Annotated in this window: 49 protein-coding genes (2 of these 49 only partly in view); 17 read left to right on the forward strand and 32 right to left on the reverse strand. The window is 67.4% G+C overall.

The window, feature by feature from the left end:
- Together OG394_RS30065 and OG394_RS30070 are read right to left on the reverse strand one after the other, a co-directional pair.
- Positions 1-2,293 carry the 5' portion of a helix-turn-helix transcriptional regulator gene (locus OG394_RS30065; RefSeq protein WP_328990518.1) on the reverse strand. It extends 617 nt beyond the left edge of the window, so 2,293 of the gene's 2,910 nt are visible here — the first part of the coding sequence; its start codon is at positions 2,291-2,293; its stop codon lies off the left edge, out of view.
- Positions 2,294-2,359: 66 nt separating this feature from the next.
- Complete coding sequence (locus OG394_RS30070) at positions 2,360-2,926, reverse strand: dihydrofolate reductase family protein (RefSeq protein ID WP_328990519.1); 567 nt, start codon at positions 2,924-2,926, stop codon at positions 2,360-2,362.
- Positions 2,927-3,010: 84 nt separating this feature from the next.
- Between OG394_RS30070 and OG394_RS30075 the strand changes: the two genes are divergently transcribed.
- Positions 3,011-4,108 carry a helix-turn-helix transcriptional regulator gene (locus OG394_RS30075; protein WP_328990520.1) on the forward strand — a complete coding sequence of 366 codons (1,098 nt, stop codon included), beginning with the start codon at positions 3,011-3,013 and terminating at the stop codon, positions 4,106-4,108.
- 59 nt (positions 4,109-4,167) lie between these two features.
- Here OG394_RS30075 and OG394_RS30080 read toward each other — a convergent pair whose 3' ends face one another.
- Together OG394_RS30080 and OG394_RS30085 are read right to left on the reverse strand one after the other, a co-directional pair.
- The gene (locus OG394_RS30080; protein WP_328990521.1) at positions 4,168-4,419 is read right to left on the reverse strand and encodes a hypothetical protein; all 252 of its coding nucleotides are present in this window, start codon (positions 4,417-4,419) and stop codon (positions 4,168-4,170) included.
- Entirely contained in the window at positions 4,416-7,304 is a 2,889-nt protein-coding gene (locus OG394_RS30085; protein WP_328990522.1) for a type 2 lanthipeptide synthetase LanM family protein, read from the reverse strand. The genes OG394_RS30080 and OG394_RS30085 overlap by 4 nt, the downstream gene beginning before the upstream one ends.
- 429 nt (positions 7,305-7,733) lie before the next feature.
- Here OG394_RS30085 and lanKC (OG394_RS30090) point away from each other — a divergent pair, with 429 nt between their 5' ends.
- From lanKC (OG394_RS30090) to OG394_RS30120, 7 genes are all read left to right on the forward strand, one after another.
- Positions 7,734-10,280, forward strand: a complete 2,547-nt coding sequence (gene lanKC / locus OG394_RS30090) for a class III lanthionine synthetase LanKC (protein ID WP_328990523.1) — start codon at positions 7,734-7,736, stop codon at positions 10,278-10,280.
- Positions 10,270-10,821, forward strand: coding sequence for a flavoprotein (locus OG394_RS30095; RefSeq protein WP_328990525.1), 552 nt, complete (start codon positions 10,270-10,272; stop codon positions 10,819-10,821). Before lanKC (OG394_RS30090) ends, OG394_RS30095 begins: the two co-directional genes overlap by 11 nt.
- Positions 10,818-12,083 carry an MFS transporter gene (locus tag OG394_RS30100; protein WP_328990526.1) on the forward strand — a complete coding sequence of 422 codons (1,266 nt, stop codon included), beginning with the start codon at positions 10,818-10,820 and terminating at the stop codon, positions 12,081-12,083. Before OG394_RS30095 ends, OG394_RS30100 begins: the two co-directional genes overlap by 4 nt.
- Positions 12,076-13,272 carry a JmjC domain-containing protein gene (locus OG394_RS30105; RefSeq protein ID WP_328990527.1) on the forward strand — a complete coding sequence of 399 codons (1,197 nt, stop codon included), beginning with the start codon at positions 12,076-12,078 and terminating at the stop codon, positions 13,270-13,272. Before OG394_RS30100 ends, OG394_RS30105 begins: the two co-directional genes overlap by 8 nt.
- 374 nt (positions 13,273-13,646) lie before the next feature.
- Positions 13,647-13,826: a YegP family protein gene (locus OG394_RS30110; RefSeq protein WP_328990528.1), complete on the forward strand. Its 180-nt coding sequence runs from the start codon at positions 13,647-13,649 to the stop codon at positions 13,824-13,826.
- 99 nt (positions 13,827-13,925) lie between these two features.
- Entirely contained in the window at positions 13,926-15,383 is a 1,458-nt protein-coding gene (locus tag OG394_RS30115) for an NAD-dependent succinate-semialdehyde dehydrogenase (protein ID WP_328990529.1), read from the forward strand.
- A gap of 106 nt (positions 15,384-15,489) precedes the next feature.
- Positions 15,490-15,897: a hypothetical protein gene (locus tag OG394_RS30120; RefSeq protein ID WP_328990530.1), complete on the forward strand. Its 408-nt coding sequence runs from the start codon at positions 15,490-15,492 to the stop codon at positions 15,895-15,897.
- A gap of 6 nt (positions 15,898-15,903) precedes the next feature.
- Here the strand turns inward: OG394_RS30120 and OG394_RS30125 are convergent, their stop codons facing one another.
- The 9 genes from OG394_RS30125 to OG394_RS30165 form a co-directional block, all read right to left on the reverse strand.
- Positions 15,904-16,368 (reverse strand): MarR family winged helix-turn-helix transcriptional regulator, encoded by a 465-nt coding sequence (locus OG394_RS30125; RefSeq protein ID WP_328990531.1) that lies wholly within the window; start codon positions 16,366-16,368, stop codon positions 15,904-15,906.
- A 33-nt stretch (positions 16,369-16,401) separates the two neighbouring features.
- Positions 16,402-17,610, reverse strand: coding sequence for a glutathionylspermidine synthase family protein (locus OG394_RS30130; RefSeq protein WP_328990532.1), 1,209 nt, complete (start codon positions 17,608-17,610; stop codon positions 16,402-16,404).
- Positions 17,610-18,029 (reverse strand): hypothetical protein, encoded by a 420-nt coding sequence (locus OG394_RS30135; RefSeq protein ID WP_328990533.1) that lies wholly within the window; start codon positions 18,027-18,029, stop codon positions 17,610-17,612. Before OG394_RS30135 ends, OG394_RS30130 begins: the two co-directional genes overlap by 1 nt.
- Positions 18,026-19,381: an APC family permease gene (locus tag OG394_RS30140; RefSeq protein WP_328990534.1), complete on the reverse strand. Its 1,356-nt coding sequence runs from the start codon at positions 19,379-19,381 to the stop codon at positions 18,026-18,028. The genes OG394_RS30135 and OG394_RS30140 overlap by 4 nt, the downstream gene beginning before the upstream one ends.
- A gap of 33 nt (positions 19,382-19,414) precedes the next feature.
- A complete protein-coding gene (locus OG394_RS30145; RefSeq protein WP_328990535.1) occupies positions 19,415-20,275 on the reverse strand; it encodes a polysaccharide deacetylase family protein in 861 nt (286 codons plus the stop codon).
- A 175-nt stretch (positions 20,276-20,450) separates the two neighbouring features.
- Positions 20,451-21,005, reverse strand: a complete 555-nt coding sequence (locus OG394_RS30150) for a GNAT family N-acetyltransferase (protein WP_328990536.1) — start codon at positions 21,003-21,005, stop codon at positions 20,451-20,453.
- Between the two features lie 78 nt (positions 21,006-21,083).
- Positions 21,084-21,839 (reverse strand): 3D domain-containing protein, encoded by a 756-nt coding sequence (locus OG394_RS30155; RefSeq protein WP_328990537.1) that lies wholly within the window; start codon positions 21,837-21,839, stop codon positions 21,084-21,086.
- Between the two features lie 84 nt (positions 21,840-21,923).
- Complete coding sequence (locus OG394_RS30160; RefSeq protein WP_328990538.1) at positions 21,924-24,386, reverse strand: glycoside hydrolase family 2 protein; 2,463 nt, start codon at positions 24,384-24,386, stop codon at positions 21,924-21,926.
- 105 nt (positions 24,387-24,491) lie between these two features.
- Positions 24,492-25,112 carry an SGNH/GDSL hydrolase family protein gene (locus OG394_RS30165; RefSeq protein WP_328990539.1) on the reverse strand — a complete coding sequence of 207 codons (621 nt, stop codon included), beginning with the start codon at positions 25,110-25,112 and terminating at the stop codon, positions 24,492-24,494.
- A gap of 157 nt (positions 25,113-25,269) precedes the next feature.
- Between OG394_RS30165 and OG394_RS30170 the strand changes: the two genes are divergently transcribed.
- A complete protein-coding gene (locus OG394_RS30170; protein WP_328990540.1) occupies positions 25,270-26,283 on the forward strand; it encodes a LacI family DNA-binding transcriptional regulator in 1,014 nt (337 codons plus the stop codon).
- On the opposite strand, the gene OG394_RS30175 is transcribed toward OG394_RS30170, so the two are convergent.
- A complete protein-coding gene (locus OG394_RS30175) occupies positions 26,280-28,394 on the reverse strand; it encodes a molybdopterin-dependent oxidoreductase (RefSeq protein ID WP_328990541.1) in 2,115 nt (704 codons plus the stop codon). The genes OG394_RS30170 and OG394_RS30175 overlap by 4 nt on opposite strands.
- 59 nt (positions 28,395-28,453) lie before the next feature.
- Positions 28,454-29,062, reverse strand: a complete 609-nt coding sequence (locus tag OG394_RS30180; RefSeq protein ID WP_328990542.1) for a TetR/AcrR family transcriptional regulator — start codon at positions 29,060-29,062, stop codon at positions 28,454-28,456.
- 76 nt (positions 29,063-29,138) lie between these two features.
- Here OG394_RS30180 and OG394_RS30185 point away from each other — a divergent pair, with 76 nt between their 5' ends.
- The 3 genes from OG394_RS30185 to OG394_RS30195 are packed head-to-tail and all read left to right on the forward strand — an operon-like array spanning position 29,139 to position 31,051.
- Entirely contained in the window at positions 29,139-29,738 is a 600-nt protein-coding gene (locus OG394_RS30185) for a hypothetical protein (RefSeq protein WP_328990543.1), read from the forward strand.
- 9 nt (positions 29,739-29,747) lie between these two features.
- Entirely contained in the window at positions 29,748-30,404 is a 657-nt protein-coding gene (locus tag OG394_RS30190) for a Pr6Pr family membrane protein (RefSeq protein ID WP_328990544.1), read from the forward strand.
- A complete protein-coding gene (locus OG394_RS30195; RefSeq protein WP_328990545.1) occupies positions 30,404-31,051 on the forward strand; it encodes a hypothetical protein in 648 nt (215 codons plus the stop codon). Before OG394_RS30190 ends, OG394_RS30195 begins: the two co-directional genes overlap by 1 nt.
- 97 nt (positions 31,052-31,148) lie before the next feature.
- On the opposite strand, the gene OG394_RS30200 is transcribed toward OG394_RS30195, so the two are convergent.
- Positions 31,149-31,790: a transglycosylase family protein gene (locus tag OG394_RS30200; RefSeq protein WP_328990546.1), complete on the reverse strand. Its 642-nt coding sequence runs from the start codon at positions 31,788-31,790 to the stop codon at positions 31,149-31,151.
- A gap of 710 nt (positions 31,791-32,500) precedes the next feature.
- On the opposite strand from OG394_RS30200, the gene OG394_RS30205 reads away from it, so the two are divergent.
- Positions 32,501-33,040: a response regulator transcription factor gene (locus OG394_RS30205; RefSeq protein ID WP_328990547.1), complete on the forward strand. Its 540-nt coding sequence runs from the start codon at positions 32,501-32,503 to the stop codon at positions 33,038-33,040.
- On the opposite strand, the gene OG394_RS30210 is transcribed toward OG394_RS30205, so the two are convergent.
- The 7 genes from OG394_RS30210 to OG394_RS30240 all read right to left on the reverse strand — a co-directional run bounded on the left by OG394_RS30210 (position 33,019) and on the right by OG394_RS30240 (position 44,165).
- Entirely contained in the window at positions 33,019-34,692 is a 1,674-nt protein-coding gene (locus OG394_RS30210; RefSeq protein ID WP_328990548.1) for an ABC transporter ATP-binding protein, read from the reverse strand. The two genes, OG394_RS30205 and OG394_RS30210, sit on opposite strands and share 22 nt — an antisense overlap.
- Positions 34,689-36,293, reverse strand: a complete 1,605-nt coding sequence (locus OG394_RS30215; RefSeq protein WP_328990549.1) for an ABC transporter ATP-binding protein — start codon at positions 36,291-36,293, stop codon at positions 34,689-34,691. The genes OG394_RS30210 and OG394_RS30215 overlap by 4 nt, the downstream gene beginning before the upstream one ends.
- Positions 36,293-38,239, reverse strand: coding sequence for a prolyl oligopeptidase family serine peptidase (locus OG394_RS30220; RefSeq protein WP_328990550.1), 1,947 nt, complete (start codon positions 38,237-38,239; stop codon positions 36,293-36,295). Before OG394_RS30220 ends, OG394_RS30215 begins: the two co-directional genes overlap by 1 nt.
- Before the next feature lie 109 nt (positions 38,240-38,348).
- Entirely contained in the window at positions 38,349-38,486 is a 138-nt protein-coding gene (locus OG394_RS30225; protein ID WP_328990551.1) for a SapB/AmfS family lanthipeptide, read from the reverse strand.
- A 22-nt stretch (positions 38,487-38,508) separates the two neighbouring features.
- A complete protein-coding gene (lanKC, locus tag OG394_RS30230; RefSeq protein ID WP_328990552.1) occupies positions 38,509-41,022 on the reverse strand; it encodes a class III lanthionine synthetase LanKC in 2,514 nt (837 codons plus the stop codon).
- Between the two features lie 196 nt (positions 41,023-41,218).
- On the reverse strand, positions 41,219-42,118 hold the full coding sequence (locus OG394_RS30235; RefSeq protein ID WP_328990553.1) for a hypothetical protein: 900 nt from the start codon (positions 42,116-42,118) through the stop codon (positions 41,219-41,221).
- A gap of 892 nt (positions 42,119-43,010) precedes the next feature.
- Complete coding sequence (locus OG394_RS30240) at positions 43,011-44,165, reverse strand: IS30 family transposase (protein ID WP_442914290.1); 1,155 nt, start codon at positions 44,163-44,165, stop codon at positions 43,011-43,013.
- A gap of 445 nt (positions 44,166-44,610) precedes the next feature.
- Here OG394_RS30240 and OG394_RS30245 point away from each other — a divergent pair, with 445 nt between their 5' ends.
- Positions 44,611-44,865, forward strand: a complete 255-nt coding sequence (locus OG394_RS30245) for a hypothetical protein (RefSeq protein WP_328990554.1) — start codon at positions 44,611-44,613, stop codon at positions 44,863-44,865.
- Positions 44,866-45,048: 183 nt separating this feature from the next.
- Here the strand turns inward: OG394_RS30245 and OG394_RS30250 are convergent, their stop codons facing one another.
- Positions 45,049-45,795, reverse strand: coding sequence for a class I SAM-dependent methyltransferase (locus OG394_RS30250; protein ID WP_328990555.1), 747 nt, complete (start codon positions 45,793-45,795; stop codon positions 45,049-45,051).
- Positions 45,796-45,866: 71 nt separating this feature from the next.
- Here OG394_RS30250 and OG394_RS30255 point away from each other — a divergent pair, with 71 nt between their 5' ends.
- Complete coding sequence (locus OG394_RS30255) at positions 45,867-46,760, forward strand: LysR family transcriptional regulator (protein WP_328990556.1); 894 nt, start codon at positions 45,867-45,869, stop codon at positions 46,758-46,760.
- Here OG394_RS30255 and OG394_RS30260 read toward each other — a convergent pair.
- The 4 genes from OG394_RS30260 to OG394_RS30275 are packed head-to-tail and all read right to left on the reverse strand — an operon-like array spanning position 46,726 to position 49,720.
- Positions 46,726-47,775 (reverse strand): sulfate/molybdate ABC transporter ATP-binding protein, encoded by a 1,050-nt coding sequence (locus tag OG394_RS30260; RefSeq protein WP_328990557.1) that lies wholly within the window; start codon positions 47,773-47,775, stop codon positions 46,726-46,728. The genes OG394_RS30255 and OG394_RS30260 overlap by 35 nt on opposite strands.
- Positions 47,772-48,572, reverse strand: coding sequence for a molybdate ABC transporter permease subunit (modB, locus tag OG394_RS30265; RefSeq protein WP_328990558.1), 801 nt, complete (start codon positions 48,570-48,572; stop codon positions 47,772-47,774). The genes OG394_RS30260 and modB overlap by 4 nt, the downstream gene beginning before the upstream one ends.
- Positions 48,569-49,324, reverse strand: a complete 756-nt coding sequence (gene modA, locus OG394_RS30270; RefSeq protein ID WP_328990559.1) for a molybdate ABC transporter substrate-binding protein — start codon at positions 49,322-49,324, stop codon at positions 48,569-48,571. Before modA ends, modB begins: the two co-directional genes overlap by 4 nt.
- Positions 49,325-49,720, reverse strand: a complete 396-nt coding sequence (locus OG394_RS30275) for a TOBE domain-containing protein (protein ID WP_328990560.1) — start codon at positions 49,718-49,720, stop codon at positions 49,325-49,327.
- 67 nt (positions 49,721-49,787) lie between these two features.
- Between OG394_RS30275 and OG394_RS30280 the strand changes: the two genes are divergently transcribed.
- Positions 49,788-51,746: an acyl-CoA dehydrogenase family protein gene (locus OG394_RS30280; RefSeq protein ID WP_328990562.1), complete on the forward strand. Its 1,959-nt coding sequence runs from the start codon at positions 49,788-49,790 to the stop codon at positions 51,744-51,746.
- Between the two features lie 37 nt (positions 51,747-51,783).
- Entirely contained in the window at positions 51,784-52,404 is a 621-nt protein-coding gene (locus tag OG394_RS30285; protein WP_328990563.1) for a hypothetical protein, read from the forward strand.
- Between the two features lie 333 nt (positions 52,405-52,737).
- Here OG394_RS30285 and OG394_RS30290 read toward each other — a convergent pair whose 3' ends face one another.
- From OG394_RS30290 to OG394_RS30305, 4 genes are all read right to left on the reverse strand, one after another.
- A complete protein-coding gene (locus OG394_RS30290; RefSeq protein WP_328996882.1) occupies positions 52,738-55,239 on the reverse strand; it encodes a bifunctional FO biosynthesis protein CofGH in 2,502 nt (833 codons plus the stop codon).
- Positions 55,240-55,404: 165 nt separating this feature from the next.
- Positions 55,405-55,908, reverse strand: coding sequence for a DUF2867 domain-containing protein (locus OG394_RS30295; protein WP_328990564.1), 504 nt, complete (start codon positions 55,906-55,908; stop codon positions 55,405-55,407).
- 51 nt (positions 55,909-55,959) lie between these two features.
- Positions 55,960-56,613 (reverse strand): TetR/AcrR family transcriptional regulator, encoded by a 654-nt coding sequence (locus tag OG394_RS30300; RefSeq protein ID WP_328990565.1) that lies wholly within the window; start codon positions 56,611-56,613, stop codon positions 55,960-55,962.
- 462 nt (positions 56,614-57,075) lie between these two features.
- A protein-coding gene (locus OG394_RS30305; protein ID WP_328990566.1) for a GMC oxidoreductase crosses the window boundary here: on the reverse strand, positions 57,076-57,671 show its 3' end. 1,045 nt of this gene lie beyond the right edge of the window; the window shows 596 of its 1,641 coding nt (coding positions 1,046-1,641); its start codon lies beyond the right edge, outside the window — the gene reads right to left on this strand; its stop codon occupies positions 57,076-57,078.

Consider the following 57,671-nt stretch of genomic DNA (forward strand, 5'->3'; position numbering starts at 1 on the left):
CGTGGAAGGTTGTCGGGTTCTCTGCGTCGTAGGTGAGCGCCTGAGCGAGTTCACGGCCCGCGAGCTCCCGGTCTTCCTCCAGCAGCGCACAGAACGTCCGAGCCAGTCCGTAGGCCAGTGACAACTCATACGCGGCACCAGTGCCAGTGCGGTCCAGCTCTTCCAGTGCCTCTTCCATGGCCCGGCGACGACCTTGGTGGGCGGCGAGCGTCCCCTTCGTCACGAGGATGTACGAACGCGTCTGGCCGACCTGCATCCGCTCCGCCAGGTCGAGGCTGCTCGCGACCATGTCAGCGGCGACCGCGTAGTTCCCGGTCAAGACGGTCTGCATGGCCATGATCCCGTCGGCGATGTACGCCAAGGGCATCGCGCCGATCCGCAGTGCCGCCGTACGGGCCCGGTCCATCTCCTCGACCGTCCCGTCGGCCAGGTACGTCGTACCGGCCTTGAGCACGAGCGAATAGGCGCGCGCGATCGGCAGGCCGTGCTCGTCCGCAAACTTCTCGGCCCTCTCGAAGTGCGCGTTCGCCTCTTCGAGGTCATGCTCCCGCGCAAGTACGCCGAGGAGCTGCCACGCCTCGCAAGCCACCACTGGAAGGGGAACGCGCTCAGCGGCCGCGGCGGCCTTACGGGCAAGAGTGGCCGCCGTCTTCAGCCGGTCTGGCCCAGGGATGCTCAGGGCCAGGTGAGCGGCAATAGCGTCCACTGGCGCCGCATCCCGGTCTGACGGGTTGGAACCGAGTAGAGCCTTGGCGATCGCGACGTGTTTGTTGGCCTCTTCCCAACGGGCTGCGAGATCTCCGATGGCTCCAAGCCGCGCGTGTAAGGCAGAGAGCCTCACACGGGATAGGCCCGCAGAGTCGAGACGGTCGAGCCGATCGGCCAGGGAGAACGCGCGATCGAAGTGACCGGTTTCGCCGAGTGCAAGCAGCAGTGACTCCAGTACGTCGGCACGCTCGTCCGGGTCGGCGTCGTCGGCCAGTAGCTGGTCTGACCGGTCCAGCAGGGTCACGGCCGAGAGGACGGCGCCACTCTTTAGAGCGCGTCTACCGGCCATGGCGTACAACTGCCCGGCCCTAGTCGAATCGCCCGCGCTGAGACGGAGCTCCGCTACCAGGGGACACCACTCGTCCGGTAGCTCCGGGTAGAGCTTCTCGATCGCAGCAGCGGCCTGTTCCGACAGGTCGGCCCTCTCCGTCGGAGTCAGGTCTGCCAGCAACGCCTCGGCCGTGAGCGGATGGCGGAACGCGTACCAATCAGGAGCGGGCTCATCCGGCCCGACGATCTGTGCGGCCATTCCCGCGTGCAACGTGGCAAGCAGCGTCCGCTCGTCTGTGCCGGTTGCCTCTCGCACTACCGGTAGAGAGAACCTGTGCCCGACCACGGCCGCCAGAGTGAGTAGACGCGTCGCCTCCGGCCCAAGCTGGCCAGTCCGGCTAGAGATGCTCCGAACGACTGCACTCGGCACGCCAGTCGCAAGATCGTCCACGACCTGCCAGCCATCTCCGGTCGGGATGAGATGGCCGGAGTCGGTGACGTCCTGCAGGAGTTCTTCGACCACGAACGGCACACCCGCGCTGTCGGTCCAGATCCGCTCGGTCAAGGCCTCCGGTACGTCGTCCGGGCTGATCGCGAGACACGACGAGATCATCGTGGCGGTGTCGACGCGATTCAGCCGACGTAGTTCCAGGACGGCGCCAGTGCCGTCGCGGGCGGCCTGGTGCGCCATGTCGAGCGCACTGCAGGGTTGAGCCCGCACTGTGCCGACAAGTAGCACCGGCAGCGTCGCGAGGTTGTCGACCAAGTACTCCAGGATGGCGAGCGTCTCCGCGTCAGCCGCGTGCAAGTCCTCAAGGACGAGTAGGCAACCGCGCCCATGACCGATCAACCCGAGTAGCCGCAGCAACGCCTCGGCCAGCACCACGATCGAGGGAGATTCGGCCTCGGTCGTCTCGGTCCGCCACTCGGGGATCAGCCGGCCGAGCACATTCCGGTATGGCCCGAGCTCGTCGACGTTCACCAGTTCACCCCGGCGCAACAGCGACAGCAGCGCCTCGGTCAACGGCCGGAACGGGACCATCGGGCCGACCGTTCCGACCCGTCCGCGCAGGGTGACGATGCCGTCCTCGAGGCCGAGCGAGGTGACCGTATTGGTCAGCCGGGTCTTGCCGATCCCGGGTTCGCCGACTAGGAAGATCGCGCTGCCCAGACCCGTTCGGGCAGAACTCAGAGCCAGCCGGAGCTGGTCCAGTTCTCGGTCCCTGCCGACTACAGCCGGTGCTCGGGTGCGCATGGCCCCAGACTGTAACCCGGCAGCAGCCGCCAGTAACGGGCTAACAGAAAATCACTGGGCAAAACCTCAGGGCCGAAGGACGCGGTAACGGAGGTGGTGCACACCCGGCCCGTCCAGCGCACGGACCAGCTCGAGCTCGGTGTGTTCTGTCGATAGGTTGTCGAACAGCCGTCGCCCCTGCCCGAGCAGGACCGGTACGACGTGCAGTTCCAGCTCGTCGAGCTCCCCGGCCACCAGCAGCGCCTGCGCGGCCCCGGCCCCATGCACCATCACCTCGCCGTCCCCGGCGGCCTCGCGGGCCTGTGCGGCAGCCTCGCGCACTTCGGTGACGAAGCGGACGCTGCCCGGCGGCGGGTCAGCCGGTACGTCGTGGGTGAGGACGAAGATCGGTACGCCGTCGTGGTGGTCGCCCTGCCAATGGTCGGCCAGCTCATAGGTACGGCGACCGGAGATGAAGGCGCGAGTCGCCATCGCCTCGCTGTACACCTGCCCGCTCGGCCCCGGGTCAAAGCGCTGGTCGAGCCAATTGAAAAGCCGGAACCCGCCGACGCCCATCGGCGCGTCCGCGCTGTCCTCCGGCCCGGCGACGAAGCCGTCGAGGGACATGGTCATATAAAGCCGAATGGTTGCCATGCGCCCAACCCTGCGGCATGGGGGCGACGGATTGAATCCCAGTTTTCTGGGACGGCGGCCCCGTGGCCGACGTACATTCGCCGCATGGTCAACGCGGTGGCGGCGCAGGCGCGCGTCCGCGACGACATCGTGAGGCTGGTGCACCGCGGGTTGCCGGTGCCGGAGTTCTCGCGGGCCGTCGGCGAGGCGTTGGCCCGGGCTGTGCCCGCCGAGGGCAGCTGTCTGATGACGGTCGATCCGGCGACCTTGCTGCCGACCGCCGAGTTCGTCGAGAACGGACTGCCTGCGGCCGAGTTGCTCCGGCTCGTCGAGATCGAAGTGCGTGAGCCGGACTTCAACAAGTGGGTTCAGCTGGCCCACGCGGACGGCCCGGCGGCCAGCCTGAGCGACGTCACCGCGGGCGATCTCGACCGCAGCCTGCGCCAGCGGGAGATCCGTCGTCCGGGTGGTTTCTCGGACGAGCTGCGGGTGGTGCTCGGCGGCGGCATGGGGACCTGGGGAGAGCTGACCGTGTTCCGCGAGGCGAAACGTCCCTACTTCACGCCCGCCGAGGTGAAGTTCGTATCGTCGATGGCCGGAGTGATCGCCGATGGCCTCCGGCGGGGGCTGTTGCTCGGCGACGCACAGGCTGGGCATGGCGACGTCGGCCTGCTGGTCCTCGACGCCGATGACGGCGTGAGCATGTCGAACCAGGCAGCGGACCGCTGGCTGGACGGGTTGGGCACCGGCGACAGAGCAGGCGCTCAACTGCCACTGGTGGTTCCGGCCGTTGCCCGCCAGGCTCGTGCCCTCTGCGGCACCACAACGCCGACCGATCTCCGGCCGGCGAAGGCGCGAGTGCGCACCCGGTCCGGTCAATGGCTGATCGTCCGGGGATCGCTCATGGGTGACGGTCCGGACTCGCCGGTCGCGGTGATGCTCGAAGCGGCTCGTCCGGCCGAGATGGCGCCGCTGATGGTCGCTGCCTACGGCTTCACCGATAGCGAGCGCCGGGTCACCGAGTTGGTCGCGCAAGGCCTGTCCACCAAGCAGATCGCGGGCCGGCTGCAGGTGACGTCGTACACCGTGCAGGACCACCTGAAGTCGATCTTCACCAAATCCGGCAGCGCGTCACGGGGCGACCTGGTCGCCCGGCTGTTCCTCGATCACTATGCCGCGTCCCTGACTTCGGGCGACAAATAAACCGGGCCGGGAAGCTCATACGGCTTCCCGGCCCGGCCCCTCCCCCCGGAGTCAGATGGTCAGTGTTCCGGGCAGCCGGCCACGATGTCGTTGCCGTCCGGCGCGATCGGATCGCAGGTCGTCTGCTTGGCGTGGCCGGGCAGGACGCCGGCGGCGATGCCGATGGCCAGCGTTCCGGCGGCGAAGCCGGCCAGGGCGCGGGCACGACGGCCCCGGCGCTCCGCGCGACCCACGGTGATCGCACCGATCGGGCTCACCTCAGCGTCGGTGGCCGCACACTCGGACTCAGCGGCCTGGTACTTCTCGGTCATGGTGTCTCCCCTTTGACATTCTTTGTTCGCACGGGCCTCTGGGCGGTGACCGTGACGTTTGGTGGGTGCATCAGCAGCGCCGACGGGACCTCGGGGAACCCAAGCCTGAGCAGGCCGTACCCGATCCCGGCCAGGCCGGTGAGCAGACCGGGTGAGGGCACGCCATCCGGCGTACCGCACCGCGGTCCGTGCAGGTCGATGGCGCCGAGCACCTGACCGGCGGCCCGGGCCCGCAGCGCCTCCGCGCTCGGATCGCCCTGGGCGGCCAGCTCGATCAGTGGTTCGAGGGCGCCGAGTTCGCCGTGGCACAGGCTCATCTCCCGCAGCGCGGGCCGAGCCGCCGTGTCCAGCAAGTACGACGTGATGGGTCCGCGCCATCCCGCGGCCATCGCGGCCACGGTGATACCGGCACGACCCGAGCACCAGCCGAGATCTGCGTCGGGCAGACCCTCGGACGGCAACGGCTCGAGATGTACGCCGGCCTTCCGCAGCACGGCCAGACCGGCCTCGCGATGCTTTTCCGCGGGCGAGCGCAGCAGCGCCCAGCCGATCCCCGTCGAACCGCGGGCGAACCCGGTGCCGGGCAGTTCCGCAGTCAGCAGCTTGTCGGCATACCTGCGAGCGAGCTCGGCCGCCAGTGGGTGATCGATCGCCAGCATCGCCGCGAGACCACCCGCTTCACCCTCGAAGTACGACGGCTCGGCATCCGGGTCGTCGTCGGGCATTGCCGCGGCGATCGCGAGGGCCTGGTCGAGCCAGCCAGCGAGTTCGGTGTTGTCCGGGTCGAGCGCGATACCGCGGGCGAGCATGTACGCGATCCCGCCCAGCCCAACGTATCCAGGCCCGATCGCCGCCGCGAGATCGGCGTCCGCGGCCATCGCGTCGAGCAGTCGCGGCAGCGGCCGGAGAGCGTCCCGCGCGAGTTCGACGTACCGCTCGGCGCCGGTCATCGAGGCGAGTCGGGTGAGGAACAACGCCGTGCCGGTGTAGCCGCTCGGCAGGCCCGCGCCCATCGGCAGCAGGGCCCAGTCCAGGTCGTCGACGAGTTCCAGGCCGAGCCAGTTCGCGCGGCCGTGCCGGCTGATCGAACGCGCCAGGATCTCGTCGGCGATACCGGTCGCGGCCATCAGCAGGCGTTCCGGATCCGGCGGTACGGCGACCGCAGGCATCCGGCGCCCGGCCAGTCCCCGGTGCTCGACCGGTGCCGAACGCGTCGCCAGCGTGGCGCCGATGATCCACTCCTGCGCGTGCCGGTCGACCTCGCCGAGGCGGGCGATCTTGGCTCGCGCCGAGGCGAGTCCGGTCGTACCGAGTAGTCCCGGCAGGCAGCCGCCGGCCGCGGTCCAGATCGCGCGCGACCCGGGCTTGGTGGTGAACAGCGGGATGTCGCCGGCCCACAGGTCGGCCAGCTCTGCCGGGACCAGTTGCCGCCGGACGTCATCCTCAGCCTGGTCGTACAGCAGGCTGAAGAGGTTGTCCCGGGCGTCCGCGTCGCGTAGAGCGTCTGGGTGAGTCGACTCGTCCAGCAACGTCGCGTACATCGAAGTGGCCTGGGCGACCAGCCGTACCTCGTCGTCGGCGCAAGCCTCGAGAAGAGGGCCGGCAAGTTCGTCGCGGTGTCGTGCGATCGCGTTGTAGGCAGTGGCGAACCCAGCGAGCAAGGCGCTCTGGTGCTGCCTCGGCTCGCTCGCGTGGCCGGAGAGCATCGGACGGTTGCTTGCGGCTTTGGTGATGCCAGGGCGACGTACGAGGCGCATTGTGTCTAGGCCGGCGTCTAGCCAGGTCACGACTGTTGTAGGCAGTACTGCATCGTCATCGCCGCCTAGGCCGGACATGTCGGCAGAACCCTGGTCGCCGAGCATCAGTAGCGGCAGTAGCGCGGTCTGGTAGACGGAGCTGGTCAGAGCCTCCGTAGCCGGGTCCGGCCCGATCAGAGATGGCACGTTCAGCACTGGGTGGAAGAGCGTCTCCACGTCCACAATCACCGGATGCTCGCCTGCTGCGATCAGGTTCTCGTAGTGCATGTCCGTGCCGTCTAGTACGTACAGGAGCGCGAGTAGAGCGCCTTGGCGGTAGTAGAAGCGGCGGACCGAAGAGACGTCCGTACAGGCTGTGTGTTCGACGAACTCGAGCCAGCCGTAGCCCTGGCGCGGCAAGAGCCGCACAATACGCAGATCCAGGTGCGCGCGGTCGTTGAGCCAGTCGACGATCGCGTTGAAGTGCCCGTGCAGGTCAAGCGGCCTGGGCCGGTAGACGAGCTTGGCGCCGGTCTCGAACGTCAGGATCGCAACAGCCCGGCCGCCGCGGTGGGTATCGCCAGTGACGGCTGCAGAGACTAGAAGGCCCGGGTCGTTCGCTAGGAAGTCGACCAGGTCGGCACGGTCGGCTGCGAGCCGGTCCAGCAGTTCGAGGTGCGCACTGACCGCCGTACGGCACGTCTGGCCCAGCACCCGGGCGAGAACGGGGTAGCGGCGTAGGAGCGGTACAAGACCGCCTTCGCTCAGCTGCCGCGTGAAGTACTCGAAACGGTCCGCGGAGGTTGTGCCCACCAGCTGCTGGTTCTTCCGGGCACGGTTCAGTTCCAGCACCAGTGTCCGCGCTGCCAGCCGCACGAGTCGTCGTCCGAGGTGTGCCACGAATTCGGCGGTGACGGCCGCGTTGTCGACGCCGTCGTACTGCCGGCGCAGGTCCGCGCGTACGCCGTCCAGTAGGGGTTGAAGCGCGTCCGCGAGGCCTTCGCCGGTAGAGGTGCTGTAGGCGGGCAGGCGGTCTACGTACAGCGCCCAGCCCGGGGCCAGCGCGTCGTACTCACGCGGCGCCAGCCCGGCCTGCCACCACGGTGGCGGCGTCCGGGCGATCAATGGCGGCGCTGAGAACTGGAACACCTGCACACGATGACATCGGCTGACCGGTCGGTACATGGGTGTAGTGCACCCATATTCCCGAGGCGGGGTGCGGTGGGTGCAGGGGGTGGGTGCGGCCGGCTGAATGTGGGTGCTGGCAACCCATGTGGCGCCGGCCCGATCGGAGTTGACTTCAGGTCATCGGGAGACGCCGCACCGGCCCTTCCGCCCCAAGGACCGGACACCTCGTCCGGCTCCCAACACCTGAGGAGAAATCATGGCTGAGCTTCTTGACCTGCAGATCCTGACCGACGAGGTCGCCGTGGACGTCGAGGTCATCCACACCGACGGCAGCGGCGTCAGCTACAACTGCTGATTTTCGCCCTTACCAGGGCCCGGGGCCCCCAACCCGGGCCCTGGCGCTGTTCTGCCCCTCGCTGTCTTGAGGGCCGGCGCCAGGAAGAGGAAGAGATGATCGACTCGTTCAGGGCCTACACGGTCAGCGACCCGCAGTACTACGACCGCGTCGAGCGGTCCTCCGAACCCGGCGAGTTCCTCGAGCTGTTGCGCGACCGGTTGACCGGCCGGGCCGACACGATCGACGGCGGTGGCGTCTGGGCGCGATGCCTGGACCGGCCGCTGGCCGACCTGCCCGAGTACGGGTGGAAGCTGCACATCTCCGCACGTCCGGACGACCTACGGGAGATCGTCGCGGCCGTGATCGACGAGTACGAGGTCGAGGCCTTCAGCTTCAAGTGCGTCCGCTCGCCCGAGCTCGGCCTGGCCCAGCTCAGCCGGTGGTGGGCGCGCGGCGGTGCGGGTAAGGCCGTCACCGTCTACCCCCTGTCAGAGGCCCACGCGCGGGAACTGGCCGACCGGCTGTCCGCGCGGTTGCAGGGCTTCCAGGGCTCACATGTTCTGACCGACCGCCGTTACCCGGGCAGCGACGTGGTGCAGTACCGCTACGGCACCTTCCGCAAACCGCCGGGTATCGACGACGAGGGCCGGCCCAGCAGCGTGGTCAACGGCCCGGACGGCAAACCGTGGAACGACTCGCGCACACCGAGTTTCACCTTGCCCCATTGGGTTTCCGTTGATCCCTTCGATGACGGCTCGGGCGCTGGGGAAGACCCGACTGGCCTGCTCAAGCGGTACCGAGTGACGTCCGTGCTGAGGCACTCGACCGCGGGCGGCGTCTACCTCGCGAAGGGTGAGGACGGCGCCGAGTACATCCTCAAGGAGGCGCGGCCGCATACGGCCTTCGCCCCGGACGGCTCGGACGCGCCGACCCGGTTGCAGCGCGAGTACGACTACCTCAAGCAGCTCGAAGGCACCGGCGTAGCCCCGCGCGCGATCGAGATCGCCAAGGTCTGGGAACACACCTTCCTGGTACAGAGCAAGGTCCCGGGAATCACCTTCCAGGTCTGGCTTTCCCGCAATCACCCGTTCGCCACCGGCGTCCCGGACGAGACCTATCCGGCCCGCGCGCAGGCGATCCTCGCGCAGGTCCGCCAGGCGCTGACGACTTGCCTCGACCAGGGCGTGGTCTACAGCGACACCTCGTTGACGAACATCCTGATCGACGACACCGACACCGTGCACCTGGTCGACTTCGAGGCCTGCCGCCCGGCCGGATCGGACCCCGCGTCGTACCCCCGGACCAGCGGGTTCGCTCCCGAGCCCGGCACCGAGGCGTGGACTACGGATGCGGCGTACGTCGCCTATGCGGCCGACGCGGTCGAGGCCGCCACCGTGATGCCGCGCAACGCCTTGCTGGCCTTCCGTCCCGAGGTGTTCGGCCGCGCCCTGGACACTACCGCCCGCCAACTCGGTACGCCGCTCGGCGATCTGCCCCGACGTCTCGGCCTGCCAAGAGGCGTGACGAGTGATGCCGAGCTGCTGGCTGATATCGCCCGCGGACTGCGCAACGCCGCGACGCCCGATCGCGACGACCGGCTCTTCCCAGGGCATCCCGAGCAGTTCCGGTCGAACGCGCTCTCCATCGCGTACGGCGCGGCCGGCGTACTGCGGGTGCTCAAGACCCTCGACGGCTGGGTGGATCCCGAGCTCACGCGCTGGCTGATCGCCCGCCTCGACGAGGATCGTCCGCTGCCGATGGGCCTGTACGTCGGACGCGCGGGTATTGCCACCACCCTGCTCGAACTCGGTCTCGAGGACCGCGGCCTGCTCGCCTCGGCAACCGCGGACGCACTCGGCTCGGCGGCCAAGCCCGCGGGCGTCGCGACCGGCCTGGCCGGCGTCGGTTTGTCCCTGCTCAGCGCACACCGTATGACGGGGGAGCAGGGCCACCTCGACCACGCCCGCGCCATCGCCGATGGCTTGATCGACCGGGCCTCCGACGATGGCACGGGCCTCTGGTGGCCGGTTGACCGCCATCCGCTCGGGTTCCTCTACGGCTCGTCCGGCGTGGCCGTCTTCCTCACCGAACTCGGGACGCTCCTCGGCGACAACGTGCTGGTGAAGCTCGGCCGTCGCGCGCTGGCGTTCGACCTGTCCCGTGGACGGGTTCGCGCGAACGGCGGCACTGGCTTCGGTGCTTACGCGGAGGGCGTCGCCTTCGAGCCGTACCTGATCCGCGGTGGTTCCGGCGTCGGTATGGCCGTCGCGCATCACCTACGGCTGACGGGTGACGAGAGCTTGGTCAAGCCGTTGCAGTCGATCGTGCGGGGTGTCGCGATGCCGTTCACGGTCAATCCCGGTTTGTTCTCGGGGATGAGCGGGTTGATCGAGTTCCTGCTCGACAGCCAGGCCGTGCTGCCGGACTCGGACGGGTTCCTCGATCTGGCCGTGAACCGCTTGTTCGAACAGGTCCTCGCGCTGCGCTGTGTGGACGAGTCCGGGACCGGATTCCCCGGCGACGGGCTGATGCGGAAGAGCTGCGACGTCGCCTCCGGCAGTGCCGGTGTCGCGATGATGCTGCACCGCCTGCAGCATGGCGGCGAGACGCTCGACGTCCGCTACGGGCGGCCGATGGGGGTGTTGAGTCATGCCGGCTGATCGCCTCGCGGTGGTCTGCACCGGCGCGAGTGCCGCGCTGGACCTGCCGTCCCACCTCGCGCACTGGCGCAAGGAGGTGAGCGGGCCGATGTCGGTGATGCTGACGCACTCGGCCCTCACTTTCGTCCAGCCGTCCGCGGTCGGCCTGATCGCCGACGAGGTCTTCGAGCCGGGTGGACCGGTCGTCAACCCGGTCGCTTTCGCCAACCAGGCAAGGCTTTTCGTGGTCGCACCCTGTACGGCGAACTTCCTCGTCTCGGCCGCCCTCGGTCTCGCCTCGTCACCCGCCTTGACCGCGATGCTGGCCACGCCCGCGCCGCGGATCGTCTTCCCGCACATGAACCCGCGGATGTGGCAGGCGCCGACCACGCAGCAGGCCGTCCGGTCGTTGCGTGAGCAGGACGTCATCGTGGTTTCGCCCGAGGACACCACCGTACTGACCTTGTGGAGTGGCGAGTTCGAGCCCAGCAAGGCGATGCCCGCTCCCGCGCGAACGGCGACGGTCATCTCGGCGCATTGGCGAAACCTGGTCGCGGCATGACCGGACGCGCGGCGTTGTTGAGGGATAACCGGGACTTCAGCCGGTTTTGGTGGGGTCAGGCGCTCACGGCGCTCGGTGCCCGGGTGAGCGATATCTGCCTGCCCTTGCTGGTGCTGGACATCACCGGTTCTCCTTTGTGGGCAGGGGCGCTCGCCACCGCGCGCCTCGTCGCCCTGAACGTCGCGCGCCTACCTGCCGGAGCGCTGGCCGATCGCTGGGACCGCCGGACCGTGATGATTCGGGTCGACCTGACCAAGGCTGTGCTCTGGGGGATGCTAGCGCTTTTGGTTGCCTTCGGCACCGGGTCGGTTTGGCCGTTGGTCGTCATCGGTGTGCTCGACGGGTTGGTGAGTTCGGTCTACAACCCATCCCTGGCGGCGGCACTTAGGCACTTGATCCGGCCGGACGAAATCACGAAAGCCGTTTCCTTGAACGAATCCCGGTCTTACGCTGCCAGTTTGATCGGACCGGCCGCTGGTGGAGGGCTTTACGCGTTGGCGCATTGGATTCCGTTTGCGGTCAATGCCGTCACGTTTCTTCTTTGTGCCGTGCTGGTTGCACGGATCACGGCTGGGCTGGGCGGCAGTAACGCTTCTGTAGAACGTCTTTCCGCCGATGTTGCTCATGGTATTCGCTATGTCTTCAACCAGCCTTTCCTTCGTACGTTGACGATTTGGTCAGCCGTGCTGAACTTTGCGACGGCTGCTGCGTTCTTCGGGATGGTGCCGATGTTGTCCGGGCTGGATACGCCAGCACCGGTGATCGGCGCCATGTCCGGTGTCGTCGCGGCCGGCGCCTTGCTGGGTTCACTGGTTGCGCCTCGCATAGTTGCCGCAGGCCCCTACCGTGCAGTCGTTGCCGGTGGACTGGTCGTGGCCGGTGTGACCCTGGCGGTAGCGGCAGTGCCTGTGTTGCCGGTGGTCGTCGCCGCGCTTGCGTTGCTCGGTGCGACCGCGCCGGTGCTGATCATCGCGATGACCGCCGAGGTGTACAAGGTGGTCGACGACTCGATGATGGCGCGGGCGCAGAGCACGATGACGCTCGTCGGCTCGCTGTTCTACCCCGTGAGCTTCCTGGCGATGGGCTGGCTGTTGCAGCGGTTCGGCCCGGGTCCGTCGTACGGCGTATTGGCCGGCGCGCTCGCCGCCTGCGTCCTGTTCACCCTGGCCCGGCCGGTCCGGGCTCAGCTCTCACCCGAGCCCGCCAGCTCGGGCATCAGGTCAAACTCGGAACTCGGGTCAAAGGAGTTGCATCATGCGTAGTGAGGCCTTGTCCAGCTTGATTCCCGACCCGTCGGCCTTTCTCGCTCAGCCGCCGGCCGAGGCCACGGTATGGCGTCAGGCCGCGTCGTTGGCGTTCGGTCTGGCCGAGGCGGGGGAGTTGCTCGACCACGGTTCCCTGCAGCGGCAGATGGTCAGCCTGGTGAAGGACGCCAAACGCGTCGCCCCGACGTCGTACACCTGGGCAGGTCAGCCGATCCAGCCCGGCTTCTCCGACGTCGCCCGGTCCACCAAGATCTCGGCGTACATCGCTGAAGGTGCCACCACCGTCCTGGAGTCTCTGCACCGGACGTGGAAGCCCATTGGCGACCTGTGCCGCCGACTGAGCTTCGAGACGGGCCTGCCGATCAGTGCCAACGCATACCTCACGCCGTCCGGAAGTCAGGGTTTTGCCCACCACTACGACACGCACTCCGTGCTGATCGTCCAGACGGCCGGTAGTAAGACCTGGCAACTGCACACGCCGGTGTACGACGATCCGCTGGAGCACCAGCCGTGGAACGCCGCGAAGGTCTCGCAGGACGAGTGGGAGCGCCTTCGCAACGCAACGCCGTTCCTGGAGGTGACGTTGAAGCCTGGCGACAGCCTTTGGATTCCGCGGGGCTGGATCCACAACGGCTTCGCCACCGACGACCACTCGCTGCACGTGAGCTTCTCCTTTCCGACGCTCACGCCGTACTGGATCGCCAACGAGCTCGTACGGCGTCTGGGCTCGGAGCGCGCGTTCCGTACCGAACTGCCCTGGGGATTCGGCCAGTCGGCGGAAGTCCGTGCCGAGGCGCTCGAGACGACGGCGAAGCTCCTGGCCGAGCACTTCGTCGCCTTCGACCCGGTCGTGGGGGAGGAGTTGGCGGACGACTATCGCCGGTTCTCGCTGGAGTCGGCTCGTCGTCCGATGGACAACTTCCTGCCTGCTCCGACCGCGAGTACGCCGGTCCGCACGGTCGCCGAGTCGGCCGTTGGGACCAGCTGGACCGACGAGGGCTCGCTGCGGGTTCATCTCGGCGACAGCGTGGTGCTCTTCGAGGCCGACGTGGCCCCGGCGGTTGCCGCGCTGATCGAAGCCGACTCGCCGTCGCCGTGGACCGCGGCCGATCTGGGCCTGCCGTCCGGCGCCGCCCTCGAGCTGGTGACCACGTTGCTGCGCACTGGAATGGCGGTGCGCGTCTGACCTCCCACGCCCCGGCTCACCCCGTTCGATTGGCCGGGGCGTGGGTCCTTACTTCCGCGGGATCGGTCCTGCCCGCCGGTCCCGCGGAACTGCTCTGACGAACCGTGGCACGGCGCGCGCCGGGCGCGGCGGACCGACCGACATCTGGGGTCGCCGGTCCGCCCCGTCCGGCGCCCGCCGTTCCCGCTGCTTCTTTTGCGTTCATTCGTCGGAATCCGCCCTCTTGCCGCCGCTCACCTGTACTGCTCCGCTGAGGTGAGAGGGCGGATTCCGACGAATGAACGCAAAAGAAGTGCCGAGGTGTCGCCGGGCGTGTCCAGTGGTGGAGTCCTAAGGTGCCAAGGGAGTTGTTCCTTACAGAACGGGAGTGCGTCATGGCGGGTAAGTTCGAGATCTACGAGGACAAGGCGGGCAAGTTCCGCTTCCGGCTCAAGGCCGGCAACGGCGAGATCGTCGCCAGCGGCGAGGCTTACGAGACGAAGGCGGGCGCGCACGCGGGCGCCGAGTCGGTCCAGCGTGCCGCCGCCGACGCGACGATCGTCGACGCCGACTGACGCGTCAGCAAACCCCCGGAAACGCCCTGCGAGCTTAGAGCCGCGGGGCGTTTCCAATCAGTGCCTAAGGTGGGATCAGTCGTCGAGCTGGAGGTTGTGATGTCCCGCGAGCAGGATGTCGTCGAGGCGTGTCCGCACCAGTTGTTCATCGGGGGCGAATGGCGTTCCGGCGAAGGCGGTAGGACGCTGGCCGTCGAGGACCCGTCGACCGGCGCGACGTTGTGCGATGTGGCCGATGCCAGTCCGGCCGACGGCTTGGCGGCGCTCGACGCGGCCGTCGCGGCGCAGGCGGAGTGGGCGGCTCATCCGCCGCGGGAGCGCGGGGAGATCCTGCGCCGGACGTACGAGCTGATGACCGAGCGGACCGACGAGCTCGCCCTGCTGATGACGCTGGAGATGGGCAAACCCGTCGCCGAGTCGAAGGCGGAGATCGCGTACGCGGCCGAGTTCTTCCGCTGGTTCGCCGAGGAGGCCGTCCGGATCGAGGGCGGTTACCAGGTCGCGCCGAACGGCAAGGGCCGCTTCATGGTGATGCGGCAGCCGGTCGGGCCGTGCCTGCTGATCACGCCCTGGAACTTCCCGGCCGCGATGGGCGCGCGCAAGATCGGTCCGGCCGTCGCCGCGGGCTGCACGATGGTGATCAAGCCGGCCTCGCAGACGCCGCTCTCGATGCTGAAACTGGCCGAGCTGATGACCGAGGCGGGCCTGCCGCCCGGCGTACTGAACGTCATCACCACCAGCGACTCCGGCGGTGTGATGGAGCCGCTGATCCGGGACGGCCGGGCCCGCAAGTTGTCGTTCACCGGCTCCACCGAGGTCGGCCGCAAGCTGATCGAGCAAGCCGCGGACCAGGTGCTGCGGACCAGCATGGAGCTCGGCGGCAACGCACCACTGATCGTGTTCGGTGACGCCGACCTGGACCAGGCCGTCGACGGCGCGATGCTGGCGAAGATGCGCAACGGCGGTGAGGCCTGTACGGCGGCCAACCGGATGTACGTGCACTCGTCGGTGATGGGGGCGTTCGCCGATCGGCTGACCGAGAAGATGTCGGCGCTGAAGGTCGGCCGTGGTGCCGAGGAAGGCGTGGACGTCGGCCCGCTGATCGACGCCAAGCAACGGGACAAGGTGGCGGAGCTGGTCGACGACGCCGTGTCGCTCGGCGCCGAGGTTCGTACCGGTGGCAAGGCGCTCGACGGCGATGGCTATTTCTACCCGCCGACCGTTCTCGCCGGCGTACCGCATGAGGCTCGCCTGCAGAAGGAGGAGATCTTCGGCCCGGTCGCGCCGCTCACGCCGTTCGAAACCGAGGACGAGGTGATCGCGATGGCCAACGACACCGTCTTCGGCCTCGTCTCGTACCTCTTCACCAACGACCTCAGCCGCGCTCTCCGGGTGGCGGAAAAGCTCGAGACCGGCATGATCGGCCTCAACCAGGGCATCGTCTCCAACCCCGCGGCCCCGTTCGGCGGCGTCAAGCAATCCGGCCTCGGCCGCGAAGGCGGCACCGTCGGCATCGACGAATACCTCGAGGTCAAGTACGTCGCGATAAACGTCTAGCGGCACTGCAGGTTGGTGCAGTTTCCTTGCTCCCCGATGCCTTTCCTCATTAGCTTCGGCGTGTCGCATCGGATGACTTTCCGGGCGGGATGACGAGGAGCCGAAAATGCTGAAGAAATCCGTTCGAGCCGCATTGTTGGTGGCTGCCGCAGTGGCCGTGACAGCTCAGCCGATCGCCGCAGGCGCAACTGAAGCCGACGTTACCGCCGATTCCGCGATCACCGCAGATTCCGCAATGGCTACAGCAGTTGCGGATCAGTACGGCTGCGTGAAGACGGTGATTGCCGGCGCGCCGTATCCCGGTGGCCAGGTCACCTGTCCGATCGGACGGCCGGCCTACGTGATTGTCCTGCTTTGCAAGAAGGGCCCCTTCGATTCTCGCTGGACGTCGTACAGCGGAAGTCGCTATGTCAACGCGCCGGGTAAATCCATTGCGTATTGCACCGCGAGCTATCCGGCCGTTTACCAAATTCAGTACAACTTCGCCGGCCCGCCGGTGGCCCCGGCCAACTGACCTGGGTCAGCGGGAGCGGCGGCGGCTCTTCCGCGCGGTTCGAGTCGGTGTGTGGTTCGACGTCCAAGTCGCGTTGAGGAGGTTGATCGAGTGCAGGGCGGTTTCGACCTGGGCGTCGGTCCACTTGGCGAAGGCGTCGGTGAAGACGGCTGCGCCTGCGGCGACGGATTCCTTCAGCGCGCGCCGGCCTTCGGCGGTCGGCGCGACCAGGAAGGTGCGTCCGTCGGCCGGGTCGACGGTGAGTGTGACCTGGCCGTCGTCCTCCAAAGCGGCGAGGTGTCGGCTTACCGTGGGCGCGGTCAGGTTGAGCTCGAACGCGATCTCGCCCGGCCGGACCGGACCTCGCACGGCAACCGTCGCCAGCACCTTCAGCCGGACCAGATCGAGCGTCTTGCTGATTCGCCGATGCCCGGTATCGACCAGATCCAGCATTGCCATCGCCAGTGCGACCCGGTCATTTCGTTCCGACATGAAACAAAACTACCCTGCTCACCGGGGTAATCCTTACTCGGCGAGCCAGGCCTGAATGGTTTCTTCGGACGGCCGGGCTTCCATTGCGATCGCGTGCGGGACGAAGCGGGCGTAGTAATCGGTGATCGGGCCGTCGGACTCGCGCACCATCATTCCCGCGGCGACGCCGTCGACCACCCAGCTGCCGATGACCGCGCGATTGCCCTCGAACGACGGCAGCGGATACCACTGCTGGTAGACGCAGTTCTCCGTGTCGTACGGCCCGTCCTGCACGTGCTCGCCCTCATCCGTATGGATGCGGATATTGCTGCCCTCGCGCCCGTGCAGGGGCTTCGCCACCCACTCGGTCAGCTCGCCCGGATGACCGAAGTACGCCGGGAGCAGGTTCGGGTGGTCGGGATAGAGCTCCCACAACACCGGCAGGATCGCCTTGGTCGAGAGCATCGTCTTCCACACCGGCTCGATCCACGTCACCGGCGCTTTCTCGATGCCGCCGAGGATGAAGCTGCCGAACTCCTCGTCGAGCATGTCCTCCCACGGATACAGCTTGAACGCCGTCCGCACCACCCGGCCGCCCATGTCGACGAACTCCCGCGTCGCCGAGTTCCAGCCGAGCTCCTCGATCACATGCCCGTACGTCTGCAGCCCGGCCATCGCCGCGGTGTCCCGCATATAGGCGACGGTCATCTCCTCCTCGCCCGTCGTCTCGGACGCGGAGTTGAAGAAGTGCGCCTCGTTGCCGGGGAAGCGTTGCTCGGACCACCACTTGACCAGGCGATCGTGCACCGAGTTCCACTGGTCCGAATCGGGGAAGACGTCCTCGAGCCAGTTCCACTGGATCACGGCCGACTCGACCAGACCGGTCGGCGTATCGCCGTTGATCTCCAGCATCTTCGGCTCGGGCCCGTTCCACGCGAGGTCGAACCGCGCGTACACCGACGGGTCCTCCCGGCGCAGCGACTCCCGCACCAACGGCAACGTGCCCGAGGCCAGACCGAGCTGCGTATCGCTGAAGCGGTCGCCGGTCGCCATCACCTCGGCCGCGTGCCGGCACATGCCGTACAGCTCTTCGGTGACGCGCTCGAGGTGCAGCACCTCGTCCATCGAAACCTCGTACCAGGCGCTCTCATTCCAGTACGGCGTCTCGCTGCCGTCGGGCAGATCGGTCATCGGGAAAACCAGGCCTTGCTCGATCACCCGGTCCTTCCAGCCGTCCCGGGCTTTGATCAGGTGGCGCCACATCAGCCTCCACTGCCTCCCTTGCTGCTCTTGCCGAATCCGCCCCGGCTGATCGTGCCGATGTCGCCGCCTTTGGTATCGAGGCCGCCGCGCTGCACGCTGACCGGCCGGCCCTGGCTGTTGCGCAGGGTCGAGACCGTGTACGTGCCGTCGCGGGCGGCATACCGCCCACCGACCGGAGGCACCAGCGCGGAACCACGCGTCGCCATGTAGAACCAGAAGAACCCGCTGCCGGAGCCGTGGTACTCCCGATCGTCAACACACTCGTCGTCGCGGACCCGCTCCTCGGTCTCAGGGTTCACGCAGATCGCGGCGTAGTCCTTCGGCTCCTCGCTGGAGCAGCCGGTCAACGAGGCCGCCATCAACGCGGTCAGGCCAAGGGTTACCGCGGCGCTGCGCATTCGCCGGCGTGGTTCGCTCATTCCGGATCTCCTTCCGGAGTATGCGGTTTCATCGAGAACATGACCGCCGCGCCAACCGCCAGACTGACGCCCACCACGACCAGAGGGCCCACGCCCACATCGAACACGGCGAGCACCAGCACCATCGCGAAACACACCGCCGCCAGCACCGGCACGACCAGCCGCTGCACTAAGCGTCCATCCAGAGAACCCTTGAAATAAAGCGGTACGGCGATCGCCGTCGCCAGATAGTAGAGCGAGACGAGCACCGAGATCGCCGCCACCGAATCCGCCAGCACCGCCTCGGACGTGAGCACCAGCAGGACGTAGATCAACGCGCTCGCGACCGCGAAGGCCCAAGTCGAAACGGTCGGCGTCTGGTACTTCGCCGAGATCCGCGCGAACTGCCCCGGGAACGCGTCCCGCCGGGCCATCGAGAGCATCGTCCGGGCCGTCGGCAGGATGGTCGTCTGGGGCGACGCGAGTGCCGAGATCAGCACCGCCCCGATCAGCACCCGGCCTCCCGTCGTACCAAGGAGGTCGTCGCTCAACGTCGCGAAGAAGTCGTCCTCGCCCACCCCCGAGAGCCGATCCAGGCCCGCATACGCGACGGCGGCCCACGCCACCACGACGTACACCAGAACCAGTGCGGCATTCGTCAGCAGGGCGCCGATCGCCGGGGTCCGGTTGGGCTCGACGCTCTCCTCGTTGATGCTGAACGACGAATCCCAACCCCAGTAGAGGAAGATCGCGACCAGAACCGCCGCAGCCCACGAGCCCGAACCGGTTGTCGTCGGCAACGAAATTGAATCAGCGCCCGCGAAGGCCTTGATGGCGAAGTAGAGCAAGGCGGCGAGCTCGAGGCAGACCAGCGCGATCTGCATCCGCGCGGCGATTCGCACACCCCGGTAGGCGAGGTAGGCCATCACCCCGATCATCGCCGTACCAAGCACTGCCTGGCCGACCCGCGACTCCGCGAGGCCGTCCAACCCGAGCAACGTGTACGTGTAGATCGCAGCCACCTGAGCCAGGTTGCTCATCACCAGCACGCAGGCCATCACCGTGGTCCAGCCGACCATCCGCCCGGTCGCCAGCCCGAAGGCCTTCTCGGTCCAGGCGAAGTTGGTACCGCAGTCGGGCTCGGTCCGGTTCAGCTCGCGGAAGCACAACGCCACCAGCACCACCGGGATGGCGCTCAGCGCGAGCACGAGTGGCGCGGCCCCACCGGCGTACGCCGCGAGCAGGCCGACGGACACCGCCAGCGAGTACGCCGGGGCGGTCGAGGCGATCCCGATCGCGGTCGACGACCCGATGCCGATCGACTTCTCCCGAAGCCGGCGGCCCCGGGAGCGTGATGCGGTTGGTGTCGACACGTCAGTTGCGTCCTTCGGTCAGCATCAAGGGTGTCAGCTCATCAGGTCCGTGACCGTGACGAGCTGATAACCCTGCGCGCGCAGTTTGCGCACGATCGGTTCAACGGCCTTACCCGTGAGTGGGGCCGTATCGCCGCCGTGCATGTGCAGTACGACGATGGAACCACCTTTGGCGTTCCGTACCACCTGGTCAACGATCGAACGCGCCGATTTCGCGAATCCGTCCGCTCCCGCGACATCGAGTTGTACGGCGGTCAACCGGGCCGGCGCCAGCTCGTGCAGCGCCGTACCGTCGTAGCAACCGCCGGGAAACCGGAACCACCTCGTCGCGTCGGGATCGAGCCGATCGAGGATCGTCACAGCATGCCGTACGTCGCTGAGCATCGCGCGCTTCGGCACGGACGCGAGCGTGTAGCAGTCCTTGGTGAACGCCTTGTGGGCGTAACTGTGAGTGGCGAGCTCGAACAGGGGATCGGCGGCGAGTTCGCGCGTCCGCCCGGGATATTGCTCCATCCACATCCCGGTGAGGAACAGCGTCGCCGGGACCTTCAGCCTGCGGAGGTTCCCGATCAACTCGGCGTTGTAGTACGACTTCACCTTCCCAGAGGTGAGGCGCTTCCGCATGGCGGCGGTCAGATCCGCATCAAAGGTCAGCGCGATCTTTTTCGTCCCCCGCGCCCCATGCCGAACCACCGGCATCAACGTCCCAACCTCAGACTCTCCCGGCCGCTTCCCCGTCGGCTCAGCGGTCGGCACCTCGGTCGGCGTCCTCTCCGGAGCAACCGGCGTAAGGGTGGGGGTGTTCCGCAGCGGACTGATCGCCGGCCCCGAGCCAGGCGTATCCCCACAACTCGTCATCACCGCCCCCGCCACCAACGCCAAACCCAACGCCACCACCCGAAAACCCCGACGCCCCGTCACACGGCCCGAGTATGCCGGTCCAGAGGTCTACCTTCTTTTTCGTTCATTCGTCGGAATCCGCCCTCTGCTCACAGCGGACCTGTACCGGCCCGCGGCGGGAGAGGGCGGATTCCGACGAATGAACGAAAAAGAAGGCGGCAGCCGCCAACTATGCCCAGGGGCGGGTTTGCCAGTCGGGGGCGAGGAGGGACCAGACTTCGAGGTCTTGGCGGATGGGGCCCACCGGGAACGCCGCGCGGAGGACGCCTTCGTGGGTCAGGCCTAGGCGGCGGGCGACGGCCTTGCTCGGTTCGTTGTCGGTCGAGCACTTCCACTCGAGGCGGTAGATGCCGCGTTCGCCGATCGCCCAGTCGATCAGGACCTGGCAGGCGCGGGTGATCAGCCCCTTGCCCTGGGCATCGGCGTTGAGCCAGACACCAATCTCACACGTGCCGAAGCGCAGGTCGAAGGTCCGGAACAGCACACCCCCGACGAGTTCGCCGCCCAGCCAGATCCCGTCGATGCGCCCGGTATCGGCCGCCTGCCGATCGGCGTACGCCTGCAAGAACGAGCGAGCCGACGACTCGTCCACGACGACCGCCGCCCACGGGATGTACTGGACGATATCCGCCCGGGCCTTCTCCACATGGGCGAGGAACTCGGCGGCATGCCTCGGCTCGAGCGGGCATAGCTCGGCGTCGGCGGTGAGCTGAACGGCGTACATGCGACCTCCGGTAGCGCGGGCGGACACCAACAGCGAACACCCGCGCGAACCAGAGGCCCGATGGATTGCCGAGATCTGTTATTCCACGACGATCGTCAGCCGTTGGATGCCCCAGTTGTCGGCCGCCGGGCCGGGTGGGAACCAGACGTCCACGATGTCGTCCTTGATCCAGCTACCGATATCGGCCGCGTAGCAATGCCCATATCCCGGCACGTAGAACCGCGTACCCCACGGGATGATCCGGGCGTCGACCGCGCAGACCCCGGTCCCGGCGTTGTACCCGGACGCCGTCTGGGCCACGTCGTTGTACGCCGAGACCCGATAGCTGAACGTCGTACCAGCGGCCAAGGCGAACGACGCCAGTTGGTTCGACGAGTTCAGCCGGTACGACGTACTGAGCTGGCCTGCCGACGCGGCCGACGAGTCATCGGTCCTCATCGCGTAGACCTGGTAGTGCGCACCCTGACAGGGATTGGCGTCCGTGACGGTCAGGGTTGGCTGGCCCCAATCGCTGATCCACTGCAGCGCCTGCCCATTCCGGAACGCGCGATACGCCGCGGCGCCGGCGACCCGGTTGAACGTGAACGTCACGCGTCCATCCGAACCAAGGCCGCCGGTCACCCCGCTAGGCGGAGGGAGTCGATCACTGACGCTGTACGCCGGAGCGACCTGGCCGTTGCCGTGGCCGCCGGAAATGGGTCGATCGGGGATTGGCCCGGTGTAGAAGTGCGCGCATCCGGGCAACGCGGCGGCAGCGGTGGAAGGTGTTGTGAGCAGTACGACGATACTGAGCAGGGCAAGCGAAAACCCTTGTAGACAACGGCTTTTGGGCATGACGAACAGACCTCCAGAGCGGGCGGATCTCACGAGGTGGCAATCCACAGCGTGAGCCCGCCGCCCTACTTAGTCAAGGTCTCGTCATAAATCGACGGAGCCCACCAGGTCGTTGACGCTCCGCAGCACCGGTACGTCGATAGGCCCTTCCGGCGCAACCGTGCTGCTCACCCGGAAGGTGTGCGACTCGCCCGCGCTGAGCGTGACCAGGCCCGAGTCCACCCGCGCGGCCGGGTCCAGCCGGTCGGGGAACAGTGCGAGATCCTTCACCAGCGCAAGCGCCTCGACCGTCACCTCGTACCCGCCATCGGTGGCCTTCGTCGCAACCGTGTAAGCCTGCTCCGGCGGCAGCAGTTGCAGCGTCGTGTCCTCGACGAAATACCAGTACGCCGCAAGGCCGTCGTCCGTCAGCACCTCGACGTACTCCGCCTTCCCATCCAGCGAAGTCGCGATCGCCGCAGGCAACAAAACGGTCAAAGCCGCGCGAGCCTCGACCGTGACCTCGACCTCCTCGGTCGCCAGAACCTCCGAGCCGACCGTCCGACGCCGAAGCGTCAACCGCGTCGACCAGACCTCGTCCGAATCGTTGTGCAAGGCAACGACCGGGCCGTCGGGCCGAGGCTGCACGCTGATCAGGCGATCGGCGAAGACGCGGCGAAGCGCGTACCACAAGGGTTTGCGGATGCCGTGGCCGTCGACGGCCGCCCACGAGATGACCGGCCAGTTGTCGTTCAGCTGCCACACCATCGAGCCGGTGTTGAGCGGGAACAGACTGCGGAAGTGCTCGATGCCGAAGGCAACAGCCCGCGCCTGGTTCAGTTGTGTCGACCAGTGCCAGTCGTCGATGTTCGACCAGACCGGCAGGTGTTCCCCTAAACCTCGCTCGAGCTTGAGATTGCCCTCGAACGCCTTCTGGTGCACGAGCATCTGCTCGGCATACGGATCGAGCGGCTCGTCATGCACGACCGACGTCAGCGTCGACCAGGCCGGCGGACCTTGGAACCCGAACTCCGCGACGAACCGCGGCTTGTAGTCGCGATACACCGAGTAGTCGACCTGGTTCCAGACGTCCCAGATGTGCATCGTGCCGAAGCGCTCGTCGTTCGGGTGGATGAAGTTGCTGTAGGAGAAAGGGCTGCCGGCCGAGTACGGCGTGCGCGGATCCAGCTCCGCGACGATCTTCGGCAGCAGGTCCAGGTAGTACCCCTCACCCCAGGTCCGGCCGGCGAGCGGCACGCGCCAGGACCATTCGACGTACCCCCAAATGTTCTCGTTGTTCCCGTTCCAGACCGCGATGCTGGCGTGCTGGCTGAGCCGCGTGACGGCCTGCCGGGCCTCGGCTTCGACCTCGCCACGCAACGGCTCCTCCTCGGAGTACGCCGCGCAGGCGAAGAGGAAGTCCTGCCAGACGAGGACGCCGAGCTCGTCGCAGATGTCGTAGAAGTCTTCGGTCTCGTAGATGCCGCCGCCCCAGACGCGCAGCATGTTCATGTTCGCGTCGATCGCGTCGCGGATGCTGCGCTCGTACGTCTGCCGGTCGAGCCGGGTGACGAACGCGTCGTCCGGGATCCAGTTCGCGCCGCGGATGTAGACCTTGCGCCCGTTCACTGTAAGGTCGAACGGGCTGCCGTGCTCGTCCGGAGCGACGTCCAGCTCGACCGTCCGGAACCCGACCCGCCCTTCCCAGACGTCGGACCCGAGCGCCACCTCAACGTCGTACAACGGCTGCTCGCCGTACCCGCGCGGCCACCAGAGGTCGACGTTCGCGACGGTGTTCCGCAGTACGACGCACTCGGTCCCAGGGAGGACGGTGGCCTCCGCGGTGGTGCCGCCGATCCGAACTGCGACGACCTCCGCCATCGCGCCGGGGCTCCAGGCCAGGTCGACGTGGGTTTCGAGCAAGCCGGCGCCGTCGGCGAGCGGTCGGACGGCGGCCAGGCGGGCGCCGGACCAGGACTCGAGGGCGATCGGCTGCCAGATGCCGACGGTCGCGACATCCGGTCCCCAGTCCCAGCCGAAGTTGCTCGCCATCTTGCGGATCGCGTTGTACGGATGCGTGTTGGTGCCCGGCCGAGGTCCGCCCGCCTCGGACAAAGCGACGGCCGTGTCCACCGGCGCGGCGAACTCGACCACCAGCTCGTTGCTGCCAGCAACCAAAGCGGAAGTGACGTTGAACCGGTAAGCCCTGTGTTGGTTGCAGGTCCGGCCGAGCTCGGTGCCGTTCAGGATGACCGTGGCGGCGGTATCGAGGCCGTCGGCAACGAGCTCCTGGACGGCGTGACCGTCCGGCTCCCACTCGAAGGTCGTCCGGTAGCTCCAGCCTGTCCGGCCGATCCACGCGAGCAGGCCCTCGTTGACGCCGTCGACCGGGTCGTCGATCAACCCGGCGGAGAGGAGATCGGTGTGCACCTCGCCCGGCACCGTCGCGGGTGACGGTTCGCTGAGCAGGCGCTCCAGCTCCGGCGGCACCGGCCCACTGGTGGCTCGCACGGTCCAGGTGCTGCCCGTCGCGCTGCCGAGCGGAACCCTACTCAGGGATGTCGTCACAGAGATCTCTCTTCCGAGAATGCACTGACAATATTTCGCCCCGACGCTACTTGACCGGTTCAGTAACGATCAAGAGCCCGCCCACGGAACGAATAGAGGCCGAAGTCAGGCGGTGTGGAGAGTGCGGCGCCAGATCTCCGCGATCAGCCGATGGCCAAGGGCGGTCGGGTGCACGCCGTCGTCGGCGATCGCGACCGCGCCGAGCGATTCCGCGCGCTTGTTCAGCTCGGTATCGGTCGGCACCAGTACCGTGCCGTACTCCGCGGCCAGCCGGCCCACCACCTCGATCTTCGGGTCGAGGTCCTCGCGCCAGGCGTGCTGCTCCGGCTTGACCGCCAGCAGGAACGGCTCCATCAGCACGATCCGCGCCCGGGCCGCGCGCAACGGCGCCAGCAAACGGCGGTACGACGCCTCGTAGGCCTCCACCGTGGTCGGGTCGGACTTGTCGAACCGCCGCCAGGTGTCGTTGATACCGATCATGATCGAGACGAGGTCCGGCTCGTGCCTCAGTACGTCGGTCTGCCAGCGCTTGACCAGATCGGCGGCCCGGTTGCCGCTGATCCCGGCGTTCACGATGCGCGGTGCGCGCGAACCGAGATCGACCTTGAGCTGGCGGACATAACCGCGGCCGAGACCGGCGCGCCAGTCGTCCCGGCGGCCGCAATCGGTGACACTGTCACCGGCGAAGACCAGCGTCGCGCGGGGATCCAGGATCGCCGTACTCATCGCATTCCTCACATTCCAGCCGTTACCCAGGACAAAGAAATCCCGCCGAAACCAGGGTCATTTAGGATAAGAACCGGTTCAGCGAGAGAACTCACCGAAACCTATCCCACCGAACGGGCGGGAGGCGATCGGTAGACCAGATTCCGGAGGAGCCACTGTGCCCCGAGTGACCATCAAGGAGATCGCCCGTCGTGCGGGCGTCTCGAAGGGTGCCGTCTCCTACGCGCTGAACGGTCAGCCGGGCGTGTCCGACGCGACCCGGGCGCGGGTGCTCAAGGTCGCCGAGGAGCTCGAGTGGGTGCCGAACCGCGCCGCCCGGATGCTGTCCGCCGCGCGCAGCGAAACGTTCGGCCTGGTGCTGGCCCGGACCGCGAAGACGCTCAGCGAGGAGCCCTTCTACATGGGCTTCATCGGCGGCGTCGAGTCCGTGCTCAGCACCAAGGGCTACGCGCTGACCATCCAGGTGGTGCCGGACCTCGAGACCGAGATGGCGGCGTACCGCAAGTGGTCGGCCGAGCGCCGGGTGGATGCGGTCATCGTGGTCGACCTGCGGGTGAAGGACCCTCGCATCCCGCTGCTGAAAAAGCTGGAACTGCCCGCCCTGGTCGTCGGCGATCCGAGCCTGGCCGGCGGCCTGACCGCGGTCTGGACCGACAGCCGGACGGCGATGACCGAGGCCGTCGAGCACGTCGCCGAGCTGGGGCATCGCCGGGTCGCCCGGGTGGCCGGACCGCCTGAGCACGGGCACGTGTGGATGCGCGACCAGGCGTTCAACGCGGCGGCCGAGCGGCTCGGTCTGACCGGCAGCATCCTGCACACCGACTTCTCCGGCGACGAAGGCGCGAGCGCGACCCGGGAGCTGATGACGGCCGACGATCGCCCGACCGCGGTGATCTACGACAACGACCTGATGGCGGTCGCCGGTCTGGGCACCATCCAGGAGCTCGGTCTGACCGTGCCGGGTGACGTCATGATCATCGCCTGGGACGACTCGACCCTGTGCCGCATCACGCATCCGACCCTGTCGGCGATGAGCCACGACATCGTCGCGTACGGCGGCCGCGTGGCGGGCCACCTCTTCGACCTACTGGACGGCGCCGAGCCCGCCGCCCACCTCAACTCGACGCCCAAGCTCCAGATCCGCGGCTCATCCGGCCCACCTCGGGCCTAAGGGCAGGCGGTGATGGTGACCGGGACGCCGTTCAGCGCGGCGGTTCCGGCCACGTCGTCGAGCAGGGCCGGGTCGGTCAGGTCGTTCGCGCTGACGCCGAGGACCTTGTTCGCCACCGACAACCGGGTGCCTTCCTTACTGTGGCCGAACCCGTGCGGCAGGCTCACCACGCCCGGCATCATGTCCTCGGTCGCCGCCACCTCGACGTCGACCGTGCCGGATGCCGAGGTGATGCGCACCTTCTGCCCGTCGGCAAGCTCGCGCCGACTCAGATCGCCCGGGTTCATCAGCAGTTGATGCCGGGGCTTGCCCTTCGTCAACCGGGTGGAGTTGTGCATCCACGAGTTGTTGCTACGCAGATGCCGCCGCCCGATCAGCAACAGCCCGTCGCCCTCGGAATCCCTGTCCAGCAAGGCCTTCCGCGCGCGATCCAGGTCGTCCATCAGTAGTGCCGGCACGAGGTCGATCCGCTTGTTCCGCGTCCGCAACCGCTCCGGGAACGACGGCTGCAACGGCCCAAGGTCGATCCCGCCCGCGGACTTCCGCACCTTGCGCAGACTCAACTTGTACGGCCCGGTGCGCAGGCCCGCCGCCACGATCAGACGCGGGTTGAGCCGCAATGTGGCCAGCGACGGCAACGCCTTCTTCAGCCGCTTGGCGTCGAACGTCGCCTTGGTATACGCGTAACCGAGACCGCGGAAGATCTCCCAGTCATGGCGAGCGTCGTCCGGTCGCGGCAGCACGGCCGCGTTCCAGCGGGCCGTGTTGCGCACGGCCAACTGGTGGAAGACGAGGTCGTAGTGGTCCCGCTCCAACGGTGGTGTCGGCGGCAGAATCACGTCGGCATGACGAGTCGTCTCGTTGATGTACGGGTCGACGGCCACCATGAAGTCCAGCGTGCCCAGGGCCTCGTCGAGCCGGCGGCCGTTCGGCGTGGACAGCACGGGGTTGCCCGCGATCGTCACCATCGCGCGGATCCGCCCGTCGCCCTCGGTCAGGATCTCCTCGGCGATACTCGCGGCGGGCAGCTCGCCACCGAACTCGGGCAGTCCGCGCACCCGGCTCTTCCAAACGCCCGCATGACCACGGCTCATCCGGCTCAGGATGTCCACGGCCGGCTTCGGGACCAGCGTGCCGCCCGGGCGATCGAGGTTGCCCGTCACTATGTTGAGCAGCTGGACGGCCCATTGGCAGACCGCGCCGAACCGCTGGGCCGATACGCCGAGCCGGCCGTAACAGGCAGCCCGATCCGCCGCCGCGAACTCGCGCGCGATCCGGCGGATGACGTCGGCGTCGATACCGGTGATCGGTGCGGCCCGTTCCGGCGTCCACCCGGCGAGGGCTTCGCGGAGTTCCGCCAGCCCATCGACGTACGGCGCTGTGTCCTCGACGCCGTCGGCCAGCACCTGGTGGACCAGCGCGAGCAGGAACGCGGCGTCGGTCCCCGGCCGGATGAAGTGGTGCTCATCGGCAACGGCGGCCGTCTCGGTCCGACGCGGGTCGATCACGATCACCCGGCCGCCACGCGCCCGTACTTCCTTGAGGCGTTTGGCGAAACCGGGCGCGGTCATCATGCTGCCGTTCGACGCGAGCGGGTTGGCGCCGAGCATCAGCAGGTACGACGTACGGTCGATATCGGCCACCGGGATCATCAGCTGATGCCCGTACAGCAGGTACGACGCGAGCATGTGCGGCAATTGGTCGACCGAGGTCGCGCTGAACCGGTTGCGCGTGCGCAGGAGCCGGACCAGCGGCGGCATATGCGTCAGAGCGCCGAGGCTGTGCACGTTCGGATTGCCCAGGTAGACGCCGACCGCGTTCTTCCCGTGCTCACGCTGGATCGTCGCGAGCCGTTCCGCGACCAGGTCGTACGCCGCCTGCCAGGAGAGCTCTTCCCACCCATCAGCCGTACGTCGTACCGGGCGTTGCAGCCGATCGGGATCGTCCTGGAGGTCGCGCAGCGCCACCGCCTTGGGACAGATGTGCCCGCGCGAAAGCGGGTCCGACTCGTCGCCGCGGATGTCGGTGACCCGGCCGTTGTCGACCGTGACCAGCACTCCGCAGATCGCCTCGCACAGGTTGCAGGATGTCCGCCGTACCGTCGCCGTCATCCCCTCAACCTACCCACAGGTAGCCCTCGCGTCACGAGGTCAAGGTCACGGCTGGAAGGTCAGGGTTGGGAGGTCAGCTCGGCGAGGTGGCTTTTGAGGATCGCGCGGACCCGGGCCGGCGTCGCGCGGGTGTGCTGGGTGGCGGCATGCAGGGAGAGGCCGTCGATCAGGGCGTGCAGGCGGTCGGCTTCGGCGTCGAGGTCGAGGCCTTCGCGCAGGGCGCCCGCCTCGGCCATGCCGGTCAGGACGGACGCGCAGAGACCTCGAAGACTTTCGTGCACGGGGGTGAGGTGCTCGCGCAACAGCGTGCTGGCCTCGTTGTGCGCGCTGGCCTGGGCGACGAACGCGAGCCAGACGTCGAACTCGACCCGGCGCTCCTCGTCGAGCGGGATGACCTCCTCGAGGTACTGCATGGCCCAGCTGCTCGGCGGGCCGGACGGCTCCACGGCCGAGACCCGTTCGGTGACTCGGCGCGAGACCAGCTCCATCGCGAAGCTGAGCAGGCCGGCCTGGTCGGGGAAGTAGTACCGCACGGCGCCGGGCGAACTGCCGGCCTCGGCGGCGACGGTCCGGACCGAGACGGCCGGGATGCCGTCGCGTCGGACGATGCGCCAGAGCGCCTGCGCGATCTCCTCGCGGCGGGCGTCGTGGTCAACGATCTTGGGCATGTCCCTTTTTAGCACGGTCGTGTTATCGTTGCTCGAAGCACAGTCGTACTAAATAAACTGAGACAAGGGGACTCTCGTGTTGCTCGCCGTCATCGCCGCCTGTGAGATCGGGTTCTGGGTGCTGCTGGCCGCCGGTCTGGCTGTGCGCTACCTGCTGCGGATGCCTCGGCTCGGCCTGGTGCTGCTCGCGGGTGTGCCGTTGGTGGACGTCGTCATGCTGGTCGCGAGCGTGATCGACCTGCAGAGTGGCGGTGAGCCGTCCGGCAAGCACTCGCTGGCCGCCATCTTCATCGGCGTGAGCGTCGGCTTCGGGCATCAGTCGATCAAGTGGGCCGATGGTTGGGCCGCCTACAAGTTCGCCGGTGCGCCGCGGCCGGTGAAGCCGCCGAAGGGTGGTCCGGAGCGCGCCCGGCGGGAGCGCCAGGGCTGGTTCCGGCATCTGCTCGCCTGGTCGATCGGCTGCGGTTTGATGCTGGCCGGCGGGCTGCTCGCGGGCGGCGTCGATCAGGCCGGCGCCCTGCTCGGCCCGGCAACGACGTGGACGCTCGTGCTGGTCATCGACGGCCTTGTCTCCTTCAGCTACGGCATCGGTAAGGGCACAGGCGGCGGCACAGGCGGCAGAGGCTCTGGTGAAGGTGACCGCGAGTCGCGGCCCGAGGCGTCGTTGAGGTCGTAGATTGACTGCATGGCCTCTAAGCAGCTGGTCGGGCGGGTCTGGTTCGCCGGCACCGCCCTAGTCGTTGCCGTTGGCATCATCCTGCAGTTGGTCGTCACCGGGGGATCGGCCGGCAATGGTGTCGGGTTCTATCAAGAGAATCCCGAGCGCGTGCTGAACGTCTTGGTCTTTTTCACCATCCAGTCGAACCTGTTGCTCGGGGCCACCACTCTGCTGCTGGCCATCCGGCCCGAGCGAACATCCCTGCTGTTTCGCACTCTGCGGTTGAACGGCGTGCTCGGCATCGCGGTCACCGGCATCGTCTACCACCTCGTGCTGGCCGATCTCGACGACCTGTCGGGTGGTGCCGCCGTCGCGAACCTGCTGCTGCACACGGCGACCCCAATCCTCGGTGTGCTCGGCTGGCTGATCTTCGGCCCGCGCGGTCAGACGGACGAGCGAGCCGCCGCCTGGTCGGTAGTGTTTCCCGTTGTCTGGTTGGTGTTCACGCTGATCCGTGGTGAGTTCACCGAGTTCTACCCGTATCCGTTCGTGGACGTGAACGAGCACGGCATGCCGACGGTCTTGCTGAACTGCCTGCTGATCGCCGTACTGCTCCTCGGCCTCGCGGTAGGCGCCGCCCTACTCGATCGAAGGATCCGGGTCGATCGAGCGACCCGTCCATAATGCTCATCACGTCCAGGTCGTACGCCGAATACGAGGCGATGTTCGACCTCACCACTTTGCCGGCCTCGGTACTGGACTGCTGCGCCGGCGGCTCGGGTTTCACCGCCGAGGCGTCGCGTCGTGGTGCCGAGGCGGTCGCGGCCGATCCGGCGTACGACTTGCCGCGCGCTGAGCTGGCCGACGCCATCCGGTGGAGTGCGACCACAGGGCTGTCGATTGTCGACCAGAACGTGGATGACTTCGTCTGGGATTGGTATGGCACACCCGCGGCGCGTGACGAGATGCGCGCCCAAGCAGCGCAGGCCTTCCTGACCCATTGGGAGGAGCAGCCCGAGCGGTACGTGGGTGCGGGGCTTCCCGATCTACCGTTCGCGACTGGTCAATTCGAACTGGTGTTGTGCTCGCATCTGCTCTTCACGTGGGCCGGCAAGTTCGACCTCGACTGGCATTTGCAGGCGTTGCGCGAGTTGGTCCGGGTCTCCGACGGCGAGGTGCGGGTCTTCCCGCTGGTCCACCAGGGCGCGGGCGAGCCGGTCGCCTTCCTGCCGGAACTACTCGAGCGACTGGCCCTGCCCAGCGAGATCCGCAAGGTGCCGTACGAGTTCCAGCGGCACGCCGACGAGATGCTCGTACTCAGCAAACTCTGAAAGGTTGGTCCCGACGCCAACGAGCCCCGGCGTAGGGTGCCGGGGCTCGTTGGCTGAGGGGTTTCAGTCGACCGGAAAAGCTATCGGAGACGGTGTACTACCGGAGGAAGCGGCCGCACACCGGCCACGGCTGGCTGCCGCGCTGCGCGTAGAGCTTCTTGGCTCGCATGTACTGCTCGGCTGCCGACGCGTCGATCGGGTTGCCGGTGCCACCAACGCTGCGCCAAGTCTGCTTGTCGAACTGGAACAGGCCGTAGTAGCCGGCGGGGTTCACCGCACGCGGGTTCAGGCTGGACTCGCAGTTGGCGACCTTGCGCCAAGCGGCGGTCATCTCGGCGCTGCCGCCGGTGGAGCGCTCGCTGGACCGGCTGGTGCGCTTGGTGGTGCGCTTGCGCTCGGTCTTCTCCGCGGCGGGACGCTTCTTGACGATCTTGGCGGGAGCTTTCCGCTCGGTCTGCTTGCGCGGCGTCGCGACCTGCTTGCCATCGAGGGAGAGCTGCTGACCGATCAGGATCAGGTCCGGGTCGGCGAGCTTGTTGACGCGGGCGAGCTCGTGCCAGTCCAGACCGCGCTGCGCGGCGATCTCGGAGAGGGTGTCGCCCGGCTTGACGGTGTAGTCGGCGGACGCGAAAGCGGCACCGGCTCCAGTAGCGGCAATACCGGCCCCGAGGCCGGTGATGGAAAGGGTCCGTACCACGTGGCGGGAACGCCTGGGACGGGCATGACGTGCTTTGGACATGGTGTTTCTGCTCCTCACGAGCTGGATTTAGGCAAACTTCTTCCAGCCCGGCCGATACAGCCTTGTGCGCACTTTCCCCGAGATCCCGCGAATTTCCGTCGTGCGTGACGCGGATGGCGAGACGGTGGTGGTCGTCACCTGGTGCGTGGGGCTCGGATCGTCGGCGGTTTCCCCAAAGGAACCAGCCGTACCGGGCTCCGCAATCTGGTGAGGTACCACTCCCTTCGGGCAGCAGGGGAAATGGCACCGGGAAAGGTTCACCCGGTGATCACGTAACGGTAACGACGCGACCGACACATCGTGCGGGACGATTCGGCGGAAAACAAGAGATGCGTGATCTTGGTCGCACCAAATTCAGGCAAAAGCACGCAAAGTGATCAACGCCGAGCGCAACGCTGAAGTGGATTTCACGCTAAGCGACCGAATTCTCACCGCCCGCGGCGCATTCGATCGCCCCTGGTGATGAGCCTGCCGTTCAGAGGGTGACGGGCCGGCGGCAGGCCGTAACCCCCACTCGTTGATTACAGAGGGGTGACAAACATCTCTCGACAACTCACACTGACAGTGACTGATTTGAGACGGCTCCGGTACTCTACGGAACCGAGGAGTCTCCGAATCGGGCGATGCATGACGCCAGGGGGGCGGAGGCGGTGATCCGGGTAGCTATCGGGCATCGCGGCAATTTAGTGCGTGGAGCACTGGCCGCGGTTTTGTCCAGAGAGACCGATTTGACCGTGGTCGCGGAGTTGGAGAGTGCGGATGACGTGCTCATCTCCGCCAGCGGTCCGCATGTCATCGTGCTCGATCCACTCCTGCCGGGCGATATCGGCATAGAGGAGTTATGCCGGCGCCTGGCCGGTCCTGGGGTGCTGATCCTGATCGAGCGGGACGAGGCGACCAGCTCGCTGGCGCTGGCACTGCTGCGTCAATCGCCGCGGGTCGGTTTGCTCGCGACGGACGCGTCTCCGGACGATCTCGTGGACGCCGTACGGCAGGTGGCGACCGGGAAACCCGTGCTGGATATCGAGCTGGCCATGGCTGCGCTCAAGGCGGGTGACAATCCCTTGACCGGACGTGAGGCCGAGGTGCTGCGAATGGTCCGGACGGGTGCGACCGTGCCGGAGATCGCGCGCACTCTGTGCCTCAGTGCCGGCACCGTCCGGAACTACATGTCCCGGATTCTCTCGAAGACCGGCGCGCGTAGCCGGATCGACGCGATCCGCAAGGCTCAGGACGCCGGCTGGATCTGATCGCCCTGCTGCCAGTGGCCGACCAGCTCGCGGTAGAGCGGCGACTCGGCCAGCAGGCTCGTGTGGGTCCCTACAGTCGGGTGCCGCCCGTCGAGCACGAGGACCCGGCGGGCGCGGAGGGCCGAGCTGACCCGGTGGGCGATGACGATCAGGCCGCCCGACCGTGCGGCGAAGGATTCCTCGGCCCGGCGTTCGGCCTCGGGATCGAGATGGCAGGTGGCCTCGTCCAGGATGACCAGCGGCGCCGGCGACAGGTAGGCCCGGGTGAGGGCGATGAGTTGGCGCTCGGCAGGGGACAGCTGCCCGGGACGGACACACGCGTCGAGACCGCCCAGGCGTCGTACCAGGGCGGTGGCGCCGACGGCCTCGATCGCGGCGTCTACGTCGGCCGGTGTGGCGGTGGGGCGTAGGTAGACCAGGTTGTCCCGGACGGTGGCCGAGAAGACGTAGGCCTCCTGTGGGATCAGCACGCGGGTCTCGGGCGCAGCCTGTACGGCGGGTACGCCGCCGACGTGGATCCGCCCGCTGGTCGGCGGCATCAGCCCGCAGATCAGCGCCGCGAGGGTCGACTTGCCGATGCCGCTCGGACCCACGACCGCAAGATGCTCGTTCTCGGCGATGTCCAGGTCGAGGCGTTCCAGCACTGGCTCGGCGTCCGGTCCGTAGGCGAAGGACACGTTCCTGATCCGGACCTGATGTCCGCGGGTCGCGGTCTGGGGTGGCGAGGTCTGGGTGGGGCTGGTGTCGAGGATGCGGCCGAGCGTCACGACGTACCGCAGGCCGCTGTCGCCGAGCGCCGCCATGATCGTGCCGAGGGCCGGCTGCAACCCGAGCAGGACGTACGTCAGCCCGCCGAGCAGGGTGCCCGTGCTGACGCCTCGGCCGGCCAGCCAGGGTGCGGCCGCGAGCAGGATGAGTAATGGCAGCCAGCCGCCGACGGCGAAGCAGAGCGTCCGCAGGGCCGCGACCTTGGCGAGCGCCCGTTCGGCCGCCGCATGCGCCTCGATCGGTACGCCGACGAGACCCGCGGCGTACTCCTCGGCGCCCGCGGCCGTCACATCGCGAATCCCCGCGAAGGCCATTCCGGCGGTGACAGCCAGGTCCTCATCGGCACGGATCGACGCTCTGACCCGGCCCGCGGCAAGCCCGAGCACGGCCAGCGACAGCGCGAAGCCCAGCAAGAACGGGGGAATCACGAGGGCCGCGATGATCGGTTTGAGCGAGAGCAGGCCGACGACGACGCCGATCACGGTGACCAGGAAGTTCCGGACGACCAGGATCAGCCCGGCGTACGTGTCCCGGACGATCTCCACCTGCCGGTTCAGCCTGGCCACCGCGCCGTCGTCCCGTGTCCGGCTCAGCGCGCCTTCGACCACCCGGCCGACCAGGGTGTCGCGGAACGGTTCGACCAGGTCGCCAAGCCGTCGGTAGACCCGGCCGGCGCCGATCGCCCCTACGCACGCCGCCACGACCAGACTGCCCAGCCACGCGAGGCCCCTCGCCGTACGGCCGTCCAGGAACGCGTCAGTCGCATGGGCAACGGCCAATCCGTAGCACAGCGTCGGCAGGATTTCCGGCACGGACCAGGCGGCCAGTACGACGGTCGGCCGCCGCCGCATCGCGTGAAGTCCGAAGGCCAATTCCCGGTTCACTGGAAGGCCTTCCGGTATGCCGGGTCCTGCAATAACTGCTCGTGCGGGGCGAACCCGCGGACCTGGCCGCGCTGCAACCAGATCACCAGGTCTGCTCGCGCGGCCGTGGCGGCCCGATGCGTCACGATCAGTTTGGTACGGCGTAAGGGGTCGTTCGCCAGGGTCTGGCTGATCTGGAGTTCGGTAGCGGTGTCGAGGCTCGAGGTGGCGTCGTCGAGGACCAGCAGACGACGGGCGTGCCATGCTCTGGCGAGTCCCAATCGTTGCCGTTCGCCCCCTGACATAGGTGCTTCGAGCAACGGAGTCTGATAGCCCTGCGGTAACCGGCTGACGAAGTCGTGTGCGCGGGTCGCCCGGGCCGAGGCCAACGTCCGCAGCGGATTGACCGCGCCTCCGGAAATCGCCTCGCCCACCGTCGCGCCGACCAGCGTTGGCCGCTCGAACGCGCAACCCACGGCGGAGCTCAGCGCCTGGGAACTCAAGGCCTGCAAGGGAATTCCGTCCAGCAGCACCAGTCCGTCCGACGGATCACGAAGGCGTGCGGCCAGCTCGGCCAGCACCGATTTGCCCGCGCCGCCTGGTCCGACGACGGCCACGGTCGATCCGCCCGGCACCTCCAAGTCGATTCGCAGTCCGTCCGCGGTCACCTCATCGAAGGTCAGCCGGCCGGGGCCGGGTGGTAGCGAAAGGGTGCCATGGGCAATGGGTTCGATGTCCAGGCTGATTCGCTGCAGGCCGGCGCGGGATCGGGCCAATTCGCCCAGGACACCGGTGAGGCTGCCGAGGCCCGCGCCGAGTACGGCGTACTGGGCGGCGGCAAAGAGATCGCCCGCGGTGATGCGGTGGTTCGCGAGCTCGATACCGGCGACGGCCAGAACGGAGATGAGGACGAGTGGTCCGGCAACGGCGGCCTGAGCACCGGATCGCGCGAGCACTCGCCAGGTTTCCAGGCCGTGCCGGTGGAGTTCGGGTAGCAGTGCGAGGATGCGGCGTTTCTCGACCGAGGTGGTCCGCGCAGCGGTGATCGTCCGGATGCCTGCCAGGGATTCCGTCAGGAGGGCCGCGATCCGGCCCTGGGTTTCTGCGTACGCGAGGCTGACCTCGGCGGTTCGCCGGGCGAAGAGCCAGAGCACACCGATGACGAGCAGGACGCCTAGGAAGAAGGCAACCGCGAGCCACGGGTCGATCCGTATCAGCAGGACGAGACTCCCCGCAGGCGGGATGATCGCGGCGAAAGCGGTGACCCGGGCGATACCGGCCTGAGCTGCGTCGACCGCGCTACCCGAGACGCGGCTGACCAGGTCGCCGGTATCGCATTCGCGGACGCCGGCGGGACCGCCCGCCAGGACGCGACGTACCAGTTGGTGGCGTAGCCCAGCCGTCGTACCGGCTTCGTAGGCCGTGCCCGCGAAGGAGTCCACGAGGCTGCAGGTGATACCGAGGACGACCAGCCCGGTGGCGATCGCCAACCAGCCTTGGACGTTGCCATTGGCAACGATTGTGTCGATCGTCCGGCCCAGTACCGATGGCAGCGCGAGTGCCACACCGCTGCCCAGCAAGGCGGTGAGGCCGATCACGGGCAACCAGCCGCGGCCGCGCATCAGGTCAGCCCGGTGTTGGCGCCGAGGAAGGCGAGCATGTCCGCGGCCAGACCGACGCCACGGCTGACCGTGCCGTTGCCGTGGCCGACGCCGCTCTCGGCCCGGAGCAGAATGGGCCGCGATCCGCCGGTCGCGTGCTGGAGCGCGGCGCACATCTTGCGGGCGTGCCACGGATCGACCCGGGTATCGCCGTCGAACACGGTGAACAGCGTGGCCGGATAGTCGGTGCCCTCGGTCACCCGGTGGTACGGCGAATAGGCCAGGAGGTGGGCGATCTGCGCGGGGTCTTCGGCCGACCCGTATTCGGGCACCCAGGATGGCCCGAGGCCCGAACGTTCGTAGCGGATCATGTCGAGCACCGGCGCCGAGCAAACCGCAGCCGCGAAGAGGTCCGGCCGCTGCGTGATCGCCGCGCCGACCAATAGGCCGCCGTTCGACTCGCCGCACAACCCGAGCTGCCGCGAAGTCGTCCACCCCTCGGCGATCAGGGTCTCGGCCGCGGCGAGGTAGTCGTCGATGACGTTCTGCTTGCGGTCAAGAACTCCAGCTCGATGCCACTCGGCACCTTCCTCGCCACCGCCGCGCAGGTTGGCCGTCGCGAACACCCCACCGGCCTCGACCCACGCCATCGTGAATGCGGAATAGGTGGGGGTGAGCGACAGCCCGAAACCGCCGTACCCATAGAGGATCGCCGGTCGCGGGTCGGCGCCGGGTTTGGCCAGCACCACCATCCGGACCGTCGTACCGTCCTTGGAGGTGAACGAGATCTGGTGCGACTGGATCCCCTCGACCGGGCTCGGCGTCCCGTCCCACAACTCGACTGCGCCCGAGCGTGCGTCGTACCGGTAGACGGCCCCGGGCGTGACGCTGTCCGTGTAGCCGAACCAGGCCTCCGAACCCCCCGTCGGCCGACTGGTGAGCCCACCGACCGAGCCGAGGCCGGGCAGCGGTACGTCGCCAAGGCGCGCGCCCGTCTTCCGATCGTGACAGCCGATCTCGCTCAGCGCGTGCCTACTCCGGCCGACCAGCAACAAGTCATCCAGCACGGCGATCTCGGTCAGCGGTGCACCCGGAACCTCGGAGACCAGCTCCTGCCAGTGCTCCAGCTCGGGATGGAACGGATCGCCCACGCAGATCCGCCCGCTCGGCGCCTTGTGCGTGGTCGCGACGTACAGCCGCCCATCCGGTCCCACCGTCATCGCGGTTTGTGCGTCGACGCCATCTTGGACGACGCGGAGGTCGTGACCCGGCTCGGCCAGATCGACCAGCCAGAGGTCATTGCGCGAACCCTCCGCGGCCGAGATCGTCAGCCAGCGGCCGTCCGTACTGAGCTCCAGCCCGTACGACGCCGGCGCCGCTCGCACCACGAGGTCATCGCGACTACCGAGGTGGTGCCGCAGGACCTGGCGATTGCGAACGAAGTAGAACGCACGGCAGTCGGGCAACCAGGCGACTGGGGAGTACCGGCAACCATCGATCGGATCATCGGCCGGATCGCCGGTCTCGACATCGAGGATGTGCAAGGTGGATTGCTCGGTACCACCTCTCGAGATCTGGTAGGCGAGCAGGCGGCCGTTCGGGGACGGCTCCCAGTGGTCGAGAGTGGTCTGGCCGGTCGGATCCAGGTGCGTCGGATCGACCAGGGCCTGCTCGACGCCCGCGCGGACGACGTACAGGACAGGGTGGTCCTGCCCGGCGCGGCGGCGCAGGAAGAAGTGCCGATCACCACGCCAGACGGGCGGCGAGACCATGCCGGTCCGGGTTCGGGCGGCGACCTTGGTGCGGAAGGCGTAGCGCCCGGGCAGCGTCGCGGCGTACGTCAGCCATCGCTCGTCCTGCGCGGCCCGCCAGGCCACGGTATCGGGATCAGCGGTGTCCTCTAGCCATCGATACGGGTCCGCGACGACATGGCCGTGCAGCACCTCGACGATGTCTGAACGCCTCACCAACTCGCCTCCTCCCGGTCTCGTTGGCAACTCTCCATGGCTTGGCGACGCCGAGTGGTCCTGGGCGGGAATGAGGTGTCCCGCCCAGGACCTCACTGGATCCGATGGATCAGTGGCACAGCAGCACGCTCAGGTTGCTCGGACGCCTGGAACCACAACCGAGGACGGTCAAGGTGCTACCGCCACCATTACTGCCACCGCCGCCACCGCTGGGGGCCTCGAGACCTTGCAGGTCGAGAAGTGCCATCGTGTACACCTCCTCTCGGGCTTCATTCGGGCTCGGACCGCTGGGGTGATCCGAGGAATGGAAGGGAGATCCGCTGCGGCCGCAAAGCGGCTGCTCCCATAGCCAGCAAGACGCCGGCCGAACCGGTCGCCAGATCCATTGACAGGCGCAGGAGCTGGTGACCGGGGAATGTGAGGCCCGTTCCGTCGGGCAGGGCATGCCAGCCGAGACCACGAACCAGCTGATCCCTGGTTTCGTCTTCGGCGGCAGCGAGCAGGATGCCGGCGCGGCCCATGAAGAGGTCTGGCTGGACGAAGTAGTCGCACTTGGTGACATCGCGCAGGGCGTCCTGCGCGGCGACCAACTCGTCGTCGGGGCAGTGCCGCAGATAGCGGTCGAGGACCAGGCTGATACCTGCCGAACCTTCTGCCAGATAAGGCAAAAGCCGCCAGCCCTGGTTGACCTGCAACATTCCCGTGGCATCTGATGAACAGCGCCGGAGGTCCTGCTGCAGGGCGATCTTCGCCAGGTCGAGCAGGCCGGCATCGGCGAATCGCTCGTAGGCGTGCAGGAAGAGCAGGGCCGGGCCGGACGAGCCGAACATCAGCCCGGCGCGCGGATTGCCCTCGCCGCTGACCTGCGGCACGTCCTCTGGTCCGCCAAGGCGATCGGCCACCTCGTCGATCGCCCGGGTCGCCGCCGCCAGGCCGATCTCGTCGGCGAAGTGCAGCAGGTTCAGTCCGATGCCGGCCAGGCCGGAGTGCAGGCCCAATTCGTGCTCGATTTGTGGCTGGAGGCAACGATCGACCAGGTCGAGCGCCCGGTCACGATGGCCTAGCTCATCGAGCACATGGGCGACGCCGTGCAGGCCGTCGTACAGGCCCAGCCTGATGTCTTGTGACGTTAAAGTGTGCCGCCAGAGCCACTCCTCGTAGTCCGGGAATCGGCCAGCACCGGTGCGGGCCAAGGCGTAGAGAACGCCGGCCGCGCCGTACGACAAGTTCACCCCACCACCGGGCTCGAATTGCGCGATATCGCCGGGGAACAGGCGGTCATCTCGTTGCGGAGTGGCGTGGGCGACGATGGCCCGGGTGATCGCGTCGCGGGCCTCGGGCCAGTTGGTGACGTCGGCGATGGGCTCCGCGGGGTGGTCGCCGACGATGGTCCGGACGGCTGTGTCGATCGTTGCCCTAGGCACCGGGAAGGTCTCGGTGATGAGGTCCGCGAGGTGATACGCCTTGGCCGGGTTGAGCTGTAGCAGCATGGTCGTCTGCGGCGCGAACATGCCGAGTGTGAGACAGGCCAGCGCATACCGGTCGACCTCCACGCCCTGGCGATCACCGGGTGCCGCGTATCCCGGATGCGCCAGTGCCGAACGGGCCTGCTCGGACGCGAGCGTCGCCACCTCGAAGTCGATCAGGACGAGACGCTCCTCGTGGCCGATCAACACGTTGTCGGGGTGGAGGTCGTTGAACACCACACCCCTTCCGTGCAAGGCCTCGACGGCCGCGGACACCTTGGCGATCATGTCGAGCGCCCACTCGGTGTACGTCGCGAGTTGCTCGGTCGTCGGGTCCGGCCGGGTCAGCGGGTACTTCGTGACCACCAAGCGCTGCAACGGGTTCGCGTCGACGAACTCCTCCACCAGGAAGTGGTGCTCCCCGAGGGTGAAGTAGTCATGCACCGCCGGTACGACGTCCAGGCCCGCGAGCCGCTCGAGGATGTCCCTTTCATGGCCGATCCGGGCCACGGCGTCCCGGCCGGCATCGTCCCACCCTGCCAGCGGACGGCCTTCCTTCAGCACGACGCGCGCCTTCGACTCGAGGTGATGCCCGAGGTAGACACCGCCACCGTTCGAGAACTGGATCACGCTCTCGATCGCGTAGGCCAATTCGTTGGTAGTGACGGCGTTCCGGGCCTTGAGATGCGGCTCGAGGAATGACGGCAAAGTCACCCAGGCCGGTACGGCGAAAGTGGCGCCGCGCACATCCGGAACGAGCCGGCCGTTTCCGTCCTCCAATGCGAGGACGCGCTCGCCGAGATCGCTGAGGCAGTACCTGGTGGCGAATGCGCCGTACCGCACGAACAGCGCACCTTCACCGAAACGCAGATCGCTAAGAATATAAGGCCCTTTGACGCCAGGCAGTAGGTCATCGAGCTCCTTGAGCACCAGCTCGAGCTGCGCCTCATCGGCCGGGTAGATGGTGACGAGTTTGCCGCTCGATCCGCGTGTCGCCGACTTCGAGTTGAGCATCACCATCACCGGCAGGTTGCGCAGGAACTTGAAGGCGATACCCCGCGGCACGCAGTAGTCCCAAACGACGGCGAGCGTGTGGTCCGCGCCCTCCAGGGAGGATGAGACGTGGATCTTCCATCCCTGCGGTGGCAGGACCACTCCGGTCGGGGCGTAGTTCATCCAGACGTCGCCAGGCTCGTGATCCCAGCCGGGAGGCACCGGCTGGGTAGTCTGCGCGAAGTCCGGATAGTCCGCACCACGGTTCGTCGGGGAGTCGTAGAACGTCCGGTCGGCCACGCAGAAGAGCTCGTACTGCGCCACGTCGGACCCCCTCGGCTCGTCGGTGTTCCAGAGCCATCTTGTGTCGTCCGAACAGCCACCGCGTAGTGCCGGGCGTCATCACTGGCATATGAGGAACTCACACGCTACGGATGGGTACGTAATGCCGAGCATTCCTACTGGACAGTTCATTCTTGACCGACAGTCACCTTGGAGTATTCCAGGGTCATCCCGACAGTCACCTCGCGCCGCGGTTTTGCTGACTCGCAAAGTAGGCGACCTTGCGCGCCCGCATGACCTCGCCAAGTGGCCTGTGTTCCACCAGCGCGTTCCACGGATCGAACCGCTCCGCCTCGACTTCGGCGTCGAAGGCCTGGTCGCGTTGCTGCGCCGGAATGGTCAGCCGGGCGACGGTCAGATACGGCGTCGGCCAATCGACCGAGGCGTCCTCGATGGGGGTTGTTGCTTGGTCACTGAAGAACTGGAGTTGTACATCGTGGGTCAGGGGGAGCCGGTTGTAGACGTCCGCGGCCCAATCCTGGTTCGCCTCTGGTGCGGGCTGGTCGGAAGCCTTCGCGACCTTGACGCGGACGGCATACGGACCACAGGCAATCGGCGCCGCACTGTGAAAGTCATGCGTCGCGAAACCGTCGAACGGTGTCTTCAGCGCGCCCGTCACGGCGACCAGTTTGGGAATGAGGCCGGGGTTGGACACGACGCGCTTCAAGATCTCGCCTCGGCTGCCAGCACCTCCAGTGGTGACGACCTTGGTGAAGACGTCGCTGGTGGGTGAGCTGAACCGCGAGTGGTTGATCAGCGCAAAGTCCTGCGACGCCGCCGAACCCCCGAGTGCGCCCTTACCCGTGACACCCAGGACTTTGATCGAGAAGCCTCTGATATCCGGAACCTTGTCGGGCGCGTAGTTGAACCCGCCATTCGACAGCCGCAACCAGGCGTCGTACTTATGCGGCACCGCGAACAACCCATGCCTCGCCTCATCCGGCAGATCCGGCAACACCTCAAACGTGGCCCGCAACCCGGCCAGTTGCTTGCGATGAAGAGCGCGACCGATGCCGTACTTCTCGCTCTTCCGACTCTGCATGGCAACGAACTGCGCCGCCTGCTCCTCATGCCGCACCGCTTCATCCGCCCCCACAACTTCCCGCCACCCGGTACTTGGCTCCATCGCGCGAATCCCGCTTCCCTCGTGGTTGGGTCAGTTTCGATCGTAGGCCGCGGGTTGCGGTCGACCCGGCTTTTGGTGGACACCCGTCCCCTGCGCCAGCGATTGGCGGGCACCCGTCCCCCTGAAGTCTTGCGAATTGTCAGGCCGGTTCGGGCCGCGTCAAGGGCTTCATCGGCTAGCGCCGACGCTGACGCGCCCTTGACCCGACCCGAACCGGCCAAGTACGGCGGGCTATTCAGGGGGACGGGTGCAGTCTGACCGTTTGCCACAAGCGATCGCGCTCACCGATGACGAGCCATTCCTAGTGCAGGGCGCCCGGGCCTTACAGCCGGCGTCTTCCTGAGCGAACCGGACGTTTTTCGGCCCGAAAAACGTCCAGTCCGCTCGGGAAGACGCCCGTGCTGGCCCTCGCGGAGTTTCTGCCCGCAAATCGGCGGTTATCCCTTGATCTGCTGGGTTCCGGTACCAAGTAACCGGCCCGGAACCCAGAATCTCAGACGTTAACCCCCCAAGATCCCGGGCTACCCCATCCGATCACGAGTGTGAACCCATCACCTCGGCGGCTACCCCTCCACATCGGAAGCGCCACTCCGAAGTTGGGACAAGCGCCCTCCCAAGTCCGGCTGTGCGCCTCCCTATTCCGAGGGTCGACCTGCGGAATGGGGAGTCGACCCGGCAAGTTTGGCGAGTCCACCCCCCATTCCGAGGGTCGACACTCGGAATAGGGCGGCGACCGGTCGCCTCGGCGGGAGCACTGGGTGCCGAGGGTGGCTAGCCATCCGCGAGGTGGGTTACCACCTCGGATTGGCGGTTTCGAGGGGTCGTTGCAACACCGGGTTGGTTTCTAGGTGGTGAGTAGATCACGTAGGCGTTCGGCTGGGGTGTCCCAGTCGAGCGTTTTGCGTGGTCGCCCGTTGAGTTCTTGGGCGACGTGTTCGAGGTCTTCGGGTCCGTGGATGCTCAGGTCGGTGCCCTTGGGGAAGTACTGGCGCAGTAGTCCGTTGGTGTTTTCGTTGGTGCCGCGCTGCCAGGGGGAGTGCGGGTCGCAGAAGTAGACGGCCATGTCGGTGGCGATGGAGAACTGTTTGTGTTTGGCCATTTCGCAGCCCTGGTCCCAGGTCAGCGAGCCGCGCAGATGGCCGGGCAGGGTTTTCATCGTCGCGATGAGACCGTCGCGGACCTGTTCGGCGTCGTGGCCGCCGGGCAGGTGGACCAGCATCGTGTAGCGGGTGGTGCGTTCGACCAGGGTGGCGATCGCGGACCGGTTGTTCTCGCCCATGATCAGGTCGCCTTCCCAGTGGCCGGGAACCGCGCGATCGTCGGCCTCGGCGGGCCGCTCGGAGATCATGATCATCTCCTCGACGAACCGGTGCTGGCGCTGGCCGGGCTGGCGTTGTGGTTTGCGGCGGGTCCGTCCGGTGCGCAGCGCGGTCTGGACTTCGCGTTTGAGGCCGCCGCGGGCCTGGAAGTAGAGCGCCTTGTAGATCGTCTCGTGGCTCACGCGCATGCTCTCGTCGTCGGGGAAGTCCTTGACGAGCCTGTTCGAAATCTGCTCCGGCGACAACTTCCGCTCCAGACCCAGCTCGACCTGCTCACGCAACGCGGGATCGGTGACCAGCTTTGAGGTCTTGGGCCGGGCCCTGGCGGCCGCAGCGTCGCGGTGGGCCTGGTGGGGCAGGTAGGTTCCTTCAACACTGTGGGCGCGGATCTCACGAGAGACTGTGGACTTGTCCTTGCCGATGCCGGCCGCGATCGCGGTCAAGGTGAGTTTGTTGACCCGCCCATCGGCGATCGCCAGCCGCTGGTCCAGGCACAGGTAACGGTCGCTGATCACCGCGTCAGCTGATGGGGTCATGGAAGTGGAGTATCGGGTTGTGGTGCCGTAGTCCACGACCCGCCCATCGGGATAGACCCGCGTGTTGCCCACCCTGCGGACCCCGTGATGCCAGTCCCGCGCAGTACCCGGATGCACGCCCACCTCCTTGGCTGCGCGCGTGATGGACCAGCCCGCCTCCAGCAACTCCTCGAGGCGGACCCTGGCCTGGGTCTTGCGTTTCACGGCCCGCACCGCGGGAACCAGCCCGGCCACGACAAGGATCCGCCGGGCAGTGTCATGCCTCAACCCGCAGGCCGAACCCGCGCCAGTGATGTTCCCCGATTCCTTGAACACCGCGATGACCTGCTCCCGCAACGCATCAGTGATCACCGTGCGCGGACGCGAACCACGGCCACGAGCCCGCAAGATCTCATAGCCACGACCACGCCCGATCCCCAACGACTCACACGCAGCCGCTACCCCGACCCCCGAATCCACCAGCCGCAACAAGGCAGCACCGTGACGCTCGTTGTCCTCCACAAACGACATAACCATCACAACTCCTCAAATCGAGGTGTTGCAACAACCACGTGAACCCGCCAATCCGAGGTGGTAACCCACCCGCACGGTGGCTACCCCTCGCCAGGCAAGAGCATTCCGCGACAACCCGGCAACCGAAGCCGGCACCACCCGCCAACTCGAGCACGGCACCGCCCGGCCGCCCGAGCGCGGCGACTCGGCCACTCGAGGACGGCGTGATCTGGCCACCGAGGTCGGCGCCACCCGGGCCGTCCGTTCACCGCAGCACCCGGCCGCCGACGACCGCACCGCTCGGCCATTCGTGATCGGCATCAGCTGGCCATTCGTGGACGGGAGGGCGTGAGGCAAGCGGGCAGACCTCATTCGTCCCCCTGAATAGCCCGCTGTAGTTGGTGGAGCCGGGTCGGGTCAAGGGCGCGTTAGCGTCGGCGTCAGCCGATGAAGCCCTTGACGCGACCCGGGTCCACCAGACAATTCGCAAGAACTCAGGGGGACGAGTGCCACCAACACAACCCCGCCAAAGACCTCACCCCGGCTTGACCGCAACAACCACAGCATCGTTCCCCCGACGCCAGACAACCTCGGCATGCGCAAACCCAGCCTGGCGGAGCCGATCGACATGCCAGTCGGCCGGCTCGAGCAAATCGCCGATCCAGTGGGATAGGCGCCGGGATCGTTCTTCCCAGAGACCCGCGTATGCCGGCTCGGCGTAGGCGCGGTGGTACCAGTCGTCGCAGCTTTCGGCGCCGGCCGAGAACGTGTCGCGTAGGCGTTGGGCGTGGAGGTCGTCGGCGGCTTGGCGTAGTACCGGATCTGCCAGCGGCACGTGGTCGGCGTTCGCGAAGACCCCGCCCGGACGCAATAGCCGAGCAGCGCCCGCATACACACCAGCCAAGGCTTCAGGCGGCAACCAGTGCATCGCCGTTGACGTGAGGATCGCGTCAAACCCAGGCGCCAACCCGGCATCCCAAGCCGGATCAGCCAGTTGCCCCTCAACCACCTCAACCCGTTCATCGCCGGCAAAAGCAGTACGAGCCAAGTCGAGCAACAACGGATCGATGTCCAGAGCAACCACTTGGGCGAAGGGGAACCGCTGCAACACCCGCCGCGTGATCGAACCAGGTCCGCACGCGAGATCCAGAACCCGGGCCGGGCGGCCGCTCAACAGCTCGACGTTGTCCAGCATCAACTGAAAGCGGAGCTCACGATCAGGCGCGTGGATGGATTGCTGCTTCTCCCAGCTGGCGCGCAGTTCTTCGGAAAGTGTTGTCATGATGTTCAGAGTCGGCCCGGGATAGGTTCGGCGTCCAAGACACATTCGCGCTAGCGTCACAGGATCTGGTTATGGATGTAGATCTGAGGTTGGTCCGCTACTTCCTGGTCATGGCCGAGGAGTTGCACTTCACCGCGGCCGCGCGGCGGTTGTACGTGTCGCAACCGGCCCTGAGCAACCAGATCCGACGGCTCGAAGCGCAGCTCGGTTTCCAGCTCTTCGACCGTACGTCGCGAGGCGTGACGCTCACCCCCGAGGGCGCGGCGTTCGTCCCGCATGCCCAGAAGGCGTTGGCCGCGATCCGCGCGGGCATCGCGGATGCGGCCGCCACGAGCGGGCGTAGCGACGTACTGCGTATTGATGTTCTCGAGTCTGCGCTTGCGGCACCGCAGGCGGTGTTGGCCCGGCTACGCGACCGCTTTCCGACCATGCGGCTGGAAGTGAGTAGTCGCGGCAGCGCCGAGCAGGACCGGCGCCTTCTCGCCGGCGACCTCGATCTCGGCCTCTGCGGAGCCACGGCGACCCAACCGGATGGGCTCGACCAATTGGTCATCCATCGCGAACCACTCGGCGTTGCCGTACCGGCTGAGCATCGGTTGGCAAAGGCGGACGCGATAAACCTGGCCGATCTCGCGCACGAGTTGCACTACCTCCCGCGGGACGACTTCGCGCCGGAGTGGAATGCGCTGGTGGTTGCGCAGTGTGCGGCGGCGGGGTTCAGCCCGCGACGGCATCCCGCGAGTACGGATGGCACGGGCCCGGCGCTGGAGTTGGTTCGGGCGGGGGAGTGCGTTGCGTTGGGGTTGTTGTCGACGCCTTGTCCGGATGGCGTGGTGGTACGGCCGTTGCGCGACGCGATCCCGCGGTACGAGTGGGTGGTTCGCTGGCGCCAGCCCGGTACGCAGCGAACTCGCGAGGCAGTCGACGCGATTAGCTCGGGTAGGTCTGGATCTCCGTTGCTTTGAGCGTGGCCCAGAGCGGTAGACCCGGTCGCAGGCGAAGGTCGGCGACGGCGGCCGGGGTTACGTCGGCGAGTAGCGCGGGTGGTCCGTCGAGGCGTACGCGGACGGTGTGCGCGTGTTGCTCGACCGTACGCACGATGACGGGCCAGGTGTTCCGCGGACTACCCGACGGGCGTTCGGCGTACAGGCTGATCGCGGTCGGCGGGAAGGCCACGTGCACCGGGCCGCGAGCCGGTTCGGCGATGGTGATGGTGCCGCCGTCGGCCAGCGCGACCGCGGTACCGTCCGCGCTACCGCGATAAAGGTTGAGCCCGACCAACTGGGCCACGTAGTCGGTCCGCGGCCGGCGGGCGATCTCGCCGGGTGGTCCCTCCTGGACGATCCGGCCGTTCTCGATGATGACGAGCCGATCGGCCAGCACCATCGCGTCGAGCGGATCGTGAGTGACCAGCAACGTCCGTCCCTCGAACCGGCTGAGGTGGTGCCCGAGCTCGGCCCGTACGTGCAAAGTGGTCCCGGCGTCCAGCGCAGCGAGTGGTTCGTCCAGCAGGAGCAACTCCGGCTTCGTCGCGAGAGCCCGCGCCAACGCCACCCGCTGGGCCTGCCCGCCGGACAACGCGCGCGGTCGTTGGCGCGCGAACGACGCGAGGCCCATCGTCTCCAACCAGCCAAGGGCCTGCGCGCGGGCGGTATGCCGATCGTTGCCTCGGGCCCGTAATCCGAAGGCGACATTCTCCAACGCCGTAAGGTGATTGAACAACAGGTAGTCCTGGAACACCACGCCGAGCGGGCGTTTGTCGGCAGGCTGGAACGTCTTGGGTGGTTCGTCCCACGCGTCGTCGCCAAGCCGGATGAACCCATCGGTCAAGGGCAACAAGCCTGCCAGCGTACGGATCGCGGTTGTCTTGCCGGCGCCGTTTGGCCCGAGCAACGCGACGACTTCCCCCGGCGCGATCGCCAGAGCGATGTCGAGTTGGAAAGACCCGCGCGTGACCTGGAGCTGGGCGGTGAGGCTCATCGCAGACCACTGATCCAACGCTCGCGCAGGCAGGCCAAGACGATGACCGAGACGGCGAGCAGTACGACGCTGAGTACGATCGCCACGTCCGGGTCCGTCTCGAGCGCGAGGTAGACGGCGAGCGGCATCGTCGTCGTACGGCCGGGCAGATTGCCCGCGAAAGTGATGGTGGCACCGAACTCGCCAAGTGCCCGGGCCCAGCACAGCACCGCGCCCGCGACCACGCCCGGCGCGATCGACGGCAACGTGACCCGGCGGAACGTCAGCCAGCGGGATGCCCCGAGCGTCGCGGCCGCCTCCTCGTATCGCGGGTCGGCCGCACGCAACGCGCCTTCAACCGAGATGACCAGGAACGGCATGGCCACAAAGGTTTCCGCCACGATCACCGCGGCCGTTGTGAAGGGCAACGAATACCCGAACCATAGGTCGATCCGCTCGCCGATCAACCCGCGCCGCCCGAGCACCAGCAGCAGCGCGACCCCTCCAACCACTGGCGGGAGCACCAGCGGCACGGTCACCAACGCCCGCACGACGCCGCGCCCGGGCAGCTCCGAACGGGCCAGCACCCAGGCGAGCGGAACTCCGAGCAGCAGGCAGATCACCGTCGCCGCCGACGCGCAGAGCAGGGACAGCCGCAGGGCCTGACCGACTTCGGCGCTGAACAGGCGATCCGGCAACGTCGACCAAGGCGCTTCGATCAACAGGCCGATCAGCGGTACGACGAGAAACGCCAACCCCAGCAGGGCCGGTACGACCAGCACCAGCGGCAACCGCCCCCCGACCTTCCGCCGGCTCACGGGACTACGAAGCCTGCCACGGTCAGCACCTTCCGGCCCTGGTCAGACCGGACGAAGTCGACGAAGGCCTTCCCGCCGACCACGTTCGGCGCCCCACCCAGCACGGCGATCGGGTACTCGTTGACGGCCTTGCCCGCCTCAGCGAACTCGATCCCCTCGACCTCATCGGCGGCGGCCTTCACGTCCGTGCGATAGACCAGCGCCGCGTCCACCTCGCCCAACCGGACCTTCGTCAGCGCGGCCTTGACGTCCTGCTCGAGGCTGTCCGGCTGGGCCTTGATCCCGGCCACCTCGAACACCTTGGCCGCGGCGGCACCGCACGGCACCTGCTCGGCGCACAACGCGATCTTCAGCGCCGGCATGCCGAAGTCGGCCAACCCGGTGATCTTGCCCGGATTCCCTTTAGGTACAGCGATTTCGAGCTGGTTCGTCGCGAAGGTGACGGGGGAGACGACGTCGGTGACCTGCGCCATGTTCTTCGGCGCGGCCGAGGCGAAGACGTCAGCGGGCGCGCCCTCGGTGATCTGCTTGGCGAGGGCCGAACTCCCGGCAAAGTTGAAGCTCACTTTCACCCCAGGGTGTGCGGCCTCGAAGTCCTTGCCCAGTTGGGTGAACGTCCCCGTCAGCGAGGCCGCCGCGAACACGGTCACTGTGCCGGACAGGCCGTCCCCTTTCGCTGAAGCGTCGCTTCCGCAAGCTGTCGTGATGAGGGCGAGCGTTGCGGTCAAAAAAGCGGCGGTACGGCGGAACACTCAGGCCTCCGGAATCTCGACAACAACGTGGGTCGACTTGATCGAGGCGACGGCGAGGCTGCCCGGCTCGAGCCCGAGCTCCTCGGCGGCCTCCCGGCTCATCAGCGACACCACCCGGAACGGCCCGGCCTGCATCTCGACCTGCGCCATCACGCCGTCCTTGAGTACGCGCGTGACGATGCCGCGCATCCGGTTCCGGGCGCTCGCCGCCTTGGTGCCGCCCAGCTCCGGCGTCTCGGCCAGCTCCTGCGCGAACGCGGCCAGCGCCTTGCCGTCGATCGCCATCCGCCCGTGCTCGCTCACCGACCGCAACCGCCCCTGGTCGATCCACCGCCGCACGGTGTCATCACTGACCCCCAACAACGAGGCCGCCTCACTAATCCGCAAATTCGGCACAACCACCACAATACCTCCGCACCTGCGGCGCCCAGGCCTGCGCCGAGGCAGGCGGTACGTTTGGGGCATGGGTGAATCGGGGCTGCGGGAGTACTTGGATGGGACGTATAAGCAAGCGCGGGATCAGGCGCGGGTGGGGTTGGCCGAGCACGTCGGCCTGCTGACCGAGGCGCTGGAGCTGCCGCGCGACGCCTACCGCGATCGGGTCCTCGACGTGCTCCGATCAGCGACGGATGACGGCCAGACCGCCCGCGGCTTCCCGAAGGAATTCGGCGGCGGTGGCGACCTCGGCGGGTTCATCGCGGGCTTCGAGACGCTCGCGTACGGCGACCTCTCGCTGTTGATCAAGGCAGGCGTCCAGTTCGGCCTCTTCGCCGGCGCCATCCTGCACCTCGGCACCACCCGCCATCACGAGGCGTACCTCCCGGACGCGTTGAACGCACACCTGCTCGGCTGTTTCGCGATGACCGAGACGGGCCACGGTTCGAACGTGCAGGCGCTCCGCACCACCGCGACGTACGACCCGGCGGCGGGCGAATTCGTCATCCACACGCCCGACGTCCAGGCGCGCAAGGACTACATCGGTAACGCGGCCCGCCACGGCCGGATGGCGGCGGTCTTCGCGCAGCTCGTCGTCGGCGGCGAGACGCATGGCGTGCACTGCCTGCTGGTCCCGATCCGCGACGACGAGGGCAACCCGATGCCCGGCGTGACGATCGGCGATTGCGGCGAGAAGCTCGGGCTGAACGGTGTCGACAACGGCCGGCTGACGTTCGACCAGGTCCGGGTACCACGCGAGGCGCTGCTCGACCGGTATGCCCAGGTCGATGCTGATGGCAACTACCTGAGCGAGATCGAGAACCCGGATCGCCGGTTCTTCACCATGCTCGGCACCTTGGTCCAGGGCCGGGTCTCCGTTGGCGGCGCGGCGATCAACGCCAGCAAGGTCGCCCTCGCGCTCGCCGTACGGTATGGATCGCAGCGGCGGCAGTTCGGTGCGCCGGGCGCCGCGGATGAGGCCCTGCTGCTGGATTACCGGATGCACCAGCGCAGGTTGTTGCCGTTGCTCGCTCGGACGTACGCCTTGCACTTCGCCCAGGCCGAGCTGGTCGACGAGTTCGTCCGCATCTTCGGCGCCGAGAACGCCGACGACCCGGACCAGACCAGTGAGCACGACCGTCGCGCGTTGGAGGCCCAGGCCGCCGGTATCAAGGCCCTCGGCACCTGGCACGCCACCGAGACGATCCAGGCCTGCCGCGAAGCCTGTGGCGGCGCCGGCTATCTGGCCGAGAACCGGTTCGCCACGCTGAAGGCCGATACCGACGTGTTCACCACCTTCGAGGGCGACAACACGGTCCTGCTGCAACTCGTCGCGAAGGGCCTGCTGACGGGATATCGCGAGTCGTTCGGCAAGCTCGATCCGCTCGGCGTGGCCAAGTTCGTGACGGCGCAGGCAGTCGAGATCGCGGTGGAGAAGACGGCCGTACGGCAGCTGATCGAGCGGCTGCGCGACGCCGTACCGAGTCGTGTCGACGAGGGCGACAGCGACGCCGGTCTGCGCGATGACGACTACCACAGCGGCATGGTGCGATTCCGCGAGCAGCACATGCTCGCCGGTGTGGCCCGCCGGCTGAAGCGGGGGATCGACGACGGCGTCGAGCCGTTCGAGGTCTTCAACCGCTGCCAGGACCACGTCATCGCAGCCGGCCGCGCACACGTCGAGCGGATCGTGCTGGAGGCCTTCGCGACCGCGGTCGGACGCGCGCCGGAAGGCCCGGCCCGCGAGACGCTCAAGCTCCTGTACGACCTGCATGCGCTGGCCACCATCGAGAACGAGCGAGCCTGGTACATGGAGCACGGCCGCCTGTCCGGAGCCCGTTCGAAGGCCATCACCGCCTTGGTGAACGAGCTCGCGGCCCAGGTCCGGCCCGAAGCGGTCGAGCTGGTGGACGCGTTCGGCATCCCCGCGGCGCTGGTCGACGTACCGATGCTGCCCACAACCAAGCAGGCGGTCACGGCGGGCTGACGCTGAACCGAAGGCCATGAGGTTGTAGCGTCGTCGTATGAGTGAGCCGAGGGAGGCCGCATCGGCCGCCACTGCCGCCCGGGAACTGGCGAGGATCCTGATCGAGCAGGCGGATGCGCTGGACTTACACGATCTGCGTGCCACCGTCGCGATCGAGCAGGTGCGGGTGCAGGCCCGCGTGCTCGCCGACGCCGTGCACGAGCGAGGCTGGGGCGACCTGTTCCTCGGCATCGACTCCTACGAGCCCGGCGAGTTCGACGACCCGGCGATCAACCCGGACGATTTCGAGGACCCGGACGACTATCGCGAATTCGTCGAGGGTGACCTCGAGAACGATCTGCCCGACCTGCCGCTGGTGCCCGAGCATGGCATGCGGCTGTCGTACCAGGCTCGCTACGACTTCGTGGTGACCGATCCCGAGGCGTTCGTCGCCTACGCGCAGCGGCTGGCCGAGAGCGCGAACAACGACGACGTGGTGCACGAGATCCACGATGTGGTGTCCGCGTTCGAGCTGGTCGGCTTCCTGCACGGCATCGGTTCGCGCGATTACGACGACGTCGGGCTGACCCCGGCCGGCGGCGAGGAGTCACACAAAGTGGTCGACTTCTCACTCTGGGACCTCGATCCCACCCGCAGGGACGACACGTTCCCTTACTGAGCGTGGGAATGTAGCCAAACGTCACTCAATGACTTCGCAAAGTCATTGATCAAATCCATGCAAATGTTTGATCCTGACCGTCGCGGGGAAGCGACGCCACATGAAATTCTTTCGGTTGTCGGCGACGGACGGGTCGCTGACAAAACGTGGCCTCCCGCTCCAGGCGTTGCGGGAAGCCATCAGCTGTACAAGGGCTCGTTTCCAGCCCGTGTTGTCGTGGTCGCGGTCACCGGTGAGGTGGTGACCGCCGCCACGACACTGCTGTTTCTGGGCCCTTTCAATTACTGACCGCCGCTTTCCCTTGGGTTAAAGGAAAGCGGCGGTTGCCTATTCTCAGGCCAGTTCGAGAAGGCTCTTCGGCCGGGCCGGCACCTCGCCGTACGTCGTGGTGCGCTGCCGGGCCGGACGCCCCGCCGCGGTCGCCATCCGGGTCAGCTCCTCCACGGACTTGCGCGAACCGTGCTTCGAACCGGCCATCCGGCTGATGGTCTCCTCCATCAACGTGCCGCCGATGTCGTTGACGCCACCGTTCAGTACGGCGACACAACCGTCCTCGCCGAGTTTCACCCACGAGCACTGGATGTTGTCGATCCGCCCGTGCAGCATGATCCGCGACATCGCGTGCACCGCCCGGTTCTCGTCGTACGTCGGACCCGGGCGCGCCACGCCGGCCAGGTAGATCGGCGAGTTGGTGTGGATGAACGGCAACAGCACGAACTCGGTGAAACCACCCGTCTGGTCCTGCACGGCCGCGATCGTGCGCAGATGCTGGACCCAGTGATGCGGCGAATCCACGTGGCCGTACATCATCGTCGAACTCGACGGCAGCCCGACCTTGTGCGCGGTGCTGATGATCTCGATCCAGCTTGCCGTGGGCAACTTTCCCTTGGTCAGGATCCAGCGCACGTCATCGTCGAGGATCTCGGCCGCGGTGCCGGGAATGCTGTCCAGCCCGGCCTCCTTGACCGAGATCAGGAACTCCTCGACCGACAGACCAGTACGGACTGTGCCGTTGACGATCTCCATCGGCGAGAACGCGTGCACGTGCATTTCCGGCACCCGCTGCTTCACCGCCCGCACCAGGTCCGCGTACGCCGTACCGGGCAGATCCGGGTGGATGCCGCCCTGCATGCAGACCTCGGTCGCGCCGATCACCCAAGCCTCTTCGGCTCGCTGGGCGACCTCGTCCATCGACAGCGAGTACGCGTCGGCGTCGGTCCGCCGCTGGGCGAACGCGCAGAATCGGCAGCCGGTGTAGCAAACGTTGGTGAAGTTGATGTTCCGGTTAACCACGTACGTCACGTCATCGCCGACGACCTGCTTGCGAAGGTCATCCGCGATCTTGGCTAGTTGGTCGAGCGCCGGACCGGTGGCCGTGATCAGGGTCAACGCCTGGTCGTCGGAGAGCCCGGCCGGATCGCGTTCGGCGGCCGCGAGGGCCTGCTTCACGTCACCGTCGATCCGCTCCGGCGCCGCCCGGTTCGCGACGTCCTCGCGCAGCACGTCCCAGTCGCCGTACGCCGCGTCGAAGTCCGACCGCGTCTCGGTACGACGTCCCTCGGTGTCGATCGCGGTGTGCAAGTCGGTCCGGCCGACGCTGTCCCAACCACCGTCGGGCTCTTGCCAGGGCAGGCCCTTCGGGTACGCGTCTTCGTTCGCCAGGCCGGTCGCGGGATCGACCAGAGCCTCGACGTGCTTGATCAGGCGCGGGTCCAACCACGGCTCGCGCAGGTACTCGGGATGGGCCGTGAGCCGTTCCTTTAGCGTGAAGCCGGCGTCCGCGGTGACCTTCGCCAGGTCGTCGATCTGCGGCCAGGGCCGTTCCGGATTGACGTGATCCGGCGTCAGCGGCGAAACCCCGCCGAAGTCGTCCACGCCCGCGTCGAGTAGCAGGCGGCACTCGGCCAGGTCGACCAGGTTCGGCGGAGCCTGCACGCGCATCCGTGGCCCGAGCACGATCCGGGTGACGGCGATCGCGGCAAGCCACTCATCGAGCGGTACGTCGGCGTCGTTGCGCATCGCGGTATCCGGCTTCACCCGGAACCCCTGGATGATGACCTCCTGGATTCCGCCGTACTGGCGGGCGATCCGGCGCAACGCGAAGATCGAGTCGGCCCGCTCGGCCAGATTCTCGCCGATGCCGATCAGCAGGCCCGTCGTGAACGGCACGTTCGACCGGCCCGCGTCCTCGAGCACCCGCACCCGTACGGCCGGATCCTTGTCGGGGGAGCCGAAGTGCGGCTGGCCCTTCTCCTCGAACAGCCGGCGCGACGTCGTCTCCAGCATCATGCCCATACTCGGCGCGACGGGCTTGAGCCGCTGCAGGTCCTGCCACGACATGACGCCAGGGTTGAGGTGCGGCAGCAGTCCCGTCTCCTCCAGCACCCGGATCGCCATCGCGCGCACGTAGTCCAAGGTGGAGTCGTACCCGGCCTCGTCCAGCCAGTTCCGCGCGGCATCCCAGCGGTCCTCGGGCGCATCGCCGAGCGTGAAGAGGGCCTCCTTGCAACCGAGGGCCGCACCCTGGCGGGCGATCTCCAGCACCTCGTCAGGACTCAGGTACGGCGAGTGAACCCGGCCGGGCGTGGTCGCGAACGTGCAGTAGTGGCACCGGTCGCGGCACAGCCGGGTCAACGGGATGAAGACCTTCTTGGAGTACGTCACGATGCCGGGCCGGCCCGCATCCGCCAGGCCCTGGTCGCGAACCCGGGCAGCCGTCGCCATCAACGTGGTGAGGGCATCGCCACTGGCCGTGAGCAGCACCTCCACCTCGGTAGCGTCCAGCGTCTTGCCGTCGTCCGCGCGTTTCAGCGCTCGGCGCATCGCCGTACTCACAGGGGCGTTCGCCGGGGTGGACTGTGGAGCCGGGCCGGTCTGCTCTACGTGATCAGTCACGCACCTGAGCCTATGTCGAACCTATGCACACGCAAGCACCGGTCTCGAACCTGGCCTCTCCCGGGTGCCTGGGCAATGCTCGGACGGCCCGTGCCTGGGCGTGTGTCAGGGCTTGGTTGCGCGGGCGCCGGCGTGCAGCATGCCCGTGACGATCAGATGGTGGAACGGCTTGATCACCTGGTAATACCCTTTGCCGGCCTTCCGGTGGAACTTCACCATCGTGATCAGGCTCAGCTTGTTGCCGTCTGCCACGGGCTCGGCGGTCATCGCGAGGTAGCCGGTGAGGTGGTTGTCGACGACCTCGAGCAGCAAGTAGCGATCCTCCTCGGCACGGGTGACGGTGAAGAAGCCGATCTTGCTGCCGGGCGTGAAGTCCATCCCCGTCGGCGTCGGCCGCGCGGTGATCGGCACGTTGGCCGTATCGAGGCGCAAGGCCTTCGCGAACACGTACCGGACGGCGAACAACGCCCGCATCCAAAGCGGCGACCAACTCAACGCCCCCGCGGTGAACTCGCGCAGATCCGCCTTGCCGACGGTCGTCTTCACATCGAACTCATCCGCCGTGCTGAGCGCCTCACCCAGTTCCTCGGCATACGTCAGAACCCTCACGTCGTTCCTCCAGTTCGGTTCGATTCGGTCTTTGGTCAGGCCTGCGCTTGCTCAGAGGGCGGTCTCGCCGATGGACAGGCGCAGGGTCATCGCATAGATCGCACGCAACTCATCCCGCGGCACGCCGGGCACAACCTGCCCGGCGCCGATCAGAATCAGGTAGAGCAACCGCGCCAAATGCGCCGCCTCGCCGGTCTCGACGCCCGCCGCGCTCTCGCGGTCCTTCCGGCTCTCGCGCTCTTTCTCCCTCTCGCGGCCTTTCGGGCTCTCGCGCTGGCTCTCGCGCTGGCTCCTGCGGTCTTTCAGGATCTCGCGGCAGAGCCCTTCGAGGTAGTCGGTCCGGGTCCGATCCACCCGCTCCTGCGCAGCCCGAACCTCGTCGTCCTGCAAGGCCCAGGCCCGAATGGCGATCTCCAGGTCATACCCACGCGAGTCGTCCAGGATGAGCTCGAGCAACCGATGCAGCTTCACCACACCGGCCGCCGTCGGATCCTCTTCAACGGCATCCATCAACCGCCGGGTGTTCTGCGTCTCGAAGTACTCCAGCAAAGCCGTCTTGAACCCCCCGGCCCCCTTGAAGTGGTGGTAAAACGACCCCTTGCTAACCCCCAACTCCCCAGTCAACCGCTCAATCGTCACCCCCGGCGCCCCCTCCCGCGCCAACACCCCCAGTCCAACCCGCACCCAATCCTCCCGCGCCACCATGCCCGGACCATACCATACCGTTTGGTATGGCAGCCGCCTTCGCCAGTTGTCCTCGCCCCGCCGCCGTCGCCGTCGCCGCCGCCCCCGCCGCCCTCGCCCCGCGGTCGCACGCTTCGCCGCCGTCGCTCGTCGTCCCGACCTCGCGCCACGCCGCGCGGCCTGACGTATCCCGTTCATCGGGCCCTTGTGACCCGGCGCGCCGCCGCTCATCGGTCCCTTATGACCAAGGAATGCAAGGTGCGTTACTGGCTGGCCTTGCTGCCAAGACTTCCGCGCGTGGTCACAAGGGCCCGACGAACCTCGACGCGCCGTGTAACAAGGGCCCGATGACGCGCCGGCGCGTGATCACAAGGGACCGATGAACGCCGACGCGCCGGGGCACAAGGGTCCGATGAACGGCGGCGCGCCGGGGCGCAAGGGACCGATGAGCGGGATGGCGGCGAGGTGTTGGGTGTGGGGGGATTAGGGGTGGAGGGTGGGGAGGTGGTGGGTGATGTTGCGTTCGGCTAGGGCGGTGATGGTTAGGAAGGGGTTGACGCTGATGGAGCCGGGGATGAGGGCGCCGTCGGTTACGTAGAGGTTGGGGTAGCCCTTTACGCGGCCGTAGTTGTCGGTGGCTCGGCCGAGTACGCAGCCGCCTAGGGGGTGGTAGCAGAAGTCGGCGGCGAAGCGTTCGTTGTTGCCGAAGAGGTCGTGGCGGTACGTCGTACCGGTGGTGCGGTTGATCTTGTCGAACAACGCCTTCGTCGCCTGGATGGCGGGATCGCTTTGGCCGGGGCCCCAGAGGAGTTTGGCCTTGTTGTTCGCGCGATCGAAGACCAGGCGGCCGCGTTCGGCGTTGGACGTGATCGTCAGATAGAGGCTGGCCCAGGTCTCGATCCCGACCGGCAGTGGTGCGATCTCGGCGAGAGCCGGATGGACCGGATCGTGCAGGTTGTTGATCGCGAGGGTCGGGATCGTGGACTGCAGGGTGCCGGTGCTGTCCCACAAATGGTTGGCGCGGGCGGTCATGACGTTGCCGTTCGGACCCCAGCCGCGGCCGATCGACTCGGGCAGGT

This window comes from Kribbella sp. NBC_01245, assembly GCF_036226525.1.
Taxonomy (GTDB): Bacteria; Actinomycetota; Actinomycetes; order Propionibacteriales; family Kribbellaceae; genus Kribbella.

Coding starts and splice junctions, on each gene's coding strand:
- OG394_RS30070 (WP_328990519.1), bottom strand. CDS start 2,926: ATGGCAACCATTCGGCTTTATATGACCATGTCCCTCGACGGCTTCGTC.
- OG394_RS30075 (WP_328990520.1), top strand. CDS start 3,011: ATGGTCAACGCGGTGGCGGCGCAGGCGCGCGTCCGCGACGACATCGTG.
- OG394_RS30080 (WP_328990521.1), bottom strand. CDS start 4,419: ATGACCGAGAAGTACCAGGCCGCTGAGTCCGAGTGTGCGGCCACCGAC.
- lanKC (WP_328990523.1), top strand. CDS start 7,734: ATGATCGACTCGTTCAGGGCCTACACGGTCAGCGACCCGCAGTACTAC.
- OG394_RS30095 (WP_328990525.1), top strand. CDS start 10,270: ATGCCGGCTGATCGCCTCGCGGTGGTCTGCACCGGCGCGAGTGCCGCG.
- OG394_RS30100 (WP_328990526.1), top strand. CDS start 10,818: ATGACCGGACGCGCGGCGTTGTTGAGGGATAACCGGGACTTCAGCCGG.
- OG394_RS30105 (WP_328990527.1), top strand. CDS start 12,076: ATGCGTAGTGAGGCCTTGTCCAGCTTGATTCCCGACCCGTCGGCCTTT.
- OG394_RS30110 (WP_328990528.1), top strand. CDS start 13,647: ATGGCGGGTAAGTTCGAGATCTACGAGGACAAGGCGGGCAAGTTCCGC.
- OG394_RS30115 (WP_328990529.1), top strand. CDS start 13,926: ATGTCCCGCGAGCAGGATGTCGTCGAGGCGTGTCCGCACCAGTTGTTC.
- OG394_RS30120 (WP_328990530.1), top strand. CDS start 15,490: ATGCTGAAGAAATCCGTTCGAGCCGCATTGTTGGTGGCTGCCGCAGTG.
- OG394_RS30125 (WP_328990531.1), bottom strand. CDS start 16,368: ATGTCGGAACGAAATGACCGGGTCGCACTGGCGATGGCAATGCTGGAT.
- OG394_RS30130 (WP_328990532.1), bottom strand. CDS start 17,610: ATGTGGCGCCACCTGATCAAAGCCCGGGACGGCTGGAAGGACCGGGTG.
- OG394_RS30135 (WP_328990533.1), bottom strand. CDS start 18,029: ATGAGCGAACCACGCCGGCGAATGCGCAGCGCCGCGGTAACCCTTGGC.
- OG394_RS30150 (WP_328990536.1), bottom strand. CDS start 21,005: ATGTACGCCGTTCAGCTCACCGCCGACGCCGAGCTATGCCCGCTCGAG.
- OG394_RS30155 (WP_328990537.1), bottom strand. CDS start 21,839: ATGCCCAAAAGCCGTTGTCTACAAGGGTTTTCGCTTGCCCTGCTCAGT.
- OG394_RS30165 (WP_328990539.1), bottom strand. CDS start 25,112: ATGAGTACGGCGATCCTGGATCCCCGCGCGACGCTGGTCTTCGCCGGT.
- OG394_RS30175 (WP_328990541.1), bottom strand. CDS start 28,394: ATGACGGCGACGGTACGGCGGACATCCTGCAACCTGTGCGAGGCGATC.
- OG394_RS30180 (WP_328990542.1), bottom strand. CDS start 29,062: ATGCCCAAGATCGTTGACCACGACGCCCGCCGCGAGGAGATCGCGCAG.
- OG394_RS30190 (WP_328990544.1), top strand. CDS start 29,748: ATGGCCTCTAAGCAGCTGGTCGGGCGGGTCTGGTTCGCCGGCACCGCC.
- OG394_RS30195 (WP_328990545.1), top strand. CDS start 30,404: ATGCTCATCACGTCCAGGTCGTACGCCGAATACGAGGCGATGTTCGAC.
- OG394_RS30200 (WP_328990546.1), bottom strand. CDS start 31,790: ATGTCCAAAGCACGTCATGCCCGTCCCAGGCGTTCCCGCCACGTGGTA.
- OG394_RS30215 (WP_328990549.1), bottom strand. CDS start 36,293: ATGCGCGGCCGCGGCTGGTTGCCCGTGATCGGCCTCACCGCCTTGCTG.
- OG394_RS30225 (WP_328990551.1), bottom strand. CDS start 38,486: ATGGCACTTCTCGACCTGCAAGGTCTCGAGGCCCCCAGCGGTGGCGGC.
- OG394_RS30250 (WP_328990555.1), bottom strand. CDS start 45,795: ATGACAACACTTTCCGAAGAACTGCGCGCCAGCTGGGAGAAGCAGCAA.
- OG394_RS30255 (WP_328990556.1), top strand. CDS start 45,867: ATGGATGTAGATCTGAGGTTGGTCCGCTACTTCCTGGTCATGGCCGAG.
- OG394_RS30260 (WP_328990557.1), bottom strand. CDS start 47,775: ATGAGCCTCACCGCCCAGCTCCAGGTCACGCGCGGGTCTTTCCAACTC.
- OG394_RS30280 (WP_328990562.1), top strand. CDS start 49,788: ATGGGTGAATCGGGGCTGCGGGAGTACTTGGATGGGACGTATAAGCAA.
- OG394_RS30285 (WP_328990563.1), top strand. CDS start 51,784: ATGAGTGAGCCGAGGGAGGCCGCATCGGCCGCCACTGCCGCCCGGGAA.
- OG394_RS30300 (WP_328990565.1), bottom strand. CDS start 56,613: ATGGTGGCGCGGGAGGATTGGGTGCGGGTTGGACTGGGGGTGTTGGCG.